This is a genomic window from Candidatus Binatia bacterium (genome assembly GCA_036504975.1).
Taxonomy (GTDB): Bacteria; Desulfobacterota; Binatia; order UBA9968; family UBA9968; genus JAJPJQ01.
Genome location: DASXUF010000191.1, coordinates 1 through 51,334 on the forward strand (window position 1 = coordinate 1; position 51,334 = coordinate 51,334).

Sequence of the window (51,334 nt, forward strand, 5' to 3'; positions counted from 1 at the left end):
GCCTCAGGATTCAGCCGCGCCTTCGGTACGACTTTCGCGTACGCCTCTTCCGCTCTCGTACGGTCGAGATGCTCCTCCTCCACGATCAGACGAATCGTTTCCTCGCGATTCTCCGGCTTGAGCAGCCAGTCCGTCGCCACGACCCAGGCGCGGATAAAACGGATCGTGACGTCGCGATGCCCTTCGAGCCACGAGCGGTGCGTCCAGCCGCAGGTCAGCGGCCAATTGGAAACGTAATCCTCCGCGCGCGCGAGGAGGATACCACCAGACACAAAGGCTTTTTCCGTTGATGGCGGCGTCAGCATCGCTGCGGCGACCTTGCCCTGGAGAAACGCTTCGAGCCGTTTGGGCGAGCTGCCGATGATCGCGATCCGGTAATCGCTTTCGTTTATGCCGTGGCTGCGGAGAATTTTCATCCGGATGAGATCGAGATTCGAGTCGCCGGGATCGCCGGCGATTAGCTTGCCGCGCAGCGCATCTAAAGAAACTATGCCGGGTCTGCCGACGAGACTCGCCGTTAGGCCTTCTTCAGCTTGCAGGAAAAGAAGGTAGTCCATTCCATCCCGCGTCGTCCGCGCGATCATCGTGTCCGCGCTGCTGAGCGTAAAATCCCAACGTCCTTCGGCGATCCCGCGATTGTGATCCGGCGCGTAGGTCGCTTCGTCGAAGCGGACTTCGATCCCTTCCTTCTCGAAGTAGCCCTTGTATTGAGCCACCAGATGCGGCGGCCTCATGTGGTAGCCGGTAGTGCGAAGGATATCCATCGGAGTCAGCGAGAGGGACGGCGCCTGGCTGGAGAGTTGATCTCCTGGATGAACGAAACGAGCGGCCGCCCAAGCTCGGGGGCCGCACGCGATATGCCTAGGTGTACAATCTGTCGATGAACCCGCTATCGTCGATTTTTCTTAGATAGTGCATGTCCCAAAGAGACATGGGATTGACCTTCGCCGATTCCGGATCCTGACGCTTCGCCAGCTCGAAAACGTTCCGGATCGCGGGCAGTGAAGGATAAGGTTTTTTCTCCAGAATCGCGGCCAGTTCCTTGTAAACGTGTTCGACAACCTCTCTGTCCCAGCCTTGAGATCCATACTTCTTTTCCAGAATGGCGATGGTCTTTGCCTTCTGCGTTTTGAAAAAATGAGCACCCTCGATGATGCCCTTGAGTACCCGATCGACGATGTCGGGGTGTTTCTGGGCGAACGGCCAGCTCGTCGAGACGGTGGTGAACCAAATCATCGGCTGGAACGGAATGTCGATGACTTTGAGTCCCGCCCGCTTGGCGAAAAGGTCGTCCGGCGGGGTCACGAGCGCGCCGTCGAATTCTCCCGCCTTGACTCCTTCCCACGCGTCCTTGCTCTCGCTGCGCCACTTTTTCATCACGATGTCGCCGCGATCGACGTCGAGACCGTTCTCCTTAAGAAACAGCCAATTGTTGAGCCCGGGATGCTGTCCTTTATGGGAGACGACTTTGCCCTTGAGATCGGCGATTTTGTCGATGCCGGAATCAGGTTGCACGACGAGCCGGTGGTAGTTGAGATTGAGCGTCTGGCCGACGTAGAGCCACGGATCCCCCTTGAGGCGGGCGGCGTACGGCGAGAGATGATTGCCGCTGACGAATTCCACATCTCCTTTACCGACGCTTTTGTGGGAATCGTCCGCGCTGATAAAAAAATCGTAGTCGACGTCCAGGCCATGCTTCGCCCAGGCCCCGGATTCCTGCACCACGTGGAGAAAGGCCAGATGGCCGTCAGAACGATAAGGAAATTTGATCTTGTCCATGCTTCCTCCGAGAATTTTTTTGATATCCGCTATCCATCCCATTGTGGGTTTGCGTTGTCAAGCGGAGAGTCGGACGGCTTTGACTTCAGGAGCAAATCCGGATAAGTAAAACCCTAGAGCGTTGTAAGAAGTGAAACTGAAAATTATCAAAGTCAATATCCTGGGAAGAATTGCCGGGAAAGAGATGCACCCATAAGGGTGCATCTCTTTTTTTGAGCTGGCGGAGGTTTGGCCTTGCGCGAGCAAATAGAGATACTGGCTTCGCTGCAGAACGTGGACCGCGAGATCAAGGAGAAAAACGGCGCCAAGCAGGTGCTCTTGGAAGAAATCCGCAAGAGAGAAGACGAGCTCAAGATGAAACGGAACGCAGTAACGCAGCTCAGGGCCGAGTGGAAGGAAAAAGACAAACTCAGGCAGGAAAAAGAGCATTTGCTGCAGGACGAGGGCAGAAAGACGATGGAGAAGCGGATGCGCATGAACCGGATCAAGAATATCCGCGAGCTCCAGGCTCTTCAGCATGAGGTCGATCAGATCAAACAGGCCAATTCGCAGATCGAAGAGGAGCTGATCGGAATCCTGGAGGATTTGGAGGCGCGCGCGTCTATGCTTAAGGAAAAAGACGAAGAGATCAGCGGGCTCGAGCAAGCGTGGGGGGGGCAGAAGGCGGGATTGGAGGCGCGGGTGGCCGAGATCGATAAAGAGGTGGCGCAAACCTCCGCGGGCCGCCAAACCATCGCCGCGCAGCTCAACGGAGATCTCATCCAACGCTACGAGATGATTTTTTCGCGACGCGGCGGCATGGCCGTGGTGGCGATCTCGGACGGCATCTGTCAGGGCTGCTTCATGAACATCCCGCCCCAGCTCTCGAACGAGATCAGGAAAAGCGAAAGACTCCATCTTTGTCCGAGTTGTCACCGTATTCTCTACTACAAGCCTACTGTTTCCAACGACAAGCAGATCTAAATCCGATGGCAGGCGATCCCCAAGGGGAATGGCTGCTCATGGTGGACGGCGCGTCCCGCGGCAATCCGGGGGAGGCGGGCTCAGGCGCGGTGATCTTCGACGAAACCGGCAAAACCATCCGGGAACTCACCCGCTATCTGGGTCGCGCTACGAATAACGTGGCCGAGTACGAAGCGTTTCTGATGGGTCTCGAGGAGGTTCTGCGACTCGGAGGGAAGCGGCTGCGCGTCGAGAGCGACTCCGAGCTTTTGGTGCGCCAGTTGAACGGCGTGTACCGGGTCAAGGACGAGAAGTTGAGCCGGCTCCATCAAGAGGCGCAGGCGCTGTTGCGCCAGCTCGATTCGTATCGTATCATTCATGTCAGGCGCGAAAAAAATCGCGTCGCCGATCGATTGGCCAATCAAGCCATCGACGAAGCGCATTGAAAAGCTCCGAAAAACTTCTGATAGTCGGGCTAAAGCAGATCAAGCGATCGCTTCTCCAATGCCATTAACGTGGCATTGGGAGGAGAGGAAAGTCCGGACTCCACAGGACAGGGTGGCCGCTAACGGCGGCCCCGAGTGATCGGGGGAAAGTACCACAGAAAACATACCGCCGTCCGCCTCAAACGGAAGGTAAGGGTGAAAAGGTGAGGTAAGAGCTCACCGGTCCGCCAGTGATGGCGAACGCATGGCAAACCCCACCTGGAGCAAGACCAAATAGGAGGGTTGGGTGGTCCGCCCACAGCCCTCGGGTAAGGTCGCTCGACCCTGTGAGCAATTACAGGGCCAGATGAATGATCGCTGTGGTCTCTACTAGAGGCCATTACAGAATCCGGCTTATCGATCTGCTTTAGCCTGCTTTTTCCGGGGGTAGTAGTTTCCCGCGCCACAATTCCCGTCTACATCTTGCGACTTTCATAAATATTCACGTCGTTTATCGCAACATCTAGTGGCCGGGCCATCTCGCCTTGTAATAGCCGCATTTTGAGGCAGAATTTTTTTATTGACAGAAGCCCTACAGGAAGCTATAAATCGCGACTAAGTGGGATAAAGTGGTATGAACTCCCACAAATATCCAAGGCGTTGAAATGTTTCGTGGCAGCTTTGAACACACCGTCGATACGAAAGGTCGTTTAAGTATCCCGGCGAAATTTCGCGAGGTCTTGTTGGGGAAAGGTGATGACCGCATCATCATCACCAACTTCACAGTTGCTTCCACGCACTGCTTGGACGTTTATCCATTCGACGAATGGCTTCGCTTCGAGGAAGAGATCAAAAAAAAACCGAGATTCGATACGCGCATGGTGGACTTCCAAAATTATTATTTGAGCAGCGCGACCGAATGCGCTGTGGATAAACAGGGACGCATCCTCATCCCCCCGTTGCTCCGCAACTATGCCAATCTAAAACGCGACGTAGTCCTGGTTTCCGCGCTTGATAAATTTCGTGTCTGGGACAAAGAGGCATGGAAGAAGGTCTTTACCGAGGCCGAAGACAAAGTGGTGCAGGATCCTAATTACTTCGGCGATTTGGGATTCTAACTCTAACGGCCCGCGTCAGAGAGAAGCCGCGACGGGTCAAAGGAGAAGCGAATGCTGCAGCGAAAAATCATCCAGGATGTCTCGGTGATCGATATCAACGGCGACATCGATTTTCGTGAGATGATCCGAATCAAGGACGCCATTGGCTCCTTGATCGACCGTGAACAGACGAAAGTTGTTTTGCATCTGAAGGGCGTCGATCACATCAACTATCTCAGCATCGGAGTGTTGCTCGAGCGGCTAAAGGTTCTGCGCAATTTGAACGGCGATTTAAAGCTGGCGGGAATGACCCCCTACGTCCGCGACATCTTCAAGGTTGTCGGAATGGATCAATTCTTCGAAGACTATATGACACTGGAGGACGCCATCGACAGCTTCGACGACGATTGGGAAGGGGATGGAACGTTTCATTAATGGCGTACGCGCATGCGCCGGTGATGCTGCAGGAAGTTATGGAAATCCTGCGGCCCGAGGCGCGGAGAACGTATCTTGACGGCACTCTCGGCGGTGGAGGGCACAGCGAAAAAATTCTCGAGCTAAGCGGCCCGGATGGAAGGGTCCTTGGTTTGGATTGGGACGACGAGGCCGTCGCGGCGGCGCGCCGGCGATTGGAAAGATTCGGCGACCGGCTCGTGGTGCGGCGCGCGAGCTTCCGCGACGCGCGGGAAGTCTTGCGGCAACTCGGCTGGGAGCGCGTGCATGGCGTTTTGTTGGACCTCGGCCTCTCGTCGCATCACGTCGAGTCCGCCGATCGAGGATTCAGTTTTCAGGCGGAGGCCAAACTCGACATGAGAATGGACCGGCGACAAGCTCCCGACGCGAGCGAGATTGTCAACACGCTCCCGGTTCGAGAGCTGGCGCGGATATTGCGGGAGTATGGAGAAGAACCGCGGGCGCGGCGGATCGCCTTTGCGATCGAAACCGAGCGCAGGCGCGGCCGTATCGCGAGCACGAAAGAACTGGCGGATCTCGTGGCGCGAGTTGCGGGAAAAAAGCGCGGCCACATTCATCCCGCCACTAGAACGTTTCAGGCGTTGAGAATCGCGGTGAACCGAGAATTGGAAAACCTGCAGGGTTTTTTGGACGACGGCTATGAACTCCTACACCCGGGGGGGCGCATGGTCATCATCTCTTTTCATTCGTTGGAAGACCGACTGGTCAAACAGGCGTTTAGAAAATGGAGCCGGAGCTGCATCTGTCCGCCAAAAACTCCTATCTGCCGCTGCGGCTGGAGTCAAAAGGTGAGACTGTTGACCTCCACCCCGCGCACCCCGTCGGATTTGGAACTGCAGCAAAATCCGCGAGCGCGGTCGGCAAAGCTCCGCGCCGCCGAACGGATCTAAGAAAAATGGCGATAGCTCTGAGTAAAAAAATATGGGGGCTCGGTCTCCCCAAACGGCGACAGGCTGAACCGGCGCGGGTCTTCCGGCGCAGAAGACTGCTCTTGCCTGCCGTTCTCGGGGTCGGTTTGGTCGCCATGGCATTGCTGCATGTCTGGCTCCGGCTGCAGGTGGTTCATCTCGGCTACGTTCTTTCCACCATGAGCAAGCTGCAGAGCCAGCTCGAACAGGAAAATCGCGAGCTCAAGGTGGAGCTGGCGACGCTGACTTCGCCGGGGCGGCTCGAAGCGATGGCCCGCGCGAGATTGGGAATGACCGAGCCTCAGCGGGGTCAGGTGGTGGTTCTGCCGTGAGACGCTCGTTCGCGGGAGCCAAATTCCGCCTTGGGCTCGCGGGCGGATTCTTTTTGCTGATATTTTTGACGATCGCGCTGCGCGCGGTCCAGCTCCAGATCATCGAGGGAGAAAAGCTCAAGCAACTGGGCGAGAGACAACATCTCAAAGAATGGATCGTGCTTCCCAGACGGGGCACGATTCTTGATCGCTCGGGAGAGCCCCTGGCGCTGAGTTTGGAGGGCAAATCGGTTTATGCCCGTCCTCATCGCATCAAGGACCGGCACGCCGTAGGCAGCAGCCTCGCGCAAGCGCTGGCGCTCGACGCGGCGGAGGTGATCGCGAAGCTCGCTACGGATAAGCCGTTCGTGTGGATCAAGCGCCAGGTCGCGCCCAAGCAAGCCGAGCGGGTTCAAGCCCTCAATCTCGAAGGCGTGGGAATTTACGACGAGCCCAACCGCTATTATCCACAAGGCCAGCTTGCGGGACAGGCGATCGGATTTGTCGGCCGGGATTCGCAGGGGCTGGAAGGCGTCGAGATGCAATACGACCATTACCTCCGCGGCGAGAGCGGCTCGCCGCTCGTCGAGCGCGACGCATTGGGACGCCGCGTCCTCGTGCACGGCGTGGAAGGGCTCCAGATCCCGCCGGGCTCCGACCTGCAGTTGACTCTGGATACTTCGATCCAGCACCTGGCCGAGCGCGAACTGGAAGCCTCCGTCGCCAAGTACCGGGCCAAGGCGGGAATCGCCGTCGTCGTGGAGCCGTTCACCGGCGAAGTCCTGGCGCTCGCCAATTATCCATTATTCAACCCCAACAGCTTCAGCCGCCAATCGTCGCAGCAACGGCGCAACCGCGCGGTGACCGACAGCTTCGAACCCGGATCCACTTTCAAGACCATTCTCGCCGCCGCCGCGCTCGAAGAAGGAGTTGTCGGCAAGGAAGATCTTTTTTACTGCGAGTACGGCAAGTATTCATTTGCCGGCAAGACCATTCACGACACGCACGAGTACGGCTGGCTTCCCTTCTCCAAGATCATCCAATATTCTAGCAATATCGGCGTGACCAAAGTGGCCGAGAAACTCAACAAGGACCGCTACTCGAAATATATTGATAAATTCGGTTTCGGTCAGCCGAGCGGCATCGACCTGCCGGGAGAGGCCGCAGGCGCCGTCCGGCCCGCGGCCAAATGGGCCGCGATCGATCTCGCCACGCATGCTTTCGGCCAGGGAATTTCGGTAACCCCCATCCAACTGGTCATGGCTTATGGCGCGATCGCTAACGGCGGTTTCCTCATGCGGCCATTCGTCGTGCGCCGAGCCGTCGCGCCCGACGGCCGCGTTCTGTGGGAGAACCAGCCGCACGTCGTGCGCCGGGTCATCTCGCAATCAACGGCCCGCGTGCTCACCTCTATTCTCAAAGGCGTGGTCGACGAAGGCGGCACGGGCGTCATGGCCGGCGTGGAAGGATTCGAAGTCGCGGGCAAAACCGGCACCGCGCAAAAACCCGATCCGGCGCGCGGCGGATATTCCAAGAAGAGAATCGCCTCGTTCATCGGTTTTGTCCCCGCGGATGAGCCCCGCCTCGTTATGTTGGTGATTGTGGACGAGCCTGAGACGTCCGTTTACGGCGGCACGGTCGCGGCCCCGGCATTCCGCAACATCGCCGCAGCGAGCCTGCAGCGTCAGGCGGTGGCGCCGGACAAAATGCAAGCTACGCTTCCGGCGGCGCAGCACGCGGCGGCGCGGGCGGAGCGCAGAGTCGAGCGCGTCGCGGCGCGGGAAGACGGCGGTCCGGAGGTGCCGGACTTTATCGGCCTCAGTCTCCGCGAAGCGGTGGAGAAAGCCAGAACGCTCAAGATCAAAGTCGAGATGCGCGGCAACGGGTACGTAATAAAGCAGGCGCCTCTTCCGGGCGCCGGCTGGGGGAAAGACGAGATACTGACCCTCAACCTGCAAGGCTGACGATCATGCGTCTCAGCGAACTCGTGCAGGCGGGCGAGGTGGAAGAGAGCAAAGGCGATCTTAATCGCGCGATTGCAGGGCTCGCGTACGACTCGCGGCAGGTCAAGAAAGACTTTGTCTTTTTTGCCGTGCCGGGAGCGCGGACCGACGGGCATGAGTTTATCAAAGACGCTTTCGCGCGCGGCGCCGCCGCCGTCGTCGTCGAGCGCAAGATCGGGTCTCCTGTTAACTGCGCGTGGATCCGAGTGCGGAGCGTCCGACGCGCCATGGGGACATGGGCGGCCCGGTTCTATGATTATCCCAGCCGGCGCGTGGCGCTCGTCGGCGTCACGGGAACCAACGGCAAGACCACGGTGACCTACCTACTGGAATCGATCTTTCGCGCCGCCGGGATAGCCGCCGGAGTCGTCGGGACGGTCAATTACCGTTACCGGGATTGCGTTCTCCCCGCGCCCCATACGACGCCCGAGTCGGTCGATCTCCAACGCCTGCTCGCGGAAATGGCCGCCGCCGGCGTGGACAGCGTCGCGATGGAGGTCTCTTCACACGCGCTCGAACTCGAGCGCGTGCGCGGCCTCGATTTCGACGCGGCGATTTTCACCAATTTGACGCGCGACCATCTCGATTTTCACCTCGACATGGAGCATTATTTCCTGAGCAAGAGCAAGTTCTTTACCGATTACCTGCCGTCGAGCGCCAAGAAGGAAAAATCCGCCGTCATCCACGGCGGTGATCCCAAAGGACGCGAGCTGCTGGAAAAAATCGCCAGCCTCGGCGTTCGGCCGGTGAGCTACGGCCACGCGCCGGAATGGGACGTCCATCCGGTCGCAGTCAAGGGCGATCTTGACGGTCTTCGCGGCAAGCTCCAGATAGGCGAGCGCGCGGTTGAATTTTCCTCGGCGCTCGTCGGCGCCGTCAATCTGGAAAATATTTTGGCCGCGGCGGCGGCCGGCTACGCTTTGGGGCTCAAGCCGGAAGCTATCTCCGGCGGCATCGCGCGGCTCGCGACCGTTCCCGGGAGGCTGGAGAAAGTCGAGAACAGCCGCGGCGTTTCCATCCTGGTCGATTACGCCCACACGCCCGACGCGCTCGAAAGGGCGCTCACTCTTCTCAAGCCGCTTGCGAAGGGCAGGCTCATCGCCGTTTTCGGCTGCGGCGGCGACCGCGACCGCGGCAAGCGTCCGCTCATGGGCGAAGCCGCCGGGCGCCTCAGCGACGTCGCTGTTCTCACCTCGGATAATCCGCGCAGCGAAGATCCGCTCAAGATCCTTGAAGAGATTGAAGTGGGGGTTCGTCGTACAGACATGAAAAGAGTTTCGGTTCCGAATCCAAAATCCAAAATCCAAAATCCAAAATCGGAGCGCGGTTATTTCGTCGAGCCGGATCGCCGGGCGGCGATTGGTTTCGCGTTGAGTCGCGCACGCGCGGGCGATCTGGTCCTGATCGCCGGGAAGGGCCACGAGGACTATCAGATTCTGGGCGCGAAGAAGATTCATTTCGACGATCGGGAAGTGGCAAGAAAGGAGCTGCAGAAACTGAGTTCTTAGTTGTCAGTTTTTAGGTAATTAAAAACTTGAAACTCAAAATTAAAAACTCATGAATGCATTTTTAGATGTGGAGCCTGGAAGAGATATTAATGGCTACAGGCGGGAAATTGATCCGGCAAGGCGCGCGTAGCGTCTTCGGCGAAATCGTGACGGATTCGAAGAGCGCGAAAAAAGGTTCCGTGTTTGTCGCGCTCAAAGGCGCGAGGTTCGACGGCCACCGTTTCCTCGGCGATGCCGCGCGGCGCGGCGCGGCGTGTCTACTGGTTCACAAGCGGCCCGTGGCCGGCGGCGCCCTCGGCGGCGCGGCGGTGGTCCGGGTCAAGGACACGCTGGAAGCCCTCGGCCATCTCGCCCATTACCGGCGCACCGTCGTCGCGCCCAAGGTTCTCGCCATCACGGGGTCGAACGGCAAGACGACGACGAAGGAGATGGTCGCGGCGATCCTCCAAAGCGCGTCGCTCGACGGCCAACGGCTCAAGGGAAAAGTTTTAAAGACCGAAGGCAATTTCAACAATCTCGTCGGCCTGCCGATGACGCTGCTCCGCCTTCGAGGCCGTGAGAAGGTCGCGGTCGTGGAAATGGGGACGAGCACTCCCGGAGAGATCGCGCGACTTTGCAGGATCGCCGAGCCCGACATCGGCCTCATCACCTCGGTCGCCCCGGCGCACCTCAGCGGCCTCAGGACCGTCGCCGGCGTGGCACGGGAAAAGGGACAGCTCTTTCGCGGCATACGCTCCGGCGGCGTCGCCGTCGTGAACGCCGACGATCCGTGGACGCGACGCCTGGGCGCGAGGTTCAAAGGAACGAAAATCACCTATGGAAAAAGCGGCGCGGTTAGGGCGGAGGGCTGGCGATCTCTCGACGCCGGCGAATCCCGCTTTACGCTACGAGTCCAGCGGCAACGCGAGCCCGTCCGTCTGCGATTCTCCGGCGCGCACAATCTCTCCAATGCGCTGGGCGCGGCGGCGATGGCCCATGGACTGGGAGTCGATATCGCGGCGATCCGCGCGGGCTTGGAATCGGCGCGGCCTTTTGCCATGCGCATGGCGGTCGAGCGCTGGCGCGGCGTCGGCGTCATCAACGACGCCTACAACGCCAATCCGGCCTCGATGGAGGCGGCGCTCAAAACGCTCGGCCAATTAAAAGCCAAGGGGAAAAAGATCGCGGTCCTCGGCGATATGCTCGAGCTCGGCGGCGAAGCGCGGGAGCGCCATCGCGCGCTCGGCCGCCAGGCGGCGGCGTGCGGCGTGGACCGTCTTTATTTGCTCGGGTCGCAGGCCCGCGCGGTCGCAGCAGGCGCGCGGCGCGCCGGCATGGACCAGGATCGGATAACGATCGGAAAAAATCACCGCCACCTTGCGGGGCTCGTCCGAAAACACGCGCGGCGCGGCGACTGGATTCTCTTCAAAGGCTCGCGCGGCATGAAGATGGAAAACGTGCTCGCGGCGCTGAGAGACAAGGAAGCGTGATCTTTGCTTTATTATTTTCTCTATCCCCTGCACACGACCTACTCGGCGTTCAACGTTTTTCGCTACATCACCTTCCGCGCCGCGATGGCCGCGCTGACGGCGCTGTTGATCTCGTTTCTGTTCGGACCGTCGTTGATCCGCTCGCTCTCCGCCATGCAGATGCGCCAGCCGATTCGCGACGACGGCCCGGCGGGGCACGCGGTGAAGGCGGGGACACCGACCATGGGCGGCGTGCTCATCATCCTCGCGCTGTTCTTCGCCACCGTGATGCTGGCCGATATCGGCAATCCTTACATCACCATCGCCGTGCTGGTGACGGCGGGATTCGCCGTGATCGGATTTATCGACGACTCGCTCAAGCTGCAACAAAAAAGCAGCCGCGGCCTGCCGGCACGGGTCAAATTCCTGCTCCAGATGCTCGTCGCGCTCGTCGCCGCGATCATGCTCTATCGCCAGCCTTTTTTCAGCAGCGTGCTGGCGGTTCCGTTTCTGAAGAACGTCCGCCCGGACCTCGGCATCTGGTACATCCCCTTTTCGATGCTGGTCGTCGTCGGCGCCTCCAACGCCGTCAACCTGACCGACGGTCTCGACGGTCTCGCGATCGGACCGGTGATGATTTCGGCGGGAACCTATGGCTTGATCGCCTATGTGACCGGCCACAAGGCTTTGGCCGAATACCTGCAGATCCCGTACGTGCCCGGCGTCGGCGAGCTCACCGTCTTTTGCGCCGCCGTCGTCGCCTCGGGGCTCGGCTTTCTCTGGTTCAATGCTTATCCGGCGCAGATGTTCATGGGCGACGTCGGCTCTCTCGCTCTGGGCTCGGCTCTGGGCATCGTCGCCGTCATGACCAAGAACGAAATCCTTTTGATTATCGTCGGCGGCATCTTCGTGATCGAGGCCCTGTCGGTGATCTTTCAGGTGGCGTCTTACAAGCTCCGGCGCAAGCGGGTCTTTCTGATGGCGCCGATCCACCACCATTACGAGCTCAAAGGATGGCCCGAGCCTCAGATCATCGTCCGTTTCTGGATCATCTCGATCATCTGCTCGCTGATCGCGCTCAGCACGTTGAAGCTCAGATGAAGAAGACCTTGGATGGAGTTGAAGGGAAAAAAGGTGATGGTGCTCGGTGCGGCGCGAACCGGCATTGCAACCGCTCGGTTTACCGCGCAACGCGGAGCGGAGGTTCTCGTTACCGATCGCAGAAGCGGAGCCGAGCTTAGCGGCGAAATGAAAGCTCTCGCCGGCTTGCCGATTCGTTTTCTACTCGGCGGCGAAGATCCGGCGTGGGTGGAAGGAGTCGATCTCGTGATCCCGAGTCCGGGCGTGCCGCAGGAAAATCCGCTGCTTCGAGAGGCCGGCCGGCGCGGCATCGAGATCCTGAGCGAGATCGAGTTGGCGTATCGTTTTATCCGCGCGCCTTTGATTGCGATCACCGGCACCAACGGCAAGAGCACGACGACGGCGCTCGTCGGAGAGATGCTCAAGGCCGGCGGCTTCAATATTTTTGTCGGCGGCAATATCGGCGCGCCGCTGATCGGCTTCGCCGGCGGCGATTGGGATTGGGGCGTGGTGGAGGTCAGCAGCTTTCAGCTCGAGTGGGTGGAAGAATTCCAACCGAGGATCGCGGCGCTTCTCAATCTGACCGAAGACCATCTCGACCGCTATACGACCTTTCAAGCTTACTGCGAGGCCAAGGAGCGAATCTTCGACGCGCAGAACGACGACGACATCGCGATACTCAATCACGACGACCCTCGGGTCTGGTCCATGAGAGAGCGCATCTGCGCGCGCGTCGTTTCCTTCGGCTGGGAAGCCGTGAACGACGGCGTCTTTGCCGCGAAGGAAGAAATCGTTTGGCGGAGCGCCGGCCAACAGGAGCGCTTCTCGCTGGCGCGCGCCAAGATCCAGGGAGTGCACAACGTCGAGAACCTGATGGCCGCGATCGCGGCTGCCGGGGCGGCCGGCGTTCCCTCGGCGGCGATCCAAAAAGTCATCGACGGTTTCGCCGGCCTCGAGCACCGTCTGGAATTCGTGCGCGACAAAAACGGCGTCCGCTACTTCAACGATTCCAAGGGCACCAACGTCGGCGCTGTGGTGAAGTCGCTGGCCGGTTTTTCTTCGCCGGTGCTGCTCCTGGCTGGCGGCGTCGATAAAGGCGGAGACTATGGGCCCTTGGAAAAAGAAGTCCGGCGCACGGTTAAAAAGCTCATTCTCTTCGGCGCGGCCAAGGAAAAGATCTGCGCCGCGCTGGGGCACCTGACCGAGACCGTCCTCGTGGAAGATCTCGCGGCGGCGGTGCGCGACGCCGACCAGAGCAGCCGCTCGGGCGACGTCGTGCTGCTCTCTCCCGCCTGCTCGAGTTTCGACATGTTTCGCGACTACACGGAAAGGGGAAAGCGATTCAAGGCGTTGGTTCAAGAATTGTAAGAAACGGCGTCGCCGTCGACCCGTGGATCTTCTTTGCCGTGACCGCCCTTTTAGCGGTCGGCATCACGATGGTGCTCAGCACCAGCTATCTTTATGCCCAGGAGCGCTTCGGCGACGGCACCTACTTTTTCCGCAAGCAGTTCATCGCCGTCGGCCTCGGGCTCGTGGGACTTTTCATTGCCGCGCTGATTCCGCCTCCGGAGTACCGGCGCTTTGCCTATCCGCTGCTGGGTCTCGTCCTGGTTTTGTTGATTCTGCTCCTGGTACCGGGCATCGGCCTGGTGCGCGGCGGCGCGCGCCGCTGGCTCGGCATCGGCGGCTTCGCGTTTCAGCCCGCCGAGCTGGCGAAGCTCGCGCTCGTGCTTTATCTGGCGCACTCGCTGGCGAAAAAATCCGACAAGATCGCCAGTTTTTCCATCGGCGTGCTGCCGCATCTGGTCGTCGGCGGACTTTTCCTCGGGCTGATCGTCATGGAGCCCGATCTGGGCACGGCGGTAACGCTCGGCCTGCTCCTCTTTCTCATGCTCTTCGTCGCCGGCGTCAAGCCGGTGCATCTCGGGCTGGTCGTATTAGCTGCGCTGCCGGTCGTCGCCTTCACGGTAACGGGCGCTGAGTACCGCATACGGCGACTGATGACGTTTATGGATCCGTGGGCGGATGCTTCGAAGAGCGGCTTTCAGATCATTCAGTCTTACATCGCGTTCGGCTCGGGCCAATTGTGGGGCCGCGGCCTCGGTGAGAGCCGCCAGAAGCTTTTTTATCTGCCGGAGGCGCATACCGATTTTATTTTTTCCGTCATCGGAGAGGAGATGGGGCTTTTGGGCGCGCTCGCCGTGTTGGCGCTCTTCGCCGTCATCATCCTGCGCGGGCTCAGCCTGGCGGGCAGGATCGAGGATCCATTCAGCCAACACCTGGCGTTTGGGCTCACGACTCTCCTCGCGCTCCAGGCCTTGATCCACATGAGCGTCGTCATGGGACTGATGCCGACCAAGGGGCTGGTGCTGCCGTTTATCAGCTACGGCGGCTCGGCGATGGTGATCAACCTGATCGAAGCGGGCATGTTGCTCAGTTTATCGCGCGGGAGACGTTGAGAATGAGAGTGATCATGGCCGGCGGGGGAACCGGAGGTCACCTCTTCCCCGGCCTGGCCGTGGCGCATGAATTTCGCAAGCGGGACGCCATGACGGAGATTTTGTTTGTCGGCACGAAGATAGGGATCGAGGCCCGGGCGGTTCCGGCCGCGGGTTTTCCCCTCGAGACGCTGCCGGTGAGAGGACTCAAGGGCCGCGGGCTCCGCGGCATGATGCAAGCGATGTACGGCATCCCGGCCGGATTTTTTCGCTCGCTCGGGATCCTCAAGCGGTTCCGGCCCGATTGCGTCATCGGACTCGGCGGCTACGCGTCCGGACCTTTATTGGTTGCGGCCAGGACGAAAGGAATTCGTCTAGCGGTGATGGAGCAGAACCTGCGCCCCGGACTCACCAATAAAATTTTGGGGAAAATCGCGGACCGGATCTTTACCGCGTTCGCCGGCGCCGCCGGTTTTTTTCCCGCGGGCCGCGTGGTCGAGACCGGAAATCCCGTGCGCTGGGGAAAACTCCCTGAAGTGAGGAAGGACGCCAAGTTCACGGTGCTCATTTTCGGCGGCAGCCAGGGCGCGCGCCGTATCAATCAGTCGGCCGTCGAGATGCTCAAGAGCCTGCAAGATTTGGATGCGGAGATTCGGATCGTTCATCAGACCGGCGAGGCGGATCTCAAATGGGTCAAAGCCGCGTACGCCGCTGTGTCGTTTGAAGCCGAAGTGGTTCCGTTCATCGGTGCGATGGACGAGGCGTACGCGCGCGCGGATCTCGTCGTCTGCCGGGCGGGGGCGGCGACGCTCGCCGAGCTTACGGTCTTCGGCAAGCCGGCGATTCTAATTCCTTATCCATACGCGGCCTACGATCACCAGCGCCTGCAAGCGGAGGCGCTCCGCGACCACGGCGCGGCCGAAATGATCCTCGACCGGCAACTCGACGGCGGCAAGCTGGCAGCGCGCATTCGCGCTCTGTATCAGGACCGCGCGCGGCTTGCCGTCATGGCGCGCGCGGCCGAACGGCTCGGCCGCCCGGACGCGGCAAAAAAAATCGTCGATGAGTGTTACGCGTTGGTGAAGAATTCAGAATCCAGAATTCAGAAGCCAGAAGCGGGGAGGGGATTCTGACTCCTGGCTCCTGGATTCTGAATACTAGAGAGAAATGTTTGAGAAAAAACACCGGGTCCACTTCGTCGGGATCGGCGGCATCGGCATGAGCGGCATCGCCGAAGTTCTCCTGAATCTCGGCTATTCGGTCACCGGCTCGGATCTGCGCAAGAGCGAGGCGACCGAGAGGCTCAGCTCCCTCGGAGCGAATATTTCCCTCGGCCACCGCGATGCCAATCTCCGCGGCGACCCGTCGGTCGTGGTGATCTCCACCGCCGTTAAATTCTCCAATCCGGAGGTGCTCGAGGCGCGCCGGCGCAATATTCCCGTCATACCGCGCGCCGAGATGCTGGCCGAGCTGATGCGGATGAAATACGGCGTCGCCGTCGCCGGCAGCCACGGCAAGACGACGACGACTTCCATGATCGCCGCCATCCTCAGCGCCGCCGGCCTCGATCCCACGATGGTCATCGGCGGCCGAGTCCGGTCGCTCGGCAGCAACGCCAAGCTGGGGCAGGGAGATTTTCTGGTCGCCGAAGCGGACGAGAGCGACGGGACTTTTCTTTTACTCTCGCCGACCATCGCCGTCGTCACCAACATCGACCGCGAGCATATGGATTTTTACCAGACGATGGATCGTCTCACGGAGAGCTTTCTCGAATTCATCAACAAGATTCCCTTCTACGGCCTCGCCGTTCTCTGCCTCGACCATCCCAACGTGCGCGCGCTGTTGCCCAAGGTCAAAAAGCGCTACGTCACCTACGGATTTTCTCTCGAGGCCGAGTACATCGCTGAAGACGTGAAGCTGCACCCCATGGGCGTCGAGTTTTCGGTCCGGCGCGGCGCGACGAGCCTGGGGCTGCTGCGGCTCCGGTCTCCGGGGCGCCACAGCGCGCTCAACGCTCTGGCCGCCATCGCCGCCGCCCAAGAGCTGGAAATTCCTTTTGACAGAATCGCGGCGGGGCTGGAGTCCTTCACGGGTATTCACCGGCGCTTCGAAGTCAAAGGCGAGCCTCGAGGGATTCTCGTCATCGACGACTACGGCCATCATCCGGTGGAAGTCCAGGCGACGATCGAGGCGATTCGCGAGAGCTGGAACCGGCCGCTCACGGTTATCTTTCAGCCGCACCGCTACAGCCGGACGCGCGATTTGTTCGACGACTTTCTCGCGTCGTTCGACAAGGCGGACCGCCTGCTCTTGACGCAAATTTATGCCGCCGGCGAAGAGGCGATCGCAGGCACGTCCGGGAAGTCGCTCTATCAAGCGATCAAGCGCCGCGGTCACCTCGAAGTCGAATACGTCGCCAATAAGGAGGAGATGGTCGAGCGCCTGTTGCCGAAGCTGCAATCGGGAGACATCGTGCTCACGCTCGGCGCGGGCGACATCTATAAGGTGGGAGAGAAATTGGTGGAGGCGCTGCAGCGATGAATGAGGTAGGGCAACTGCGCGTCTCGGGCGCCGAGTCTTCCGGCCGCGGCCGATATGGCAGTGGCTTGAACGAAGCCTTCACGTCTCTACGTCCGCGGCCTTCAGGCTCGCCGCCCTCGCCGCACCGACAGTCGTGCACTGAGGTAAGTCTTAAATGGTGCCGATGAAAAAAGAAGAACATGAAACCGAGCTGGTTCAAAAATTGAACCTTGTTCCCGGTTTGAAAGTGAAATCCAACGAGCCATTGGCTCGCTACACGACGATGAAGATCGGCGGGCCCGCCGACTATTTTATCGACGTGGAAACGAGCCGGGCGCTGATCGAAACGCTGCGCCTTCTGGACGTTCATAAAATTCCTTTTTGCCTTCTGGGCAAGGGCAGCAACGTTCTCGTGAGCGACCTCGGCGTGCGCGGCGCGGTGCTCCGTTTGGGCGGAGAGTTCAAGCGCGTCTCGTGGCGCGAAGAAGGAGAGCGCGCGCTGGTGGACGTCGGCGCCGCTTACGCCGTTACGCAGCTCGTGCGCGAGGCCGCGCGCCGGGGCTACGGCGGCTTGGAGTTCGCCGAAGGGATACCGGGAAGCGTCGGCGGGGCGTTGGTGATGAACGCGGGCGCCTACGGCTCGGAGATGGAAAAGATCGTCGAGCGAGTCGATGGCGTGACACTCAAAGGCGCCGTCGCTTTTCAGCGCGACCAGATGGTCTTCACCTATCGCGATTCTAATCTCCCCGCGGGAACCATTGTGACGGCAGTACGCATGAAGCTCCAAAAGCGAGACGCGGAAGAGGTGAGCACGAAGGTGCGCGAGCTGGTGGGTAAGAGAAAGCAGAGCCAGCCCTCCGGCTATCCCAATTCGGGGTCGATGTTTCGCAATCCGCCGGGGGATTTCGCCGGCCGGCTGATCGAAGCCGCAGGTTTGAAAGGCAAGCGCATCGGCAACGCGGAGATTTCGGCGCGCCACGCCAACTTTATGGTTAATCTGGGCGGCGCGCGCGCCGCGGACGTCAAGAGTCTCATGGACCTGGCGCAATCGGCGGTGAGAGAAAAATTCGGCGTCGAGCTTTCTCCCGAGGTCAAGTTCCTCGGAGAGTGGCCGGTGGAGCGGCGATCGACATGAAATTTTTTTCCTCGCTTCGAGGCAACAAAAAAGCCGAGGCCAAGGGCGGGCGGCTCCGCCTGGCGATCGAGATGGCTCTGGGTCTCATCCTCGCGGCGCCGCTGCTCTACGTGGACTGGCCGCGCGCGATCGAAATCGCGCGCCGGACCGAAGACGCGGTTCTCGACCACGAGCTTTTCTCCGTGCACGAGATCAAGGTGAAAGGCGGAGAAAAAGTGGGCGGCAGCGAGATCGTCGCGATGGCCGGCTTGAGCCAGGGCGTGAGCATCTGGAGAGTCGATCCCGCCGCGATCGAAAAAAAAGTGGCGCGCCACCGATGGGTGGGCCGGGTTCTCGTGCGCCGGGAATTTCCCCGCCGCGTGGTGATCGAGGTCGAAGAGCGTGAGGCCAAGGCGATTGCCGCCCTGGGCAAGCTCTACTACGTCGATCGCGACGGGTACATCTTCAAAGCGGTGGAAGAGGGCGAGCGGACGGACTTTACGCTGCTAACAGGCCTCAAGCAGGAGGATCTCCGCTATCCGACTTCCTTTACTACCCGGCAGAGGATTCAGGAGGCGCTCGGCTTGAACGATCTCATGGCCAAGGACGCCTTCGCGCTTTCTGAAATTCACTTTCTGCCGGGGGAAGGACTGATCGTCTATCCCGTCGGCCGCCGGGTCGCGCTGTCCATGGGGTCGGGAAACTGGGAAGACAAGCTCAAGCGTCTCGCGCGCGTTCTGGAGCTGTGGAAAGGCAACGAAGATCGCCTGGCGATTTTGGATTTGAGCTTTCGCAACCAGGTGATCGCGCGGCTACGGAAAGGATGAAGGATGACCCATTCGATTGCACTCAGGGTCATGGTGAGGAAACTCGAACCATGAGGGATGAAGGATGAAATCAGGAGGAATTGAGCAAAAACGTTATGGGTAAGAGAAACAGCCTTGTCGTCGGCTTAGATATCGGGACTTCTAAAGTGTGCGCGATCGTCGGCGAGATGACGGAGCGCGGCGTCGAGGTGATCGGCGTCGGCTCCCACCTATCCCAAGGCCTGCGCAAGGGCGTCGTGATCAACATCGAAAGCACGGTGGAATCGATCAAGAAGGCGGTCCAAGAAGCCGAGCTGATGGCCGGTTGCGAGATCAATTCCGTCTTCACGGGGATCGCCGGCGGGCACATCAAAGGCTTCAACAGCCACGGCATCGTCGCGGTCAAAAATAAAGAGGTGACCGACCGCGACCTCGAGCGCGTGATCGACGCGGCCAAAGCGGTGGCGATCCCGATGGACCGCGAAGTGCTGCACATCCTGCCGCAGGACTACATCATCGACGAGCAGGACGGCATCAAGGAGCCGCTCGGGATGTCCGGCGTGAGGTTGGAGGCGAAAGTTCACATCGTCACCGGCGCCGTCACCTCGGCGCAGAACATCGTCAAGTGCTGCAACCGCACCGGCCTCAACGTCGCGGACATCGTGCTCGAGCCGCTCGCCTCCGCGGAAGCGGTGCTGACCTCCGAGGAGAAAGAGCTGGGCGTGGCGCTGGTCGACATGGGCGGCGGCACGACCGATATCGCGCTGTTTCACGACGGCTCGGTGAAGCACACGGCGGTGCTCGCCATCGGCGGCAATCATCTGACGAGCGACATCGCGGCCGGGCTGCGCACGCCGATCGGCGAGGCGGAGCGGATCAAACAAAGATACGGCTACGCGCGCACGAACATGGTCACCCGCGACGAGCGGGTGGAGGTGCCGAGCGTGGGCGGGAGAAGCGCCCGGACCATCTCGCGGCAGATTTTGTGCGAGATCATCGAGCCGCGCCTCGACGAGATTTTCCAGTTAATCCGCCGCGAGATCGCCAAATCCGGTTACGACGGGTCGCTGGCGTCGGGCGTCGTGATGACCGGCGGATCGACGCTGCTACCGGGAATGGTGCAGATGGCGGAAGAGGTGATGGGCATGCCCACGCGTCTCGGAGTGCCGATGCACGTGGGCGGGCTTACCGACGTCATCTCCAGTCCGATTTACGCCACCGGCGTCGGCCTGGTGCTCTACGGCATGAAGCGGCAGGACAAAAACTTTTTCCGCATCCGCGACGACAACATCTTCGGCAAAGTCAGGGGTCGAATGGTGGATTGGTTCAGCGAGTTTTTTTAAACGGGTTATAAGTTTTTTAACGAAAAGGAGGAAATTTATGTATGAGTTAGTCGAGCACGTTCAATTGGGCGCGCACATCAAGGTGATCGGCGTCGGCGGCGGCGGGGGAAACGCCGTCAACACGATGATCACGGGCAAGCTCAGCGGCGTGGATTTCATCGTGGCCAATACCGACGCGCAGGCGATCGAGGCCAACCGCGCGACGGTCAAGCTTCAGCTCGGAGAGCAGATCACCAAGGGGCTCGGCGCCGGCGCGAACCCGGAGATCGGCCGGCGCGCGGCGATGGAGGACGAAGCCAAGCTGCGCGAATACCTGGCGGGAGCGGACATGATCTTCATCACCGCCGGCATGGGCGGCGGCACCGGCACCGGCGGCGCGCCGGTGATCGCCAAGATCGCGCACGAGATCGGCGCGCTCACCGTCGGCGTCGTCACCAAGCCTTTCATGTTCGAGGGCAAAAAGAGAATGCGCCAGGCGGACGAGGGGATTCACGAGCTGAAAGCAAACGTCGATACGCTGATCGTGATTCCCAATCAGCGGCTGCTGAGCATCGCGGCGCGGACGACGACGATGCTCGAAGCGTTCCACAAGGCGGACGACATCTTGCTCCAGGCCGTGCGCGGCATCTCCGACCTCATCATGACGCCCGGACTGATCAATCTCGATTTCGCCGATGTGCGCACCGTGATGGCGGAAATGGGGTTGGCGCTCATGGGCGCGGCCACCGCGTCGGGAGAAAATCGCGCCATCGAGGCGGCGCAGAAGGCGATCTCCAGCCCGCTGCTCGAAGACATCTCGATTCACGGCGCGCGCGGGCTGCTCATCAACATCACCGGCAGTCCCGATCTGGGACTCCACGAGGTGAACGAGGCGGCGACGATGATTCAGGAGGAAGCGCACGACGACGCCAACATCATCTTCGGCGCGGTGATCGACGAGCGCATGAAGGACGAGATCCGCGTGACGGTGATCGCGACCGGCTTCGGCGAAAAAGAAGAGCGCCGCCACCAGCACCAGCCGCTCGGCAGCCTCGCCGCGGCCAATGCCGCCGGCAACCGCGGCAAAAAGATCGTCCATCTCGGAACCATCGTCGACGATCTCGAAGCGCCCACCTGGCAGCGCAAGAAGGGCGGCGAGGAGAGCGAGCCGGCGCCGGTGGAAAGAGCCGCCGTCCAGTTCAGCAAGGAAGACGACGACCACTTCGACATCCCGACGTTCTTGAGAAGACAGATGGACTAGCTGCACCGTAAGGCAGTAGGCAGAAGGCAGTAGGGGCGCGATTCATCGCGCCCTCTTAGAGGTGGAGTCAGCCTGCCGTCTACGGCTTAACGCCGAAGCTGGTTTTCAGTTTCTTTTCCCGCTTGAACCTCTCCAGGGCGAGCTGGATCAGGCGGTCGATCAGCTCGGTGTAGGAGAGGCCGCTGGCTTCCCACATCTTCGGGTACATGCTGATCTTGGTGAAGCCGGGGATGGTGTTGATCTCGTTGACGATGACTTCTTGACCGTTGCGCAGGAAAAAATCCACGCGCGCCATGCCTTCACAGTAAAGCGCTTTGAACGTCTTGATCGCGATCCGCTGAACTTCTTTGACGACGCCGTCGGGAAGCTTCGCCGGGATCTCCAGCGCGGCGCCGTTCTCGTCAAGATACTTCGCTTCGTACGAATAAAACTCGTGCCGCGTGATGATCTCGCCCGGCAGCGAGGCGATGGGATCTTCGTTGCCGAGGACGGAGCACTCAATCTCTCGCCCCTGAATAAATTCCTCGACTAAGATCTTTTGATCGTAGCGAAACGCGTCCGCGATCGCGGCGGCGAACTCGCGCTCGTCCTTGACCTTGTGGATGCCCACCGATGAGCCGAGGTTGGCGGGCTTGATAAAGAGCGGCAGGCCCAGCTCGCGCTCGGCGGCGGCGAAATCGAGCTGCTTCCGCTCCGAGCTATGCACCGCGACGAAACGGGCGATGGGAATGCCGGCGTCCCGGAGCAGGCGCTTCATCGCGTCCTTGTCCATGCCGACCGCCGAGCCCAGAACGCCGGCGCCGACGAACGGCAGGTCGGCCATCTTGAGAAGTCCCTGGACCGTCCCGTCTTCGCCGTAGGTGCCGTGCATGATCGGAAAGACCACGTCCACGGGTTTTTCGGCGCGGCGGCCCGAGAGACGGAGCCATGGCTTCGTCTTGTTGCCCGGAACCAGAGCCATGGCGTTCTGCGCGCGGTCGAACCTGATCGCCCTCGGCCGGTCCGCCTTCTGAAGCAGCTTCGGGTCGTCGTTGAAGTACCACTTGCCTTTCTTGTCGATGCCGACCAAAGTCACTTCGTATTTTTTCTTGTCGATCGCTTCGACGACGTTTTTGGCGGAGATGAGGGAGATCTCATGCTCGGCGGATTTGCCTCCGAACAGAACGGCGACGCGGATTTTTTTTGCCATGCCGGAGTGTTTTCTAAGGCCGATGCCAGAGGAGGGCGACTAAGATTTTTTCGCCGGCGGAGCGGCAGACTCCACGGTTTTAACGACCTTGCCGGGATACTGCCTCTTTTCGAACTTGAGGACGAAGTACTTCGCTTTCACCGGGTCGCCTTTATTGTCGAACGCGATCGAGCCGGTGACGCCCTTGTAGTTGATCTTTCTTACGGCAGCAGAGACTTGCTTGCGATCAGGTTTTTTGCCGCCGAGCTCCTTGATGGCATTTTCGATCGCCGCGATGCCGACCGCAGCGGCTTCGTAGCCGTACAGCCCGAACGGCTCAATCTCTTTGCCGAAGCGTTGCTTGTATCTTTTCGCCAACGCAGCCGCCTCGGGGGAAGAGTCCGTGGGCGGGGCCACCGTGGTGTAGTAAGATCCGACGACGGCATTGCCGGCGATCTTGGCCATCTCGGAGGAGTCCAGTCCGTCCGGTCCCATGAACGCAGCCTTCACGCCCTTTTCCCGCATTTGCTTGAGTAGTAGTCCTCCCTGATGATAAATGCCGCCGAAGTAAACGAGATCCGGATTTTTTGCCTTCAGCGGAATAATCAGTGGGCCAAAATTGGTCCGCTCCTCCGTGCCTTCAAAAGCGAGAACCTGAATGCCCAGTTTTTTCGCCTCATCGCGAAAGTTTTGCGCTACGCCCTGGCCGTAATCCGTCTTGTCTTGAATGATGTAAACGGTTTTTGCCTTTAGATCTTCGGCGGCGAATCGGGCGCCGACCGGACCCTGGACGTCGTCGCGGCCGCAAACCCGGTTGACGTTGGGATAACCCCGGTCGGTGATGTCGGTGGCCGTATTCGCCGGGGAGATCATCGTGAGCATGGATTCTTTGTAAACGTCGGAGGCGGGGCGGGCGACGCCGGAGTTGAAGTGGCCGACGATCAAGAGAACGTCGGGATCGGCTGCGGCGTTCCTGGCGTTGGCGACGCCGACTTCCGGTTTCGCCTGGTCGTCCATCGGGACAAACATCAGGTCATACCCCAGCGCCTTCAGCCGCTTGCTCGCGTCCTCGACGGCGAGCTGCGCGCCCAATTTTATATGCTCGCCGAGTCCCGCCTGCTCGCCGGAGAGCGGGCTTTGGCTGACGATCTTGATCCGGCCTTTTTGGGCCCAGGCTTCGGGCGGAATTACGGAATTAAAAAGCAGGAATGAGCCAAGAACGAAACCGAGTGCCATGCGCGCTTTCATAGGCGTTCTCCTCTCCGGAGATTTTTACGCTAAGCACTCGCGGGAGTCAACGCGAAGGGAAATGGAGGATTGAGACTTTTAAGGAACCAGCAGTGCGTCGACCGACCAGAGGCCTCCGCCGTCGATCACGAGCGCGACGGCCATCGCGAGGAACGCGAGATTGGCTTCGATGCCGTGACCCTTGCCCGGCTTCAACTCCCAGTTGATGAAGAAACCCTCTTTCCAGTGGACGGTGGCGATCGCGCCGACCATCACAACGGCTACGGCTAGCGCCGCGAGACGAGTGAGAAAGCCCACGATGAGGCCGATGCCGCCAAGGAACTCGAAGAAGCACACCAGGTAAGCGATCGGAACCGGCAGGCCCATCGAGGTCATGAAGCCTACCGTGCCCTTCAGCCCATGGCCGCCATACCAGCCCAGAACTTTTTGCGCGCCGTGGGCGAAAAAGATGATGCCCAGCACTATGCGCAGAAGAAAAAGAGAAAAAATCGGCTCGGTTGCAAATAGGATCTCCATAGTCCCCTCCTCCCCTCGAAATCTAATCTGAGTGTGATCATGTTCGCTTTACAAACGTCCCTTCCTGGTATTCCTTAAACGCGGTTTCGAGCTCTTCCTGCGTATTCATGACGATCGGACCGTACCAGGCGATCGGTTCGTCGAGCGGTTTGCCGGCGACGAGCAGGAAGCGGACGGGCTTTTTGTCTGTCGACACGGCGATGCTGTTGCCGGGCCCGTAGAGCACGAGCGTGCCTTCGCCGTGCGCGCCGGGCGTTTCGCGATCGAAGGCGCCGGTCGTGTCGAAATAACCTTCGCCTTCGACGACGTAGGCAAAGACCGTGTGGGCCGGCTTTACCAAATGCGCAAACGACTTGCCGGCCGGCAGCGATACGTCGAGAAAAACCGGCTCGGTCACGATTTCCTTGACCGGCCCCTGGACTCCCTCCACTTCGCCCGCGACGACGCGCACCGTCGCGCCATCGGCGGTTTTCACCTGGGGAATCTCGCCTTGTTTAACTTCCCGGTGCCTTGGATCCATCATCTTCTGGCGCGCGGGGAGGTTCGACCAAAGCTGAAATCCCCACATCTCTCCCTTACGGTTTCCCTTGGGCATCTCCTGATGAATGATGCCGCTTCCCGCCGTCATCCACTGGACGTCGCCCGCCGAGATGATCCCGCGGTTGCCAAGACTGTCGCCGTGCTCCACGTCGCCGTCGAGGATATAGGTGATCGTCTCGATGCCGCGGTGCGGATGCCAGGGGAAGCCGCGCTTGTAATCCTCCGGATTCTCGGAGTGAAACGCATCGAGGAGGAGGAAAGGATCGAGCTGGGGAGTTTCGTTGAAGCCGAAGGCGCGCTTGAGACGCACGCCGGCGCCCTCCCTCGTCGGTTGGCTCTGCCAGATTTTCTTGATTTTGCGGTTGTGGGTATCGCTCGCCACGATGGGTGCTCGCTTTGCCATTTGCCGTTGTACCACCTTTCTTCCTATAAGTTCCAAGTCGCCGCCGCGTTCAACCCATCGTCATCCGCACTCCCAGCTCATCCAGGTGATGCAGCATGTCGGAGGGATCCTGGTAGACGCGGTATGCGCCGGCGCGCTCGAGCTCGTCCTGGCCGTAGCCGCCAGAGAGCAAACCGACTCCCAGCGCTCTCGCGCGGCGCGCGGCGAGCAGATCCCACACGCTATCGCCGACGACAAAAGCATCGTCGATCTTTACCCCGAGGCGTTCCGCCGCCGCAAGAAATAAATCCGGATCGGGCTTCGCGTGCTCAACTTGATCGCGCGTGACCACGGGAACTTTGGGGCTCACGCCGAGAATCTTCAACGTAGGGCCGGCGCTCTCCATCCGCCCGCTGGTGGCAATCGTCCAGGGAACGCCGACGGCCGTAAGATGTGCCAGCAGCTCGCGCGCCCCGGGCAGGACGCGGACGTGCGCCACCTGACGCGCATAGGCCTCGGCATGAACTCGCTGCAGATGCGCGGCTTCCTTCGCGTCCACTCGATGTCCGGTTTCAGCCAGAATCGCATTTGCCAGCAAGCCGCCGCTCATGCCGATGCGGCGATGGATGCGCCAGACCGCCAGCTCGATGCCCGCGTCTTCCAGCGCTTCGCGCCAGGCGAGGACGTGCTGGTAGACGCTATCGACGAGCGTGCCGTCGAGATCGAACAAAAAAGCGGGACCGCCTGATCGGTTGTTCATACCACCAGTATATCGGGTCATTCACACTCGAAAAGGGTGTCGAGAATACTTTTTCGATCGCTCCTGGAGAATCAGAGGTTCACCAACCGCATCATCTCTTCCGAGTACCTTGAGCCGACGGCTGCCCCGCGCGGGGCGACTTGATCAAGTCGCCGCAGCTCTTCCGGCGTCAAGGCCAAGTCCACAGCCGCCGCGTTCTCCTCGAGATAGGTGCGCCTTTTCGTTCCGGGAATCGGGATCAGGTCGTCTTCCCGCGCGAGCACCCAGGCGAGCGCAAGTTGTCCGGGCGTGCAGCCTTTTTCCTTTGCGATCGCTTCGACGCGTCTGACCAACTCGAGGTTGCGGGCAAAATTCTCTCCCTGGAAGCGCGGGGATATTCTGCGGTAGTCGTCCGCGGCGAAATCTTCGAAGCGCTTGATCTGGCCGGTGAGGAACCCGCGTCCCAAAGGACTGTAGGCGACGAAGGCAATACCCAGTTCCCGCACGGTCGGCAAAATTTCTTCTTCAGGCTCTCGACTCCAAAGCGAGTACTCGGTCTGGAGCGCGGCGATCGGATGAACCGCATGGGCCCGGCGAATCGTCGCCGCAGAGGCTTCCGAGAGACCGATGTAGCGCACCTTACCCTCTCGCACGAGCGCGGCCATGGCGCCGATCGTTTCCTCGATCGGCGTGTCGGGGTCGACGCGGTGCTGGTAGTAGAGGTCGATGGTGTCCACTCGGAGTCTCTTCAGGCTTGCGTCGCACGCCGCACGAACGTATTCCGGCCGGCCGTTGACGCCGCGCGCCTGCGGATCGTCGGTGCGAACGATACCGAACTTCGTGGCCAGCACCACCTTGTCCCGGCGCCCGCGAATGGCTTGCCCGACAAGCTTCTCGTTGTCGCCCATGCCATAGATATCCGCCGTGTCGAGGAAGTTGACGCCAAGTTCGAGCGCCCGATGAATCGTCGCGATCGACTCTCTGTCGTCGCGGCGTCCGTAGAACTCGGACATACCCATGCAGCCCAACCCTATCGCCGAGACTACGGGCTCGGTTTTTCCTAAACGTCTTTGCTTCACTTCTATCTCCCTTCGCAACTGCTTAAGCTTTGCTCCACAAGCCTCCGTTCAAAGTTCGAAGGATATGCGACTTCATACCGTACACGATCCAGAGCAATTAAATGAAGAATCGCAAGGAGAGGAACAAAGAATGTTGGAATCATGCTCAAAGGAAATGTGCCCATTGCCCGAGTGGTGATTTCTCCGGCCAGGATGCCCAAGGGGCCGGCTGATGCCAGAATGCCGAGCGTGACGGCCATCACCAGATCGAGCAGCCCCAGCACGTTCCACAAAACGAAGACTTGTGTCGGGAAATTTTTCGTGGTCGAAATCGCCCAGGCTACCAAAGGCGCAGTTGCTCCGATCGCGATGTCTCCCCATCCTGCGGGAAGGGCAAAGACGCCCGGCAGAACACCCTCGCGACAAAGCATCAGGAACACAACGGCTCCTACTCTCCACGTTTGAGCGAGAGTGAGGATCCTGAGGCTTGAGGCGCGAACGTGCTGGCGGAATTCGGCCCACTTCAGGTAGCCGATTGCGAAGATGACCACGGGCAGAATCGCCGCGGCGCCCAATGGGATCGGAGGACGGCGGTCGCTGTCGAAGATTCCGAGCAGAGAGCCGCCAAGAGCAACCAAGAACCACAAGGAAAGAACTGCGACTACCAATGCTCTGATGCGGTTGCTCGGCACGGTCCGAAGTGAATGCATAATATTTTCCCCTTTCACGGATATCCTAGCAGGCGGAAACGTCCAGGAGATCGCCGGCTTCGATACAGCTCAGCCCGTGCTCCCGGATAAGCGCCTGCGCCGCATCCGTCAGGCGATTCTCAAGCAAAGCCCGGCGCGCCTCGGTCGAGATTTCCTCATCGGCAAGAAGCAAAGGTACGATTGAGAGACGCGCAGGATTTTGTCCCGGTCCATTCTTTGAACTATTTGCCGGCAGGTGACGGAGATAACGCAGGCGCTCTTGTAACCAGGTACCCTGCGGCCAATCCCAATTCTGCGCGGGAAGACGATCTCCATCATAGATGCCATTGTTCACCCGGCTCTGTCGAAAGATAAGTTGCCACGGGCTCATAAGCATTCCTCCTCATTATGCGGTGTGCTTTAGCGGCTCTTTCATGATCTTTTCCCAAGCCTCGGCGTCACGGTGCTTTGTTAGGCTCCGTTCTTTCCACCGTAACAGCCCCTTACGCACGTACTCGGGGTTAAGATCCAAAGCCTCGCAGATGCTCTCAAAGGAAAAAGCCGCGTCTACGCCTTCTTCCAGGAACCATTCCTCCGCCTCGTCAAAAAGTTTTCTCTTTGTGTCGCTCTCCGCCGCGAGATTGTCCTGATAGCAGCGCACGGCGTCTTCCAGGACGGCCAACATGAGCCTTTTTTCCGGCTCCATTCCGCTCTTCGAGCGCAGCGTGTCGAAGTACTGAGCCGGAATGAGCACGTCCGGCTGAAACAAAAAGCCCAACTTTTCTTGCAAAACCGACTCGGCTCGGTCCATCATCGACTTACCCAACCTTTCTAGCCGCGAAATCGCCGGTATGTCTGTCGATCAGCGCGGCAATCGCTTCCTTGCTTGCCGCGCCGACGATGCGTTCTTTTTCCGCGCCGTCTACAAACAGAATCAACGTAGGTATTCCTTGAATGCCGTAACGCTTTGCCGAGACCGGCCCGGCATCCACGTTCAATTTAACCACGCGCGCCCTCGTTGCGTACTCTTCAGCAAGGTTTTCGACCGTCGGAGCAAGCCTTCGGCAGGGGCCGCACCATTCCGCCCAGAAATCCACCAGGACGGGTCGGTCCGACTGCGAGACGACTTGGTCGAAATTGCCGTCGTTTGCTTCGATAATATGCGCGCTCATTTTCGTCCTCCTCGCGTGATCTCTTCCACGATGGCTTTGTTCATGCATCCTTCCGCCACAAGCTCGGCCCCGTTTCGGTACATCTCGGTCAAAAGACCTTTTCCTTTTTCGTCGACAAACGTCACGGCGCAGAGCAGGATTCTAACCGGCCGCCCGCCGGCGGATTTTTCCCAGCAGGCTTTCAATTCGTCCACCCATGGCCCGGCGAGCTTCCCTTGAAGCTCCAAGACGGTTTGCGACTCGTTTTCTTGCGCGGTGATTTTCAACATGCCGATCTCAGTTCCAGGTGATTTCCCTATGGACGATGACCTCTTTCCCGTCCTCATCAGTTTCGACGATCGGCTCACACCAACAGAAATCCGAGTCTATGTGGCTGAGCCCTACCGGCTGCTGGATTGCCGGCGCTGCAGGGACGTTCCATGTCCGGTTTGCGAACATCGATTGCCTCCTCGGTTTTTTAGCTTAGTACCCTGGCTCTTACGCGGTTCAGGCCAAGCTCCATCGCAGTCGAGACGAGTGCCGGTAGTAAACCTTGAATCGTTGCCCTCGCACAGAGCGCTGCGCCGGTTAGAAGCAGGGCCGCCAAAAATGGTGTTGCGATCTTCATCGGGTTCTCTCCTCTCTGGTAGAAGTATTTCAGCAAGCGCGGTGCCAAAGGTCCGCGCCCGGAGCAAACATTAGAAGTGGCGGGAATCAGGAGAGTTGTGGGCGGCGCTGCCGGATTGTAGAAGACGGTGACGAAGGAAAGTCTGCCGACTTATCGGCAGGCGCCGAAATGTCGGCGTATGCCCGGCATCAATGGATTGCTACGGGTCCTTGTGTCTTTGACTTCCTCAGAAGCAGCACGAATGGGATGCACAGCAGGGCCACGATGGCTAGGAAACGGAATACATCGACAAACGCGAGCAACGTTGCCTGCTTGACGACGACGGCGTAGAGCGCAACCAAGGCCTGGCGCGCGCCGTCCACGGCTCCGGCGCCTGCCGCAAACCTCTGCTGAAGAGTCAGGAGATATTGCTGCGCCGCCGCATCGTAGGGCGTAACGTGCGCGGCGAGCATGACCTGGTGGACTTGAGCGCGGCGCGCGAGCAAGGTCGTGACGAGTGAGATGCCGACGCTCCCGCCGATGTTGCGTGTGAGATTGTAGAGTCCGGTCGCGTTGCCGATCTGCTCCTTGCGCAGCGTTGCCATCGCCGTCACCGTCAGCGGCACGAACAGAAAGCCGATAGATACCCCATTGACGACGTTGGGCCAGGCCACGTTCGCCATCGAGATGACGAGGTCGACATGGCTCAACATTTCCGCCGAGAACGCCATCAGGCCGAAGCCGAACGCGAGCAGCAGGCGCGTGTCGAGGACGCCTACGAGCCGCCCGACGACCAGCATGGCAAAGATCGCGCCGATGCCGCGCGGGCTCACGGCCAGGCCGCTCTCCAGAGCCGAGTAGCCGAGGAGCGTCTGGAGAAAAAGCGGCAGCACGGCGATGCTCCCATAGAGGACGAGGCCGACGACGGCGATCAGCGCGGTGCCAGTCGCGAAGTTCCGGTCCGCGAGAACGCGCAGATCCACGATCGGCTCTTTCTCGCGCAGCTCCCAGACAACGAAGGCGACGAGCGCCGCGATCGAGACGGCGCTGAACCAGCGGATCCATGCCGCGGAGAACCAGTCGGCCTCTTGCCCCTTGTCGAGGACGATCTGGAGCGTCGCCAGCCACAGCGCCAGGAGCGCGAAACCGACGTAGTCGATGCGCGTCTGTGCACTATTCTTGAGGTAAGGAGGATCTTCCACAAACGCCCGCGCCATCAGAATGGCCAGTAGCCCCATCGGCAGATTGACGTAAAATATCCAGCGCCACGAATAGTTGTCGGTGAGCCAGCCGCCGAGCGTCGGGCCGATGACCGGAGCAACCACCACGCCGAGGCCGAAGATCGCCATCGCGACGCCGCGCCGGGCGGGCGGAAAACTTTCCAGCAGCACCGCCTGGGAAATCGGCTGGAGCGCGCCGCCGCCGGCGCCTTGAAGGATACGCGCCAGAATAAGCATGCCAAGACTCGTGGCCAGGCCGCACAGCACAGAGGATGCCGTGAAGACTGCGATGCAGGCGAGTAGAAACCGCTTGCGTCCGAACCGCCGGCTGAGCCAGCCAGTCGCCGGCAGCACGATCGCGTTCGCTACGAGGTAGCTCGTAAGCACCCACGTCGATTGATCGTTGGACGCCGACAAGCTGCCGGCGATATGAGGCAGCGCCACGTTGGCGATCGACGTGTCGAGCACCTCCATGAAGGTCGCCGCCATCGCGGCGACGGCGATCAGCCACGGGCTGGCGCGCGGGCGCCACTCCGGAGTGGTCGTGTCCTCGCTCATCGGACGTTGACCTTGGGCACCACCGACATTCCAGGCCCGAGCGGATACGCGGCGAAATCGGTTCGGTCAAAGACGATCTTTACCGGCACGCGCTGCACAACCTTGACATAGTTGCCTGTGGCATTCTCCGGCGGGAGCAGACTGAAGCGGGCGCCCGCGCCGGACTGGATGCTGTCCACGTGACCGCGAAACCGCACGCGCCGGAGCGCGTCAATCTTGATTTCGACCGGCTGGCCGGGGCGCATCTTCGCAAGCTGCGTCTCCTTGAAGTTCGCGACGATCCAGAAATCGTTGGGAACGATCGCGAACAGCGCTTGGCCCGGCTGGACGAGGGCGCCCAGCTCAACCGCCTTGCGGGTCACGCGTCCCGACAGCGCGGCGTAGATCTTCGCGTAGGATAACTCTAATTCGGCGCTCCCCAGCGCAGCCCGCGCCTCGGCCACTTGCGAATCCGCCTGGCGGATCGCGGCGGCTGAGGCCTGCTCGTTTGCGCGCGCCGCGGCGAGTTGCGCTGATGTCGTGCGGGCATCGGCGGTGGCGTGGTCGAATTCCTGCCGCGCGATCAAGTCGCGGCGGATCAGCTCAGCGAAGCGGCGCTCGTCGGCGCCTGCGCGCGTGGCTTCGGCTTGAGCGGCTCCGACCTGAGCCTCAGCCTGCGCCAAGCGCTCGCGCGCGAGCGCCGCTTGCGCGGTGGAGGTCTCCAGCGCGGCGCGCGCCTGGGCGACGCGCGCCTGAAAATCGCGCGGGTCGATCTCGATCAGGAGGTCGCCGGCGTTCACTGGTTGGTTATCGGTCACGTGCACCGTGAGCACGTGGCCGGTGACTTTCGGGTTTACCTGAGAAATATGGCCTTCGATGAACGCGTCGTCGGTGGATTCGTAGCCGCTGGCATAGCTGTAGTAGGTGAAGCCGGCGGCGATGAGAATTACAATCGCTATGGCGCCGAGCGCGATGAGCCTCGTGCGTCGCGAGTTTTTCTTCAGAGCGATGGTCGCAACTTTGTCGAACTCGGGCTTGTCGGGACGCTTGTCGCGGCTCCGCGGAACTTCTCTTAACATCACAGTCTCCATTATTTGCCTCCTGCGTTGTTAAAGTAGTTTGGCAAGCGCAGTGCCAAATCGCACTCACGAGCGAAAATACCCACAACTCGCGAGAATCAGGAAAGTTACGGAGAGTCAGACTTCGAGGTGGGGAAGATCGTAACTAGAAAATCGCGCCGACTTATCGGCAGGCGCCGAAATGTCGGCGTACTTGGGATAAGAGATGCCGAACCGTTTCATGCGATTGAAGCAGGGCTTGCTTCATTTCAAACCGGGCGCAATTCAGAGACTGGATAACGTTCAGCGACCTTGGCAAAAGCCGCAGGCTCAGATCCTGCGGGCACAGGAAAATACCCTTGGACGGTTAATTTGAAGCGGTCAAGATAGGCCTTGAGGATTTCGGGTTTTTCCTCATCTGGAACGACTCTGATGCGGAATCTCTGACGCTTGGTCCCTTTCTTTAGAATGACTTCGCCTGCAGCCTCGGCGTTGCGGACCCATTGTGTGCGTCCTCGGCCGGCTACGAGAAAGCGTCTTCCATTGAACTCCAGCAAATCGACTGGAGTCGAATAGAGGCGGCCTGTTTTGCGGCCCGCCACCTGCACAAGGTAGTTGTAGCTGAGGCCGAGGCCTAGTCCTACCAGGACGCCGAAAGCTTTATTGAGGATTCTATCGAGCCTTGTGGGTTCTTGCATACGATCATCCTGCAAAAACGATCACACTTAACTCGCTATAGAGCTCAGAAGCGCGACACAACCCACAGCGAGCCGGTCACTGTCACTAGGTCTTCAAGCAGGGCCATGTAGATGTCCGGCAGACCCAGCACTCGCACCAGCCGTTTGCGCGTCTGGTAGCCGCCGAAAGCTCCGGCAACGGCGCCGGCGGCGCCGAGCACAGCACCGAGAAAAATTCCTTGCGCGTTGCCGGCGGTGACGCACGCGCCGGTCAACGCGCCCGTAACAATGCGCGCCGTCAGACCGATGGCCGCGGTGCGGCTCGGAGTTTGCGGCAGCTTGTCGCCTACCAGCTCGACGACTGCGAGCAGCGTGAAAATCACGACGGAGGGAAGCGAGCCGATAAGAGATAGCGGGCGTTCGAGTCTCAGCCAGCCCAGGTGCGCCGCCCACGCCGTCGCCGCCGGCGCCGTGAGCGAGCGCAGCCCGGCGAAGAATCCAATGAGAAAGGCGAATAGAAGCGTCATGATGCAGTCTCCTAGTCCGCCAATTTTTCGTCGAGCGAAAACCGCGCTCCGGCGCACCGCAGGTTCAAAGATCGCAAGCCTGCGTCACGACGTTCGATCGCGAACCAGCCGGTGGGCGGCGACCGGACGTGCGATGCCTTTCAACAAGTACTCGGCGCGCATGGCGCCGGGAAAAGCCGCGCTGATCGATTTATAAGCATCTTCCGTTACCAGTACTTCCCCGGGCGCGGCTTGCCCTTGCAGCCGCGCGGCGATGTTGATCGTATCCCCGACCATGGTGTAATCGCTGCAACTGGTCGAGCCCATGTTGGTGGCGAGCGCCGCCCCGGTCGCGATCCCGATGCCCACGCCCAGGACAACTCCGCCCTCCAGCGTTACGTTGATGTGTCGCACCGCCTCCTGAATCCGAAATGCCGCCTCGACGGCGCGCAGGACGTGATCGTCGTGCTTGATCGGGACGTTGAAAAACGCCATGACCGCATCGCCCAGCAAGCGGTCGACGATTCCGTGATTCTGTCGAATAACCGCGGCGCTTGCCTTGAAGAATTCTTCCGTGATCGGCGCCAGCTTTTCGATCCCAAGCTCCTGCGTCAGGCGCGTGTATCCGCGACAGTCGGCAAAGAGCACCGTTACTTCGGAGAGACGGCCCGTCTCCCAGTGCAGCGCTCACCTGTTGCAAAGATTTGGATTCGAAGCGCTGCGCCGCACGCCGCGGAGCCACCACAGCCAACCCGTGAGCCCCGTGAAAGGCATGCCGTCCGCGAGGCACCGGGGCGACAGCGAAGAAACCGTGGACCTGGACATCTCGTTGGATAAATTCATAGCTTTAATACTCGGCCAACGCATCGTCGGGATAGCAGTACAACCACCCCGTTTCAAGTATTAAGATTGTTGACGTTGCTTGCTGTCCGCTGCTCTTACTTGCTGCGCTGGCTCTAGTGCTCCGTAGTGAGAACGGCGCGAAAACGCGCCTTGCCGCTCATCATGTGTTCGTAGGCTTCGGCTGCGCGCTCGAGCGGAAATACTTCAGTCATCGCGCGCACGCCGCTGAGCACGCTGAACGAGAGCGTATCCTGCGAATCGATGGAGTTGCCGGAGGGCCAACCCACGATCGAACGTCTTCCCAGGATCAGCGGAATCCCAGCCACTTGCAGCGGCTCAGCCGCGGCACCGAGGATGATCAATTTCCCATTCACGCCGAGACCGCCCAACGTCGCGCTCATCGCGTCGCCGCTCGTCACGGTCGCGACGACGACCTTGGCGCCGCCCAACTTCAGCAATTCCGCCGACGGATCTTGTGTTTTGCTGTCGATATAAGACCAAGCGCCGAGTTTTCTGGCCAGCGGTTCCTTGTCCATGCCCCGCGCAATGGCAACGGTCCTGAAACCCATCTTGACGGCGAACTGAATTCCCAAGTGGCCAAGGCCGCCGACGCCGAGTATGGCGACCAGATCGCCCGGCCGCGCTCCGCTGTTGCGCAGAGAATTGAACGTGGTGACTCCCGCGCACATCAGCGGCCCAGCCTCGACCGCTGAAAGTCCGTCCGGGATCAGCGCTAACGCGCCGGCCGGAGCGATCATGTATTCGGCGTAGCCGCCGTCGTAGGCGATCCCGGGAACTTGCGGCGCGACTTGGCAGGTAACGAAATCGCCGCGGCGGCAAGAATCACAGTAGCCGCAATGTCCGCCATGCCAGCCGATTCCGATACGTTGGCTTTCCTTCCATCCCGCAACGCCCGCGCCTACAGCGTCAATTGTTCCGGCGATCTCATGTCCAGGCACACGCGGGTATTGAATGCCGGGCCACGTTCCTTCCTTGGTCACGGAATCACTGTGGCAAATGCCACAAGCTCCAACCTTGAGGCGCACCGAGCCGGCGCCCGGTTCCGGAATTTTACGCTCAACAATTTCAAACGGCCCCTTCGGTCGAGTAACTTGCACGACGCGCATCGTTGACATAATGCCTCCGATCGTAAGCCTTCTTCATCTTTTTCACGTCTACGCTGCCGGTATCACCGGTACTTCGAGCAGCTCGGGTTTGCCGCCCGCGATGCGGGCGGCGGAACCGTTGATCTGTTCGTGCGGTGTGCCGAGCGCGACGGCGCTGGTTCCGTCGAGTCGCGCGATCTGCTCCGGCGAGAGAGTCAGCTCGAGGGCACCCAGCGTGCCATCGAGCTGCGCGTGCGTGCGCGGACCGAGAATCGGGATGAGACTCGTCGTCGAGCGGCGCGCTTTGTGCAGCAGCCAGGCGATGGCAACTTCGGTCGGAGACGCGCCAACTTCTTTCGCGACAGAGAGAACCGCGTCCAGGATCGCCGTCTCACGCGCCGTCTTCTCGGTATGAACGAGTACGGCGAGCCGGGTGTTCAGCCGCCCTTCGTCGCTTGAACGATATTTGCCGGTGAGAAATCCGCCACCGAGCGGCGACCACAGCGCCGCTCCCAGCCCAAGCGCCTCCGCCATCGGCAAAAGCTCGCGATCGGCGGTGCGCTCGGCAAGGCTATATTCGATCTGGATGCCGGCGATGGGCGCCCAGCCGCGCAATTCCGCCAAGAGATCAGCGCGGGAAACGCGCCAGGCGGGGAAATTGGAGAGGCCTGCGTAGTGAATCTTGCCGGCGCGCACCAGATCGTCGAAGGCGCGCACGATTTCCTCCATCGGCGTCACGCCGTCGGCGAAATGCGCCCAGTAAAGGTCGATGCGGTCGGTCTTGAGGCGCTTAAGACTTCCCTCGAGCGAGCGAACCATGTTCTTGCGGTTGTTGCCGGTGCGCGAGATTCCGTCCTTATCGCTCGTGCCCAGCGTATACTTGCTGGCGACGACGAAGTAGTCGCGATCCGCGGCGATGAATTCGCCGACCAGCTCTTCGGACTCGCCGAATTGATAGCTGTCGGCCGTGTCGATGAAGTTGCCGCCGGCTTCGGCGTAACGGTCGAACACTCTTTTCGCTTCCTCGCGCTCCGCGCCAACACCCCAGCGTGTGCCAAAGTTGCCCGCACCCAATGCCAGTTCAGATACCCGCAACCCTGTGCGCCGCCCAAAAATTTTGTAGCGCATACGTGCACTCCTTAACACATCGGAGCATTCCGATCACGCCCTGATCAACGCAGGCCGCCGGTGATGACCATCGTTTCGCCGGTGATCCAGGCGGAATCGGCCGAAGCCAGGAAGACGGCGGCGGGCGCGATGTCCTCGGCTTGGCCGATGCGGCCGAGCGGGGTTCGCGATTCAACATCTTTACGAAAATCGCTCTCCATGATTCCCGCCGCGTGGACTCCCTCGGTTTCCACCATGCCAGGATTGATGGAGTTGACGCGGATGTTGCGCGGACCCAGTTCCTTGGCCAGCGACTTCGTCACCGCATCGACGGCTGCTTTGGTGGCGCTGTAAACCGACGTATTCGCCGGAGCTGCGGTGCTCGCCACCGAGCTGATGTTGATGATGCTGCCTCCCGCCGTGCCGAAATATTTTGCCGCTTCCTTCGAAGCGAGGATCAGTCCGAGAACGTTCAGATCGAAGTGCTTGTGGAAGTGTTCTTCGGTAATTTCTTCGAGCGGAGAAAACTCGTAGATCCCGGCGTTGTTGACCAGGATATCGAGCCTGCCGAATGCCTTCTTCGCTTCCGCGAAGAGCCGTTCGATTTCGGCATGCTTGGCCACATTCGCCTGCACGGCAACCGCCTTTCCACCGCTGCTTTCGATCTCGGCGACGACGCGGTCAGCGCCATCTTTGCTCGAAGCGTAGTTGACGATCACGGCCGCGCCTTCGGCCGCCAACTGTTTGGCGATCCCCGCGCCGATTCCCTTGGATGCGCCGGTGACGATGGCGACTTTGCCCGTCAGTTTTGTTTCTGTTGCGCGCATAATCTTCTGTCCTTTCGCCTTTCAGATTGATGGTATTGTGAAAGGAGACAAGGCAAGCACGGTGCCAAGCAGCTACATCTCCTGAAGCCGGTACAAATGTTGGCAATCGCACGAGTTACAACTGCCGTTTTTAACTTCGAAGTGGTTGTGACGAAGGAAGGTCCGCCGAATTATCGGCACACGCCGAAATATCGGCGCGTTACTTGGAGCGGGTGATGCCCAGATGTTTCATGCGGGATTGGAGGGTCGTGCGCTTCATGCCGAGGCGCGCCGCCGCGCCCGCCGGGCCGCCGATGGTCCAGTTGGTTTCCTTAAGAGCGCGCAGAATATGCTCGCGCTCGGCGGCCTCGAGCGTGGTTGCGCCGTTGGAAGGCGCTGCGGCCGAAGCCTTCAATTCGGCGAGCGGAACGCGCAGCTCGGGGCCGGGCGACAGGATGACCGCGCGCTCGATAAGATTTTCCAGCTCGCGGATGTTTCCGGGCCAGTGATACTTGCCCAGAGCCGCCATGACTTCCTTCGGGACCGTGCCGATACTTTTTTTCATGAGGCGCGCGTGCTTCTGCGCGAAATACCTGACCAGCAAAGGAATGTCTTCGGGACGGTCGCGGAGCAGCGGCATCTGGATTGGAAAAACGTTCAAACGATAATAAAGATCGCTGCGAAACCGTTTTTCGGCGACCATCCCATCCAGGTCGGCATTGGTCGCCGCGATCAAGCGGACGTTTACGCGAATCGTTTTGTTGCTGCCCAGCCGCTCGAATTCCTGCTCCTGCAAAACGCGGAGCAGCTTCGGCTGCAATTCCAGCGGAATGTCGCCGACCTCGTCGAGAAACAGAGTTCCCTTGTCCGCCAGCTCGAAGCGGCCGATCTTCTGCGCGATCGCGCCGGTGAACGCGCCCCTTTCATGGCCGAACAGCTCGCTTTCGAGCAGACCCGTCGGAATCGCCGCGCAATTGACCTTGACGAACGTGTGTTCGCGGCGCGCGCTCAGGTTATGGATCGCGCGCGCGATGAGCTCTTTGCCCGTTCCCGTCTCTCCGAGAATGAGCACCGTCGAATCCGTCGGCGCGACCGTTTCGACCTGCTTCAATATCTCTTTCAGCGGGCGGCTTTCGCCCACGATCTCCTCGAAATTGCGCTCGGTTCGGATCTCGTCTTGGAGGTAGAGCTTTTCCTCGGTGAGCTTTTTCGCACGGTCCACCTCCTGTCCGAAGACGATCGCATTCTCCACGGCGATCGCTATTTGATTCGCTACATGCTGAAGCAGCTCCCCATCCTTCTCGGGAAAAATCTCCTCGCGCATGCTCGCAACGACCAAGGTGCCGAGGGGACGGCCATGAGCGATCAGCGGCAAGCAGCACGCGGATTTGAGGCCTTCGGCGATGATGCGCCGGCCGACGTCGGAACCGAACTGCTCCGCATCGCGGAACGTGATGAACACGGGCTTGCCGGATGTCAATGCCCGGCCCGTCGGGGTGCCTTCCACCGGAACCCAGAGACCTTCCTGCAAGAGCCCCTTGCTGACGGGAAAATCTAATGCGTGAATATAGAGCCGCTGCGTTGCAGCATCGTAAAGGGAAAGGCTGGCATATTCGTGTTGCATCAGCCGCCGAAGGGATGCCGAGACGGCGTTCAGCAGCTCGTGCAAGTTGAGCGCCGACACGACGGCGTTGTTGACCTCCAGCAGAAGGCTCAAGTGATCCCGCTCTTGTCTCAACTGCTCCTGTGTGGATTGAACCTGCTCAAAGTTGCGTGCGTTGTCGACGGCCACGGCCACCTGCCGGGCGACTTGCTGTAAAAATTCCACGTCGGATTCCGAGTAGGCCGCTTCGCGCGCGCTGCCGAACGCGAGCGCGCCCAATTTTCTCAGCGCCGTGGTGATCGGAAACACGCAAACAGATTTAATCCCGCGATCGCTCAGCCATTGTGTCATTTCAGGAAAGCGCGCGTCTCGTGCCAATGCCGACACGACCCAGGGCTGCTGGCTTTGCCACACCCATCCGCCCGGCGTTTCCATCGGACATTCGCCCGAGGGGCAGGCGTAATTGGGATCCGGCGCCTCGAGAACGTGGGAGCGCATGACGTTGCGCTCGGCGTCGTGAAGAATGAGATTGATAAAATCGAACTCGATCACGCGGTGCAGGCGCGGTGTGAGGTCGTGAAACAACTCTTGCAGCTCGCGGTGGGACGCGATCGATTCCGAAACTTCGAGGAGAGTCCGATAACGAAGGATCTCGGCTTGGTGGGTCGGCTGTTGGTCCAGCATGGACGGAGCATAGCACTTAGACGCGGTTTTTTTAAAGAGCCGTGGAATTGAAGACGACAAAACTCACGAGCCGGCGGAATCGATAATATATTTGAGCACGGGCTTCCAGACTCTCGGGTCGCTGTCGATGTTGCGGTGCTGGGCGCAGGGGCCGGTGAACGGGCCCCACGGATCGACGATCGGGATGTTGGTCACTTGAGTCACCGCCTGGTTCTCCGCGACGAGCTTTACCCTGCCGGGGCAGACTGCGAACGTCGAGGGAACGTAAAAGTTGAACGCTTGAATTACATTGCCGGGGACGATTTCATACGATAGAAAACCTTCCATCTGAGCCATCATCTGCACGGGAACGTTCGCTTTTTTAAGCTCGTGGACCGCGTCCGCGATCACCGCGCCACCCTGGCTGTGTCCAACGAGGTAGAGTTTGTCGCCCAGAGAATACAAATACTTGACGACATCGGCGACCACTTCTTTATCGCCTTTGATCATGAGCGTGACGCTTTCGGGAAAAAGTCGTGAGACCTCGAGTCCGAGGACGTGCATTAGCGAGTCGTGGAAGGCGATCCGAGCGAGATCTTTCTCCTCGAGCAAGTTCTGATAGGGCGGCCAGTCCTTGGGAATGAAGTATCGTGCGCGCTCCCAAGAAGGAACCTCGCCGCCGTAGACGCCGATGTAGATGATCCGGCCTTTCGCCGCCCGGCCCATCGCGGGTCGCGCGCGCAGAAACGCCAGATCGCGCGGCTCGGTGAGCGGTTTAGTTTGCGGCGGCGGTCCCGGCTCGGTCGGCTTGGGCGATGAGACCGCCGAGCATCCGGCAAAAAAAAAGAAAATGACGAGCGGCGGCAAATAAAGAGTCCTGGAATGACGTTTCGCCATGCTGTGAAATAGTTCCTACCACGACAGGTCGATTTCCGTAAGCCGGGCGCCCTTGCTTGACGGCTAGCGGGCCCGAGCCGCGCATGAACGCTGTTGCGGGCAAGTTTTCAACAACGAGTTGAGTGCAGGCATTTTACGACTGCGCCTTCAATCAGTTTGGCCTGCCAGCGCAACAAGCCCCCGCTCTCCATAATTTCATCAACGGTCCGCGGCCGGCTCCGGGCGATCGCTTCGAGCGCGGCTCTAGGCGCCAAAGTCGCCGCTGCGATCTCCAGCTCCTTGGCGATGCGCGCGCATTCGGCGCGCAACGCGTTGATCCGCTCGATGACATCGGCGGGTAGAGCATCGGGACGTTCGACGCTTCTACGTTCTGGCCATTGTGCCGGTTCCATTCCAGCCACCCGCGCGATCGCTTCCTCAAGCGTCCGCAGCAGAGTGTCGCGGATGTTGCGCGGCAATTTAGGTCCTTGTTGTAAGGGCACGGCCGGATGGGAATCCAACCATTCGACGAGGTCCAGTATTTGTTGATTGCCGAAAATTTTGAATGACGGCATATTCGCGCGCCTGGCGTGCTGATCGCGCCAGTGCCAAAGCTCTCGCAGATAGGCCAGTTGTCGGCGCGTCAGCCGCCCGGATCCTTTGATGCGCCACGTTTGATCCTGATCGCGTAAACGATCGCGTCCGGTCGACTCCACCATCGCGCGGCAACTTTCCTTGTGCCAGGCCATCCGACCGCGCTCGCTCAGCTCGCGCTCCAGACGCTCCGCGAGCGGTTGGAGGAAACGGGTGTCGTTGATCGCGTAGCTGAGCTGCTTTTCACTCAGCGGCCGACGCGACCAGTCGGATTTCTGCTCTGATTTCTGCCCTTCTTTTTCCATCGTGATAGCGAAGCAGCGCTCGATCAGGGCGGTGAGGCCAATCTGCTCGATCCCGAGCACTTGCGCCGCAATCATGGTGTCGAAAATTTCACCGCGCGGCCTGAAGCCGATAGAGGCTCGCAACATGCGCAGGTCGTAATCGCCGCCATGCAGAATGAGCGGCTTCTCGGCCAGAGCTTCCGAGAATCCGCTCAGGTCCAAATCGGAAAGAGGGTCGACGAGGTAGTGCTCACCTTCGAGCGACAGTTGGATCAAACAAACCTTTTCAAAATAGTTGTGCAGACTGTCCGCCTCGGTGTCCAGCGCGACCGTCTCGGCCATGCCGATGCGCCGGATCAGCGATTCCATCGCGGCGGATTCCCGGACGTAAACGTATTCCGCGAATTCCGGCTCGTTCAACGATTCGATCTCCTTCATCAGGCCTAAGCCATTTACTTTAAATGTACCGGAAATGCAGGTTCAATCTAAACGGCTAAAGGTTGGGTAACTATGGGAAGAACCAACGTAGCGCGGACGCCTTGGTCCGGCCGATTCTCCAGCTTGACGTCGCCCTTGTGCAGGACCGCTATCTCTTTCACGATATTCAGTCCGAGGCCGGTGCTCTTTTTCCCGCTGCCGGGGCGCTGGAGCGAAAAAAATTTGTCGAAGACTTTCTCCAGGGCGAAATCGGGAATGCCGGTGCCGCGATCTTCGACGATGAATTTGAGCTTCTTGTCTTCGATCTCGCCCGTGAGCTCGATCGCGCCGGCGGCGGAACTGAAGTCGATGGCGTTTTGAATCAGATTGGAAAGCGCTTGAAAGAGCAAAAATTTATCCGCGCGCACCACCACGTCTTCCGGAACGCGATCCACCAGACTGACATTTTTCTGCGACAGCATGGGCCGCTTGCTCTCGATCACGGCTTTAAGCACGGAAGAAAACGAAAGCGCTTCCATGTGCTCGAGCATCTTCTGGTTCTCCAGAGCGGAGAGCTCGAGCATCCGATCCACCATTTCCTGAATACGATTGGTCTCGTGTCGGATGTTGGATAGAAACCGCGCTTGCTGCTCCGGCGGCATTTTTTCTTCCAGCAGCTCGGCCGCTCCGCGGATCGCCGATAGAGGGCTTTTCACTTCGTGCGTGAGGTTCTGGACATACTGCTCGACATATTTCTTTCCTTCGAGGGTTTCCTGCATTTTCGCAAACGCATCGCCCATCTCGCCGATTTCACTCCGATCCAGTTCGGGGAACTTCGCCCGTTTCCCCCGGCGGATATCGTCGGCGTAGCGCGTCAGTCGCGCGATCGGTCGAGTGATCCATATAGAGGCGAGATAGCTGAGAAGAATGGCGGCGAGGCCGGCGATGGCGACGACTTTGATAATTTGAGGCTTCGCGCTCTTTAAGAAATTGTTGATGTTGGTCGTCGGTTTGGCCACCGTCAAAACGCCGGTGACCGCCCCATTGACCACCACCGGCGCTGCGACATACAGCACCTTGGTCCCTTGATCGTGGGGATTCGCCACTGTGGTTCGAGAACCGTACTTTCCTTCGAGAGTCAAACGAACGTCTTGCCAGTCGCTATAGTCGGCGCCGACGTTTTGCCGGTCTTCCGAATCGAATACGATCTTGCCGGAGGCATCGGTGATGTAGATCCTCATATCCACGTCGGTCTTCACCAGATTGTAGATCTTCGCGGACAATGACCGGGACCGAACGTTTTCAAACGCCCAGTACCACCTTTCACGGTCAAATGTTTTTCCTTCCATTTCGCGTCCGACAATGGCCGCCAGAATATTGGCCTGATCCACCAGCGGTTCTTCGACGCCCTCGAGATAGCGTATGCGGAGATTATCGAAAAACCAACGGCCGGGATAGGAAAAGCAAACACCCAATATGACAAGGGAACTGAGAAAGATACGGGTTCCCAATCTCACAGGTCCTCTTTCAACGAGTACCCGATCCCCCGGTGCGTGATAATAGGATCTATCTCGGGTTTTATGGCTTTGAGCTTTGCACGGATCATTTTGACATGGGCGTCCACGGTTCGATCCATACTGGCTTCGGGCGCCTCCCAGGCGAGGTCCATGAGTTGATCGCGAGAAAGCACATGGCCGGGACGGAGAACGAGAACCTTTAACAAGTTATATTCATAGCGCGATAATTCCGCGGTTGTGCCGAAATAGGAGATTCGCCGCTTCGATTCGTCGATCTCGAAAGCCTTGCGGACGGGCTTTGCCACGCTTGGTTTTTGCGTGCGCCTGAGCACGGCCTTGATCCGGGCGGAAAGTTCCCTGGGACTGAAAGGCTTGACCACATAGTCGTCGGCGCCGATCTCGAGCCCTACGACCCGGTCGATTTCGCCCGTTCTAGCGGTCAGAAAGATAATCGGAAGGGCGTGTGTTTTGCGGATCTCTTTGCACAATTCCACACCGTTGATATCCGGAAGTCCGATGTCGAGGACAATGAGATCCACCGATTTCTCCTCCAGCAAGGAATGAACCGGCGTTCCCGAGGAGAGACAATGGGTCTCGAACCCATCGGTCTCCAACGCGTACTGAATAGTTTCAGAGATGGCCGGCTCGTCTTCTACGATAAGAATCTTTGCTTTCTTGCCTTTCATGCCCGTTTATTTTCAAACGGTCGATGCTTTTCCACCCCCATTGCATCAACAAGAGGAAGGCCAAGACGGCGACGCAGCCGGCGATAACCATTCCGCCGTGTTCGGCAAAGCGCGCTCCATCTTTGGCAACCGCCCCGTTGAGCAAGGGAATCGCGAGAGTGATGAGGCCGTACCAAAACAAGGGGGCCAGCCCCGCTGACGCCCGACTGAGGGAATCGACCCCCACGTGATCCTTTTCAATACCTTCTCTCTGTGCTCTCTGTATAAGACGCCGTACGGCCGCGATTATTCTATAAAACAGGCACAGGAAAAAGAAATAAGTGATGACGCCTTCAAGGCGGTGCATCCTCGGCTGCGTGAGCCAGCCGGAATAGATGTCCGCATCATAAGAATAGATCGAGATAATGATTCGAACGGCGTTGATAAAAACCGTCAGGCCATAGGCACTGACCAGGGCGCCTGCGAACCATAACCATTTCAGTCTTTTATGTTGGATATGATGGACGCCGGAAAACACCGCCATACAAGAGGCGATAATGAGGAAATTCACGCCGGCACACGCGGGCGCAATGTTGATCCGGCGCGAATAGTTGACGAATCCCATATGGGCTTCTTCTTCAAATGGGATTCCGCTGATCCGCTCGACCAGCCCCGCGGTAGGCCGCAAAATCCAGGCAAGGTCTTCACTGCCGGCTTCGCTGTAGTGATGTTTGAGACCGACGGCGACAAATAAGGTGAGCAATAGAATGATCCCATTGTCCGAAATGAACGCCCTATTCATGGTTCTCACCGTGCCATCGCTCACCGCTCTCTGAGACCGTACGGCCCGCCCGCCATTTTTTATAGACCAAGCCCGCGGACAGCATCACGGCAGCCATGGCCAACAGCAGCCCCAATTCGGGCTCCGGAACCGAAACAGTTCCACTCAAGGCCAGATTGGATACGTGCAGCGGTAAGGGAAGCGGTTGGTCCACCTCCTCGCTGTCACCCGGATTACGAAAAACCTCGCTTACGGCAATGAATGAGGTATGGGCGGTCAACAGATTGTACGTGAGTCCGAGGCTCACGATTTCGGCCTTGTTGTCGGATTTTTCGTTAAAGCTAAAATCGGATAGGCGGCCGATTCGGGTACGCGCCCACAGATAGCGCAACGCGTCGTTGGTCTCGCGAGGTTGGGTTTCCGCTACATGGAAGGTTTGCGCGTATTCTCTATTCCCCGCGGTTCCGCTGACTTTAATGATCCCTTGTCCAGCTCCGCGCCACTTGCCGAAAACGATCACCGGGCGATCGGCGAAAAGGTCGTGGATGCCGACCGGCTCGATGTCATACGCCCCAAACCCCGCATAAGAAACGCCAATATGCGTTAGCACCGGGGATTGGACGTACTCGCGAAATTTTTCCGCGGCCGAGGGCGCCTCGGACGGATCGGTGACGACAAAAGACTCCGCCTGACCTGCTTTCGCGATGCCTTCGATCAGGTACCGGTTGACGCTGCCGCCGATGCCGAACGCGAATACGTTCGCTTGCTGAAGGTTGTTTTGAATCTCCTCGAAGACCTCTTTTTCCACCGCTACGTATCCGTCGGTGATGATGATCAGAGTCCGAGAGTAGGCTTCGTCGCGGGGCAGTGAAAACCCTCTTCGCACGGCGGCTAACAGCTCCGTCCCGCCGCCACCCCGCTGTTCCTCGATGATCTGAATCGCCCGGCGGACGTTCCCGTCGCTGGCAGACACGGACCGTGGAGCCATCAGGCGCGAACCGCCCGAGAAAAGGATCACGTTGAATTTATCGGTCGGCCGTAAGTTGCCGATCAGGTCTTTCACCAACTCCTTCGCCGTGTTCAGCGGAAAGCCGTTCATGGATCCCGAGACATCGACCACAAAGATGAATTCTCGGGGTGGAATATCTTGCAGCCGGACTCGTTCAGGAGGTTGGACCATCAGCAGGAAAAACTTTTCATCTTGGCCATCAAAAAGCATGAGTCCCGACTGGATGCCTTCCCCGACCAGACGGTAGTTCAAGATATAGTCCCGATTTCCGCTGAACGTTTCGGCATCCTTCAAGGCGACTGTCACGACCGAGTCGCCTTCCTGAAAAACGTCGGTTTCATGGGAGGCACAGGCGATCTCCTGCAGCGCCATACCCGTTGAAACTCTGGCCGTGATGTTGAATTTCGTATCGGGGCTGCCGCCTTCGGGCAGATACGGACTCTTGATCCATCGGTCGGTCTCCGGCGCATCAGCTTCCGATCGATTCGAGTAACGGGGCCCGACGACGGTCGGGTAGACGAACTCGTAGGCGCCGTCTGTCGGGACGAGCAATTCGGTGTAACGCAGCTCGATGTCGATGGTATCGCCCGGCATGATATTGGCGACATTCATGCTGAATACATTCGACCGCTGTTGCTTGAGCAAAGAAGCGCTTTTGCCCTCTGTTTTGGCCTCGTCGAATTGTTTTTGCGCCGCCTCTCGTTCCTTAATCTTGGCGGTAATGACCTGCCCGCCGATGGTGAGCTTCATGCCGTGAACCGCAGCGCGCGTGGACGCCGGGAAGATATAGCGCGCGCTGATGGGGCGCATCCCATCGTTGGAATACGTTTGTTTGACCAAGACGTCGGCTATCACCCCGCTGATATTGACCTCGACGTTGGTTTGCTTCAGGGGAAACCGATCCACCGCCGGATCCCCGTTGTCGATAAAAAAATAGGGAGACAGTGTGCGGTTATCTCCTGTCTCCGCATACAGGCCGGTTGCCGAGATCGCCAAAGCGATGCTGAAGAACAACCACAGCCGCCATCCGGATATCTTGAACATAGTGACCTCCTTGCGCGATTTTCACGAAAGGTAGGGTCGCAGTTCGAAAAGAGGATGAAAGAAGGCAGAAAAATCAGTGAAAAGTAAAAAACATTAGCGCTGGAAAGGTCGGCCGGGCAAAAACCGCCAAGCGTACCTTAATAGGGTGATCGGAAAGACTAAGACTGGCGCGCGAAAATGGGGGAAAGATGGAATCAGATACCGACGGGAATGTCCGGTCGATCAATCACGGCTCGACGGGCGCACAAGCGGCGCTAGACGCCAGCGGCCGTAGGCGACGAAGGCCGCGAGGATTCCAACCACCAGCGGGATCAGCGCCATGACGACAGCGCCCATCATCAGCGTGATCACCGTCGCGCCGATCATGATGATCATGAGCCCGGCCGCGGCGAGCGGCGTCAGGCCCGGGCGAATGCCGAGCAGCCCGGGGAGTATCAGGCTGATCGCGCCGAGTACCTCGCACACGGCGATGAACCGCAGGAACCAGCCCGGCAGCGGTATCGGCATCTGCTTCGTCATCTCTTCGATCGGCAGGACCAGTTTGATTCCGCCGGCCCACAGAAAAAGCAGCGCGAGCAGCGCCTGAATGATCCACAGCACAAAATTCATAATCAACCTCCTCCGTCTTCCCGCCGCAGCGGTTACTTTGTGCTCGCCGCCTCGGCGGCCGACTTCATTTGCCTGAGACCCTTCTCGAAATCGTCGCCGATCATTTTGTCCATGTTCATGAACAGGCCGAACGCCTTCGCCATAAAATTCTTTTCGCCGGCCATGCTCCACGTGACCGCCGTTTGATTGCCCTGGGGCTTGAACGTGAACTCGGTGTCGGCGGTGGACGCGAACGGCTTCAGGAATTCGAGCTTGATCCTGACGAGCTCGTTCGGGCGGCTCTCCGTCAAGGTCATGCGTCCTTCGCCTACCTGGTCGTTGCCGGCCCACGTGTAAATCGCGCCGGTGCCTGCCGGCGCGCCTGCGTGGGTTTTTTTCATCGCTGGATCGATCTTGGCCCACGGGGACCACGCGTCCCAGTTGTGGAAATCGTTCACCTGCGCGAACACCACCGTCGCCGGAGCCGCGATCGTGGCGCTCCGCGCGACGCGATACTCGGACGGTTGCAGCGCCACGACGACAACAAACGCGACGACGATGACAATGAGACCGATGAGGATTTTTTTTAGCATGGATTCACCTCCCCCACAGTAAGTCAGTGAATTGCAGGCTGCTCAAAAAGACTCAGAGGCAAGGCGCGCGACAAATCGACGAGCGCAGGCGTACTCTTCAGTACGTCGAGCGAGGCGATTTGAGCGCAACGAAGCATATGAGCTTTTTCAGCAGCCTGCCCTAGCCGCCGGCGATGGCGCCGACAATCATAAATGGCTCGGCGCCCTTCGCCACCGCGTCGGGCAGCGGCGCGTCCGGCGATTCGTGAGACAGATCCTCCCCGCAGGCGAAGAATCGTACGAACGCGCGGCGCTTTTGCGTGACGTGGTCGCGGATCGTCCCTTGCAGCATCGGATAGCGCGCCTCGAGCGCGTCGAGGACCGCGCGCTGCGTGACCTGACCCGCGACATCGAGCTTGAGGTCTAGCTTCACTTCGCCGTCGACTTGCGCGAGCTTCCTGAGATGCGCGGGGAGCGTGACTCGTATCATGGCAAGGTTTGGACCTCGACAGACACCACGGCCGGAAGATCGCGGACGATGGCTCTCCAATTATCGCCGCCATCTGGTGATATATACACCTGCCCGCCGGTGGTGCCGAAGTAGACGCCGCACTTATCGAGCGAGTCGACCGCCATCGCGTCGCGCAGGACATTGACGTAGCAGTCGCGCTGTGGCAGGCCTTTCGTGAGCGCCTCCCACTCGTTGCCGCCGGTCCGGCTGCGATACACGCGCAGCTTGCCGTCGGGCGGAAAATGCTCCGCGTCGCTCTTGATCGGCACGACGTAGACGGTTTCCGGCTCGTGCGCGTGCACGTCGATCGGGAAGCCGAAGTCGGTCGGCAAGTTGCCGCTGATCTCGCGCCACGACTCGCCGCCGTCGTCGCTGCGCAAGACGTCCCAATGCTTCTGCATGAACAAAACGTTCGGACGCGACCGGTGCATCGCGATGCGGTGAACGCAGTGGCCGACCTCGGCCGTCGGATCGGGAATGTAGAGCGAGTGCAGGCCGCGGTTGATCGGCTTCCAGGTCTTGCCGGCGTCGTCGGTGCGGAACGCGCCGGCAGCCGAGATGGCGATGAAGATTCGATTCGGGTCGCGCGGATCAAGAAGGATCGTGTGCAGGCACATCCCGCCCGCTCCGGGTTGCCATTTGGGCCCGGTTCCGTGGCCGCGCAATCCTGCGAGCTCGTGCCAGCTCTTGCCGCCATCGGTCGAGCGGAACAAGGCGGCGTCTTCCACCCCGGCGTACACCGTGTCCGCATCCTTCAGCGATGGTTCGAGATGCCAGACGCGCTTGAACTCCCACGGGTGCGGCGTGCCGTCGTACCACTGGTGTGTCGTGAGAGGCTTGCCGGTTTCAGGCGACGTGTCGTAAACGAACTTGTTGCTCTCGGCTTTGGGCATGCCCTCCGGGGTGGTGGTGGGTTCGCCGGCGGGTGTGCCGGGTTGGTGCCAGGTCTTGCCGCCGTCATCCGAGCGTTGAATGATCTGCCCGAACCAGCCGCTCGACTGCGACGCATATATGCGATTCGGATCGGCGGGCGATCCCTTCAAGTGGTAGATCTCCCAGCCCGCGAAGTGAGGGCCGCTGACATTCCACTTCTCACGTTTCGCGTCCGACTCTATGATGAACGCGCCCTTGCGCGTGCCGACCAGTACTCGTACTTGGCTCATATTTTACTCCTTTTCACCCCCTCTCAATCTCCCCCTTGCTAAGGGGGAGACGAAGAGGGGGTCTGGCTTCTGCGGTAACCGAAAAGATTCTCGACGCTTCATTAGCTCCATACTACTCACCCCGGCAGCCCCGGAATCTCGATCACGGGCCGAATTTCGACGGTGCCTTTCTCCGCAGCGGGAATTCTCGCGGCGACGTTCATCGCGGCGTCGAGGTCCTTGGCGTCGATCAGGAAATAGCCGCCGAGCTGTTCGCGCGTCTCCGCGAACGGGCCATCCGTCACGAGCCGTTTGCCTTCACGCACGCGCACACTGGTCGCCATCGCGACCGGCTGCAGCGGGTTCGCGCTCAGATATTGCCCGTTAGCCGTCAGATCGTGCGCAAGCTGCGTCGAGTCTTGGTAACACTGCTCCCGCTCGCTCTCACTCATGGCACTCTCATTCATGTAGATCAGCAGTATGTATTTCATCTCTTGCCTCCGCAGGCCGGCCATAAAGGCCCATATACTTCGTTGCGCTCGGCCCGCTTCGCGTCAACGTACTGAAGAGTACGCCTCCGCTCACGGACCTTCGCGCGCCTCGTCTCCGGACCTTTCTGACCGGCCTGAAAATATTCTTTTTCTCCTCTATCAAGTCGAACGCAGACCGTCATCGTTGTTCGTACGCTTGCTTCAAAGTTTTTATGTCGAGTTTTTTCATTTGAAGCAATGCCTTCATGACACTTTCCGATTTCTTGGCGTCCTTGTCTTGCAACATCTTGCCTAAAACAGTTGGAACGATTTGCCATGACAAACCGTATTTGTCTTTAAGCCAGCCGCACTGTTGTGCCTTCTTATCGCCGCCTTCGGAAAGTTTCGCCCAATAATAGTCTACTTCTTCTTGAGACTCGCAACCGACGTGGAACGATACAGCCTCATTGAATTTGAACATCGGGCCGCCGTTGAGTGCCGTAAACGCCTGCCCATCGAGTTCGAATTCCATAGTCAACACTGTCCCCGCGGGCTTTCCGTGGATTTCATATCCCGCTTCTCCATATCGCGATATATTGCCGATCTTTGAGTTCTTAAAAATGGCGGTATAGAAATTCACCGCCTCCTCGGCGTTACTATCGAACCACAAGCATGGGGTGATTTTTTGCATATAGCTATACTCCCTCCGTTGGGATCCGCTCGGCCTCAGCTTCATGCGCCACCGCCAGCGACAGAGAAAAGCCCTGGAAACTCGTCTGCCCCGTACAACGTCCGTCGGATGCCATCACCGTCGTCTCGCCGACGCGCAGGCTAACATGCATGATTTTCTTCTCGGAGCCAGGTGGGAGCATGCCCGGCGGGTGCGGTTCTGGGCTCTCTTTGAAGCGCATGAGCATCAAGACCTCGGCGCCCAGCGCCTTCTTGTAGAACTCGACCGCCTCTTCGCAACGGCCGTTGAAAAACAGATAAGGTTCGATTCGCATGATTTCCTCCTCCGATGGTTTTGCTTCCGTGAGGGGGACAGTCCCTTTTCTTTAGAGGGACTGTCCGGGTGGCCCCAGGCGGTTGCCCGCCCGAGGCTCCCACAGACCCGTACGTGCATTTTTGATGCATACGGTTCCTCGGATCATGGTCTCGCTGCGCGAGAATCGCGCACCCTATGCCGAGCAAACTTCGACTGTTT

General features: G+C 59.6%; 53 protein-coding genes, 1 other RNA gene and 1 pseudogene. 19 read left to right on the forward strand and 36 right to left on the reverse strand.

Going from position 1 to position 51,334, the window contains the following annotated elements; all coding sequences use genetic code 11:
* Together VGL70_23180 and VGL70_23185 are read right to left on the reverse strand one after the other, a co-directional pair.
* Positions 1 to 764: ABC transporter substrate-binding protein (locus VGL70_23180; GenBank protein ID HEY3306435.1), on the reverse strand; the 764-nt coding region annotated here is incomplete at its 3' end.
* Between the two features lie 97 nt (positions 765 to 861).
* Complete coding sequence (locus VGL70_23185; GenBank protein HEY3306436.1) at positions 862 to 1,779, reverse strand: ABC transporter substrate-binding protein; 918 nt, start codon at positions 1,777 to 1,779, stop codon at positions 862 to 864.
* Between the two features lie 234 nt (positions 1,780 to 2,013).
* Between VGL70_23185 and VGL70_23190 the strand changes: the two genes are divergently transcribed.
* The 19 genes from VGL70_23190 to ftsZ all read left to right on the forward strand — a co-directional run bounded on the left by VGL70_23190 (position 2,014) and on the right by ftsZ (position 21,436).
* Positions 2,014 to 2,742, forward strand: coding sequence for a C4-type zinc ribbon domain-containing protein (locus VGL70_23190; protein ID HEY3306437.1), 729 nt, complete (start codon positions 2,014 to 2,016; stop codon positions 2,740 to 2,742).
* A 5-nt stretch (positions 2,743 to 2,747) separates the two neighbouring features.
* On the forward strand, positions 2,748 to 3,167 hold the full coding sequence (locus tag VGL70_23195) for a ribonuclease HI family protein (GenBank protein HEY3306438.1): 420 nt from the start codon (positions 2,748 to 2,750) through the stop codon (positions 3,165 to 3,167).
* A gap of 31 nt (positions 3,168 to 3,198) precedes the next feature.
* An RNA gene (rnpB, locus tag VGL70_23200) (RNase P RNA component class A) lies at positions 3,199 to 3,579 on the forward strand.
* A gap of 232 nt (positions 3,580 to 3,811) precedes the next feature.
* Positions 3,812 to 4,264: a division/cell wall cluster transcriptional repressor MraZ gene (mraZ, locus tag VGL70_23205; protein HEY3306439.1), complete on the forward strand. Its 453-nt coding sequence runs from the start codon at positions 3,812 to 3,814 to the stop codon at positions 4,262 to 4,264.
* A gap of 51 nt (positions 4,265 to 4,315) precedes the next feature.
* A complete protein-coding gene (locus VGL70_23210; GenBank protein HEY3306440.1) occupies positions 4,316 to 4,678 on the forward strand; it encodes an STAS domain-containing protein in 363 nt (120 codons plus the stop codon).
* A complete protein-coding gene (gene rsmH, locus VGL70_23215) occupies positions 4,678 to 5,607 on the forward strand; it encodes a 16S rRNA (cytosine(1402)-N(4))-methyltransferase RsmH (GenBank protein ID HEY3306441.1) in 930 nt (309 codons plus the stop codon). The genes VGL70_23210 and rsmH overlap by 1 nt, the downstream gene beginning before the upstream one ends.
* Before the next feature lie 5 nt (positions 5,608 to 5,612).
* Complete coding sequence (locus VGL70_23220; protein ID HEY3306442.1) at positions 5,613 to 5,957, forward strand: cell division protein FtsL; 345 nt, start codon at positions 5,613 to 5,615, stop codon at positions 5,955 to 5,957.
* Between the two features lie 53 nt (positions 5,958 to 6,010).
* A complete protein-coding gene (locus tag VGL70_23225) occupies positions 6,011 to 7,900 on the forward strand; it encodes a penicillin-binding protein (protein HEY3306443.1) in 1,890 nt (629 codons plus the stop codon).
* 5 nt (positions 7,901 to 7,905) lie between these two features.
* Positions 7,906 to 9,447, forward strand: a complete 1,542-nt coding sequence (locus VGL70_23230) for a UDP-N-acetylmuramoyl-L-alanyl-D-glutamate--2,6-diaminopimelate ligase (protein ID HEY3306444.1) — start codon at positions 7,906 to 7,908, stop codon at positions 9,445 to 9,447.
* A gap of 89 nt (positions 9,448 to 9,536) precedes the next feature.
* Positions 9,537 to 10,916 carry a UDP-N-acetylmuramoyl-tripeptide--D-alanyl-D-alanine ligase gene (gene murF / locus VGL70_23235; GenBank protein HEY3306445.1) on the forward strand — a complete coding sequence of 460 codons (1,380 nt, stop codon included), beginning with the start codon at positions 9,537 to 9,539 and terminating at the stop codon, positions 10,914 to 10,916.
* Positions 10,917 to 10,919: 3 nt separating this feature from the next.
* Positions 10,920 to 11,996: a phospho-N-acetylmuramoyl-pentapeptide-transferase gene (gene mraY / locus VGL70_23240; GenBank protein ID HEY3306446.1), complete on the forward strand. Its 1,077-nt coding sequence runs from the start codon at positions 10,920 to 10,922 to the stop codon at positions 11,994 to 11,996.
* A gap of 12 nt (positions 11,997 to 12,008) precedes the next feature.
* Positions 12,009 to 13,343, forward strand: a complete 1,335-nt coding sequence (murD, locus tag VGL70_23245; protein ID HEY3306447.1) for a UDP-N-acetylmuramoyl-L-alanine--D-glutamate ligase — start codon at positions 12,009 to 12,011, stop codon at positions 13,341 to 13,343.
* Between the two features lie 26 nt (positions 13,344 to 13,369).
* Entirely contained in the window at positions 13,370 to 14,434 is a 1,065-nt protein-coding gene (ftsW, locus tag VGL70_23250; GenBank protein HEY3306448.1) for a putative lipid II flippase FtsW, read from the forward strand.
* Positions 14,435 to 14,436: 2 nt separating this feature from the next.
* Complete coding sequence (gene murG, locus VGL70_23255) at positions 14,437 to 15,546, forward strand: undecaprenyldiphospho-muramoylpentapeptide beta-N-acetylglucosaminyltransferase (protein ID HEY3306449.1); 1,110 nt, start codon at positions 14,437 to 14,439, stop codon at positions 15,544 to 15,546.
* 34 nt (positions 15,547 to 15,580) lie between these two features.
* Positions 15,581 to 16,954, forward strand: a complete 1,374-nt coding sequence (murC, locus tag VGL70_23260; protein HEY3306450.1) for a UDP-N-acetylmuramate--L-alanine ligase — start codon at positions 15,581 to 15,583, stop codon at positions 16,952 to 16,954.
* 163 nt (positions 16,955 to 17,117) lie between these two features.
* Positions 17,118 to 18,068, forward strand: coding sequence for a UDP-N-acetylmuramate dehydrogenase (murB, locus tag VGL70_23265; protein HEY3306451.1), 951 nt, complete (start codon positions 17,118 to 17,120; stop codon positions 18,066 to 18,068).
* The gene (locus VGL70_23270) at positions 18,065 to 18,874 is read left to right on the forward strand and encodes an FtsQ-type POTRA domain-containing protein (GenBank protein HEY3306452.1); all 810 of its coding nucleotides are present in this window, start codon (positions 18,065 to 18,067) and stop codon (positions 18,872 to 18,874) included. Before murB ends, VGL70_23270 begins: the two co-directional genes overlap by 4 nt.
* A 95-nt stretch (positions 18,875 to 18,969) precedes the next feature.
* Complete coding sequence (ftsA, locus tag VGL70_23275; protein ID HEY3306453.1) at positions 18,970 to 20,196, forward strand: cell division protein FtsA; 1,227 nt, start codon at positions 18,970 to 18,972, stop codon at positions 20,194 to 20,196.
* Between the two features lie 37 nt (positions 20,197 to 20,233).
* Entirely contained in the window at positions 20,234 to 21,436 is a 1,203-nt protein-coding gene (gene ftsZ / locus VGL70_23280) for a cell division protein FtsZ (protein ID HEY3306454.1), read from the forward strand.
* 79 nt (positions 21,437 to 21,515) lie between these two features.
* Here the strand turns inward: ftsZ and ddlA are convergent, their stop codons facing one another.
* From ddlA to VGL70_23450, 34 genes and pseudogenes are all read right to left on the reverse strand, one after another.
* Entirely contained in the window at positions 21,516 to 22,625 is a 1,110-nt protein-coding gene (gene ddlA, locus VGL70_23285; protein ID HEY3306455.1) for a D-alanine--D-alanine ligase, read from the reverse strand.
* A gap of 39 nt (positions 22,626 to 22,664) precedes the next feature.
* Positions 22,665 to 23,852, reverse strand: a complete 1,188-nt coding sequence (locus VGL70_23290; protein ID HEY3306456.1) for a branched-chain amino acid ABC transporter substrate-binding protein — start codon at positions 23,850 to 23,852, stop codon at positions 22,665 to 22,667.
* A 78-nt stretch (positions 23,853 to 23,930) separates the two neighbouring features.
* Positions 23,931 to 24,368 (reverse strand): DoxX family protein, encoded by a 438-nt coding sequence (locus tag VGL70_23295; GenBank protein ID HEY3306457.1) that lies wholly within the window; start codon positions 24,366 to 24,368, stop codon positions 23,931 to 23,933.
* 37 nt (positions 24,369 to 24,405) lie between these two features.
* Positions 24,406 to 25,311, reverse strand: coding sequence for a pirin family protein (locus VGL70_23300; GenBank protein HEY3306458.1), 906 nt, complete (start codon positions 25,309 to 25,311; stop codon positions 24,406 to 24,408).
* Between the two features lie 49 nt (positions 25,312 to 25,360).
* A complete protein-coding gene (locus tag VGL70_23305; protein ID HEY3306459.1) occupies positions 25,361 to 26,050 on the reverse strand; it encodes an HAD family hydrolase in 690 nt (229 codons plus the stop codon).
* A 71-nt stretch (positions 26,051 to 26,121) separates the two neighbouring features.
* Positions 26,122 to 27,108 carry an aldo/keto reductase gene (locus VGL70_23310; GenBank protein HEY3306460.1) on the reverse strand — a complete coding sequence of 329 codons (987 nt, stop codon included), beginning with the start codon at positions 27,106 to 27,108 and terminating at the stop codon, positions 26,122 to 26,124.
* A gap of 2 nt (positions 27,109 to 27,110) precedes the next feature.
* Positions 27,111 to 27,815, reverse strand: coding sequence for a hypothetical protein (locus VGL70_23315; protein ID HEY3306461.1), 705 nt, complete (start codon positions 27,813 to 27,815; stop codon positions 27,111 to 27,113).
* 7 nt (positions 27,816 to 27,822) lie between these two features.
* On the reverse strand, positions 27,823 to 28,167 hold the full coding sequence (locus VGL70_23320) for a hypothetical protein (protein HEY3306462.1): 345 nt from the start codon (positions 28,165 to 28,167) through the stop codon (positions 27,823 to 27,825).
* A 15-nt stretch (positions 28,168 to 28,182) separates the two neighbouring features.
* A complete protein-coding gene (locus tag VGL70_23325; protein ID HEY3306463.1) occupies positions 28,183 to 28,590 on the reverse strand; it encodes a hypothetical protein in 408 nt (135 codons plus the stop codon).
* Positions 28,591 to 28,594: 4 nt separating this feature from the next.
* Positions 28,595 to 28,948 (reverse strand): thioredoxin, encoded by a 354-nt coding sequence (gene trxA, locus VGL70_23330; GenBank protein ID HEY3306464.1) that lies wholly within the window; start codon positions 28,946 to 28,948, stop codon positions 28,595 to 28,597.
* Complete coding sequence (locus tag VGL70_23335; GenBank protein ID HEY3306465.1) at positions 28,945 to 29,217, reverse strand: hypothetical protein; 273 nt, start codon at positions 29,215 to 29,217, stop codon at positions 28,945 to 28,947. Before VGL70_23335 ends, trxA begins: the two co-directional genes overlap by 4 nt.
* 7 nt (positions 29,218 to 29,224) lie before the next feature.
* The gene (locus VGL70_23340) at positions 29,225 to 29,386 is read right to left on the reverse strand and encodes a hypothetical protein (protein HEY3306466.1); all 162 of its coding nucleotides are present in this window, start codon (positions 29,384 to 29,386) and stop codon (positions 29,225 to 29,227) included.
* Between the two features lie 357 nt (positions 29,387 to 29,743).
* On the reverse strand, positions 29,744 to 31,312 hold the full coding sequence (locus VGL70_23345; protein HEY3306467.1) for a DHA2 family efflux MFS transporter permease subunit: 1,569 nt from the start codon (positions 31,310 to 31,312) through the stop codon (positions 29,744 to 29,746).
* The gene (locus VGL70_23350) at positions 31,309 to 32,382 is read right to left on the reverse strand and encodes an HlyD family secretion protein (GenBank protein ID HEY3306468.1); all 1,074 of its coding nucleotides are present in this window, start codon (positions 32,380 to 32,382) and stop codon (positions 31,309 to 31,311) included. The genes VGL70_23345 and VGL70_23350 overlap by 4 nt, the downstream gene beginning before the upstream one ends.
* Before the next feature lie 236 nt (positions 32,383 to 32,618).
* Positions 32,619 to 33,047 carry a nitroreductase family deazaflavin-dependent oxidoreductase gene (locus tag VGL70_23355; GenBank protein ID HEY3306469.1) on the reverse strand — a complete coding sequence of 143 codons (429 nt, stop codon included), beginning with the start codon at positions 33,045 to 33,047 and terminating at the stop codon, positions 32,619 to 32,621.
* Between the two features lie 44 nt (positions 33,048 to 33,091).
* Positions 33,092 to 33,553 carry a DUF4126 family protein gene (locus VGL70_23360; GenBank protein HEY3306470.1) on the reverse strand — a complete coding sequence of 154 codons (462 nt, stop codon included), beginning with the start codon at positions 33,551 to 33,553 and terminating at the stop codon, positions 33,092 to 33,094.
* Between the two features lie 84 nt (positions 33,554 to 33,637).
* Positions 33,638 to 34,216, reverse strand: a complete 579-nt coding sequence (locus VGL70_23365; protein ID HEY3306471.1) for an adenylate/guanylate cyclase domain-containing protein — start codon at positions 34,214 to 34,216, stop codon at positions 33,638 to 33,640.
* Between the two features lie 272 nt (positions 34,217 to 34,488).
* Positions 34,489 to 35,511, reverse strand: a complete 1,023-nt coding sequence (locus tag VGL70_23370) for an alcohol dehydrogenase (GenBank protein HEY3306472.1) — start codon at positions 35,509 to 35,511, stop codon at positions 34,489 to 34,491.
* 39 nt (positions 35,512 to 35,550) lie between these two features.
* On the reverse strand, positions 35,551 to 36,609 hold the full coding sequence (locus VGL70_23375) for an aldo/keto reductase (GenBank protein ID HEY3306473.1): 1,059 nt from the start codon (positions 36,607 to 36,609) through the stop codon (positions 35,551 to 35,553).
* Between the two features lie 44 nt (positions 36,610 to 36,653).
* Positions 36,654 to 37,415 (reverse strand): glucose 1-dehydrogenase, encoded by a 762-nt coding sequence (locus VGL70_23380; GenBank protein ID HEY3306474.1) that lies wholly within the window; start codon positions 37,413 to 37,415, stop codon positions 36,654 to 36,656.
* 199 nt (positions 37,416 to 37,614) lie between these two features.
* Positions 37,615 to 39,681 carry a sigma 54-interacting transcriptional regulator gene (locus tag VGL70_23385; GenBank protein ID HEY3306475.1) on the reverse strand — a complete coding sequence of 689 codons (2,067 nt, stop codon included), beginning with the start codon at positions 39,679 to 39,681 and terminating at the stop codon, positions 37,615 to 37,617.
* Between the two features lie 63 nt (positions 39,682 to 39,744).
* Positions 39,745 to 40,557 (reverse strand): hypothetical protein, encoded by an 813-nt coding sequence (locus VGL70_23390; GenBank protein HEY3306476.1) that lies wholly within the window; start codon positions 40,555 to 40,557, stop codon positions 39,745 to 39,747.
* Between the two features lie 107 nt (positions 40,558 to 40,664).
* The gene (locus VGL70_23395; GenBank protein HEY3306477.1) at positions 40,665 to 41,852 is read right to left on the reverse strand and encodes a ribonuclease D; all 1,188 of its coding nucleotides are present in this window, start codon (positions 41,850 to 41,852) and stop codon (positions 40,665 to 40,667) included.
* 47 nt (positions 41,853 to 41,899) lie between these two features.
* On the reverse strand, positions 41,900 to 43,348 hold the full coding sequence (creC, locus tag VGL70_23400) for a two-component system sensor histidine kinase CreC (GenBank protein ID HEY3306478.1): 1,449 nt from the start codon (positions 43,346 to 43,348) through the stop codon (positions 41,900 to 41,902).
* Positions 43,345 to 44,034: a two-component system response regulator CreB gene (gene creB / locus VGL70_23405; GenBank protein HEY3306479.1), complete on the reverse strand. Its 690-nt coding sequence runs from the start codon at positions 44,032 to 44,034 to the stop codon at positions 43,345 to 43,347. The genes creC and creB overlap by 4 nt, the downstream gene beginning before the upstream one ends.
* Positions 43,979 to 44,815 (reverse strand): exosortase K, encoded by an 837-nt coding sequence (xrtK, locus tag VGL70_23410; protein ID HEY3306480.1) that lies wholly within the window; start codon positions 44,813 to 44,815, stop codon positions 43,979 to 43,981. Before xrtK ends, creB begins: the two co-directional genes overlap by 56 nt.
* On the reverse strand, positions 44,808 to 46,847 hold the full coding sequence (locus VGL70_23415; protein HEY3306481.1) for a VIT and VWA domain-containing protein: 2,040 nt from the start codon (positions 46,845 to 46,847) through the stop codon (positions 44,808 to 44,810). Before VGL70_23415 ends, xrtK begins: the two co-directional genes overlap by 8 nt.
* 222 nt (positions 46,848 to 47,069) lie before the next feature.
* Positions 47,070 to 47,456: a DoxX family protein gene (locus VGL70_23420; GenBank protein HEY3306482.1), complete on the reverse strand. Its 387-nt coding sequence runs from the start codon at positions 47,454 to 47,456 to the stop codon at positions 47,070 to 47,072.
* Between the two features lie 32 nt (positions 47,457 to 47,488).
* Positions 47,489 to 48,028, reverse strand: coding sequence for an SRPBCC family protein (locus VGL70_23425; GenBank protein ID HEY3306483.1), 540 nt, complete (start codon positions 48,026 to 48,028; stop codon positions 47,489 to 47,491).
* Positions 48,029 to 48,188: 160 nt separating this feature from the next.
* A complete protein-coding gene (locus VGL70_23430; protein ID HEY3306484.1) occupies positions 48,189 to 48,497 on the reverse strand; it encodes a MoaD/ThiS family protein in 309 nt (102 codons plus the stop codon).
* On the reverse strand, positions 48,494 to 49,681 hold the full coding sequence (locus VGL70_23435; GenBank protein HEY3306485.1) for an exo-alpha-sialidase: 1,188 nt from the start codon (positions 49,679 to 49,681) through the stop codon (positions 48,494 to 48,496). The genes VGL70_23430 and VGL70_23435 overlap by 4 nt, the downstream gene beginning before the upstream one ends.
* A gap of 116 nt (positions 49,682 to 49,797) precedes the next feature.
* Positions 49,798 to 50,151: a YciI family protein gene (locus tag VGL70_23440; GenBank protein HEY3306486.1), complete on the reverse strand. Its 354-nt coding sequence runs from the start codon at positions 50,149 to 50,151 to the stop codon at positions 49,798 to 49,800.
* Positions 50,152 to 50,329: 178 nt separating this feature from the next.
* On the reverse strand, positions 50,330 to 50,821 hold the full coding sequence (locus VGL70_23445) for a VOC family protein (protein HEY3306487.1): 492 nt from the start codon (positions 50,819 to 50,821) through the stop codon (positions 50,330 to 50,332).
* Positions 50,822 to 50,846: 25 nt separating this feature from the next.
* Positions 50,847 to 51,134: pseudogene (locus tag VGL70_23450) on the reverse strand (VOC family protein).
* Positions 51,135 to 51,334: the final 200 nt, after the last annotated feature.

Excerpts from the sequence above, each read along its gene's own strand:
- VGL70_23185 (HEY3306436.1), bottom strand. The coding sequence starts at position 1,779 with ATGGACAAGATCAAATTTCCTTATCGTTCTGACGGCCATCTGGCCTTT.
- VGL70_23425 (HEY3306483.1), bottom strand. The coding sequence starts at position 48,028 with ATGCTAAAAAAAATCCTCATCGGTCTCATTGTCATCGTCGTCGCGTTT.
- mraZ (HEY3306439.1), top strand. The coding sequence starts at position 3,812 with ATGTTTCGTGGCAGCTTTGAACACACCGTCGATACGAAAGGTCGTTTA.
- VGL70_23415 (HEY3306481.1), bottom strand. The coding sequence starts at position 46,847 with ATGTTCAAGATATCCGGATGGCGGCTGTGGTTGTTCTTCAGCATCGCT.
- VGL70_23340 (HEY3306466.1), bottom strand. The coding sequence starts at position 29,386 with ATGTTCGCAAACCGGACATGGAACGTCCCTGCAGCGCCGGCAATCCAG.
- VGL70_23305 (HEY3306459.1), bottom strand. The coding sequence starts at position 26,050 with ATGAACAACCGATCAGGCGGTCCCGCTTTTTTGTTCGATCTCGACGGC.
- VGL70_23210 (HEY3306440.1), top strand. The coding sequence starts at position 4,316 with ATGCTGCAGCGAAAAATCATCCAGGATGTCTCGGTGATCGATATCAAC.
- VGL70_23220 (HEY3306442.1), top strand. The coding sequence starts at position 5,613 with ATGGCGATAGCTCTGAGTAAAAAAATATGGGGGCTCGGTCTCCCCAAA.
- VGL70_23445 (HEY3306487.1), bottom strand. The coding sequence starts at position 50,821 with ATGCAAAAAATCACCCCATGCTTGTGGTTCGATAGTAACGCCGAGGAG.
- ftsA (HEY3306453.1), top strand. The coding sequence starts at position 18,970 with ATGGGTAAGAGAAACAGCCTTGTCGTCGGCTTAGATATCGGGACTTCT.
- murF (HEY3306445.1), top strand. The coding sequence starts at position 9,537 with ATGGCTACAGGCGGGAAATTGATCCGGCAAGGCGCGCGTAGCGTCTTC.
- VGL70_23320 (HEY3306462.1), bottom strand. The coding sequence starts at position 28,167 with ATGAGCCCGTGGCAACTTATCTTTCGACAGAGCCGGGTGAACAATGGC.
- xrtK (HEY3306480.1), bottom strand. The coding sequence starts at position 44,815 with ATGAATAGGGCGTTCATTTCGGACAATGGGATCATTCTATTGCTCACC.
- VGL70_23420 (HEY3306482.1), bottom strand. The coding sequence starts at position 47,456 with ATGAATTTTGTGCTGTGGATCATTCAGGCGCTGCTCGCGCTGCTTTTT.
- VGL70_23375 (HEY3306473.1), bottom strand. The coding sequence starts at position 36,609 with ATGCGCTACAAAATTTTTGGGCGGCGCACAGGGTTGCGGGTATCTGAA.
- VGL70_23380 (HEY3306474.1), bottom strand. The coding sequence starts at position 37,415 with ATGCGCGCAACAGAAACAAAACTGACGGGCAAAGTCGCCATCGTCACC.
- ftsZ (HEY3306454.1), top strand. The coding sequence starts at position 20,234 with ATGTATGAGTTAGTCGAGCACGTTCAATTGGGCGCGCACATCAAGGTG.
- VGL70_23435 (HEY3306485.1), bottom strand. The coding sequence starts at position 49,681 with ATGAGCCAAGTACGAGTACTGGTCGGCACGCGCAAGGGCGCGTTCATC.
- VGL70_23270 (HEY3306452.1), top strand. The coding sequence starts at position 18,065 with ATGAAATTTTTTTCCTCGCTTCGAGGCAACAAAAAAGCCGAGGCCAAG.
- VGL70_23370 (HEY3306472.1), bottom strand. The coding sequence starts at position 35,511 with ATGTCAACGATGCGCGTCGTGCAAGTTACTCGACCGAAGGGGCCGTTT.
- VGL70_23430 (HEY3306484.1), bottom strand. The coding sequence starts at position 48,497 with ATGATACGAGTCACGCTCCCCGCGCATCTCAGGAAGCTCGCGCAAGTC.
- VGL70_23230 (HEY3306444.1), top strand. The coding sequence starts at position 7,906 with ATGCGTCTCAGCGAACTCGTGCAGGCGGGCGAGGTGGAAGAGAGCAAA.
- VGL70_23385 (HEY3306475.1), bottom strand. The coding sequence starts at position 39,681 with ATGCTGGACCAACAGCCGACCCACCAAGCCGAGATCCTTCGTTATCGG.
- murD (HEY3306447.1), top strand. The coding sequence starts at position 12,009 with ATGGAGTTGAAGGGAAAAAAGGTGATGGTGCTCGGTGCGGCGCGAACC.
- creB (HEY3306479.1), bottom strand. The coding sequence starts at position 44,034 with ATGAAAGGCAAGAAAGCAAAGATTCTTATCGTAGAAGACGAGCCGGCC.
- VGL70_23395 (HEY3306477.1), bottom strand. The coding sequence starts at position 41,852 with ATGAAGGAGATCGAATCGTTGAACGAGCCGGAATTCGCGGAATACGTT.
- VGL70_23355 (HEY3306469.1), bottom strand. The coding sequence starts at position 33,047 with ATGCAAGAACCCACAAGGCTCGATAGAATCCTCAATAAAGCTTTCGGC.
- VGL70_23335 (HEY3306465.1), bottom strand. The coding sequence starts at position 29,217 with ATGTTGAAAATCACCGCGCAAGAAAACGAGTCGCAAACCGTCTTGGAG.
- VGL70_23295 (HEY3306457.1), bottom strand. The coding sequence starts at position 24,368 with ATGGAGATCCTATTTGCAACCGAGCCGATTTTTTCTCTTTTTCTTCTG.
- VGL70_23440 (HEY3306486.1), bottom strand. The coding sequence starts at position 50,151 with ATGAAATACATACTGCTGATCTACATGAATGAGAGTGCCATGAGTGAG.
- rsmH (HEY3306441.1), top strand. The coding sequence starts at position 4,678 with ATGGCGTACGCGCATGCGCCGGTGATGCTGCAGGAAGTTATGGAAATC.
- trxA (HEY3306464.1), bottom strand. The coding sequence starts at position 28,948 with ATGAGCGCGCATATTATCGAAGCAAACGACGGCAATTTCGACCAAGTC.
- VGL70_23195 (HEY3306438.1), top strand. The coding sequence starts at position 2,748 with ATGGCAGGCGATCCCCAAGGGGAATGGCTGCTCATGGTGGACGGCGCG.
- VGL70_23390 (HEY3306476.1), bottom strand. The coding sequence starts at position 40,557 with ATGGCGAAACGTCATTCCAGGACTCTTTATTTGCCGCCGCTCGTCATT.
- VGL70_23325 (HEY3306463.1), bottom strand. The coding sequence starts at position 28,590 with ATGATGGACCGAGCCGAGTCGGTTTTGCAAGAAAAGTTGGGCTTTTTG.
- VGL70_23300 (HEY3306458.1), bottom strand. The coding sequence starts at position 25,311 with ATGGCAAAGCGAGCACCCATCGTGGCGAGCGATACCCACAACCGCAAA.
- VGL70_23360 (HEY3306470.1), bottom strand. The coding sequence starts at position 33,553 with ATGACGCTTCTATTCGCCTTTCTCATTGGATTCTTCGCCGGGCTGCGC.
- VGL70_23290 (HEY3306456.1), bottom strand. The coding sequence starts at position 23,852 with ATGAAAGCGCGCATGGCACTCGGTTTCGTTCTTGGCTCATTCCTGCTT.
- murG (HEY3306449.1), top strand. The coding sequence starts at position 14,437 with ATGAGAGTGATCATGGCCGGCGGGGGAACCGGAGGTCACCTCTTCCCC.
- ddlA (HEY3306455.1), bottom strand. The coding sequence starts at position 22,625 with ATGGCAAAAAAAATCCGCGTCGCCGTTCTGTTCGGAGGCAAATCCGCC.
- murC (HEY3306450.1), top strand. The coding sequence starts at position 15,581 with ATGTTTGAGAAAAAACACCGGGTCCACTTCGTCGGGATCGGCGGCATC.
- VGL70_23350 (HEY3306468.1), bottom strand. The coding sequence starts at position 32,382 with ATGGAGACTGTGATGTTAAGAGAAGTTCCGCGGAGCCGCGACAAGCGT.
- murB (HEY3306451.1), top strand. The coding sequence starts at position 17,118 with ATGAAAAAAGAAGAACATGAAACCGAGCTGGTTCAAAAATTGAACCTT.
- VGL70_23345 (HEY3306467.1), bottom strand. The coding sequence starts at position 31,312 with ATGAGCGAGGACACGACCACTCCGGAGTGGCGCCCGCGCGCCAGCCCG.